Source organism: Massilia sp. TSP1-1-2 (assembly GCF_049896185.1).
GTDB lineage: Bacteria > Pseudomonadota > Gammaproteobacteria > Burkholderiales > Burkholderiaceae_D > Telluria_A.
On record NZ_JAFCTU010000007.1, the window covers coordinates 171,796 to 216,393 of the forward strand.

The window sequence follows — 44,598 nt, forward strand, 5'->3', positions numbered from 1 at the left end:
GCCATGTGCTGCGCCTGCCGATGGCGTTTTTCGACCGCGCCGTGACGGGCCAGCTGATCAGCCGCGTGACCAACGACACCGAAGCGGTCAAGACGTTGTACATCCAGGTGCTGTTTGCCATTCTCGACAGTCTGATCGTGCTGATCGGGACCATGATCGCCATGGCGTGGCTGGACTGGCGATTGATGCTGATCGTGCTGGCGCTGGTGCCGGCGGTGGTGGCCATCGTGTTCCTGTACCAGCGCCTGTCGGCGCCGGCCGTCACGCGCGCGCGCGCGCTGCGCAGCGAGATCAATGGCCAGATCGCGGAATCGATCAGCGGCATGAGCGTCCTGCAGGCCAATAATGCGCAATCGCGTTTTGCCGAGCGCTTCGCCGCCACCAACCACGGCCACTACAAGGCGCGCCTGGCCGAACTGCGGGCCAACGCGTTTTTGCTGCGGCCCGCGCTCGACTTTTTGAACGTGGTGCTGCTGGCGGTGGTGATCTACAGCTTTGGCCAGCGCGAGATGAATGCGATCGAGGTGGGCGTGCTGTACGCCTTTATCAGCTACATTGCGCGCGTAATCGAGCCGCTGATCCAGATCACCATGCAGTTCAGCGGCTTGCAGCAGGCAGTGGTGGCAACGGCGCGCGTGTCGGCCTTGCTGGACGAAGCGGGCGCGCCTGAACACGATGCCGGCAAGGGCGCTGCAGCACAGGGGGCGGGGCCGGTGGCCGGCGCGCCGGCGGTGGCAATTCGCAACCTGACGTTTGCGTATGCACCCGGACAGGATGTGCTGCACCAGCTTAGCCTGGCTGTGCCGCAGGGCGCGTTTTTCGGAATCGTCGGGCATACCGGCAGCGGCAAGTCGACGCTGCTCTCGCTGCTGCTGCGCTATTACCCGTCGCCGCCAGGCTGTATCGAGATCAACGGGCGGCCGCTGGACGCCATCGACAATGAACATTTTCGCGCTGCCGTGGGGCTGGTGCCCCAGGATCCGTTCCTGCTGGCGGCGTCCGCGCGCGAAAACATCGACATGGGGCGCGGCTTGCCGCACGCGGCGATCGAAGAGGCGGCGCGCGCGGCGCATGCGCACGGTTTCATCATGGCGCTCGAACATGGCTACGAGACCTCGCTCGGCGAAAGCGGCTCGCGCCTGTCGAGCGGACAAAAGCAGCTGATCGCCATTGCGCGCGCGCTGGCCGGCAAGCCGCGCATCCTGCTGCTGGACGAAGCAACGTCGCGCATCGACAGCCAGACCGAGCAGGTCGTGCAGGAGGCAATGAATGAATTGCGCGGCAAGGTAACCATCATCGCCATTGCGCACCGCTTGTCGACCATCCGCGACGCGGACCAGATCGTGGTGCTCAATCACGGCCGGATCGAGGAATCGGGACCGCATGATGCGCTGATGCAGATCGACGGTGGCCTGTATCAGCGCTTGTATTTGCTGCAGCAGCTGGCCGTGTAAGAGCGCGCCGAGGGTTTAGTTCGAGAACCCCTGCAGCGCCGGCTTCGCATCATGGCGCAAGCCCCACCATGGTTTGAAGGCGAGATTGCCAACGCGCGCCCGGTGCCAGGGCGCGTTGGCGTCAATCGGCCGCACCACGGCCGGCGGCGACACCAGCATCGCGGTGGTGTCGTCCGGCGCCGTGGTTCCGGCTACCAGCACCTGCTTGCCGAAGTGATTGGCGTACGCGATCCCCAGCGCCACATTGGTCAGCGCGGTGCCCGCCCCCATCTCGCCCAGCAGCGCCGGCGTATCGAAGGCCTGCTTCGTAAAGTCGACCGTGCCCAGCGCCGCCGCCAGGCTGGCACGGCGCGGCGCCGACGTTGCGCTCTGGTTGCCCGCATCGTGAATCACGTACCCGATGTCCGCTGGCCGCCGGCCCGCATTGCGCGTCGCTTCGGCCAGCGTGGCGGGCCACGTCGCGCCGGCCTTGCGGGTGGCCGGATAAGCCAGCCAGGCCAGCGGCGCGCGCTCGGTCTTGTAGGCGGGGCCGGCCAGCATCAGCAGCACCATGTTCTCGTTGATTTGCTTTTCCTTGGGCGGAAAACTCGGTGCGTCCCAGTTCATGACCCACACTGTCTGGTCCGGGTGCGCCTCGAGGTAGGCCAGCGCCGCCGACAGCGACGCGAAGCCGGCATTGGCCCCGCCGAGCGTGACCTGCACGTCCGGCGGCGTGGCGCGCGTCCACAGCGTGGGCGCGAACTTGTTGCCAATTTCAAAGCGGGCCGTGATGCTGTCGCGCGTGAACGCTGCCGCCGTGGCCGCATCCAGGCCGCTCTTGGGCAGCGCGTACTCGACATGGATGCCGGCCAGTTCGCGCCAGGTGCTCTTGTCTTGCAACGAGTAAGCGTTATAGAAATACTGGGAGCTTGAAAAATAATTCTCGTGGAATTGGCCGGTCAACTCCCGCACGTATTTTTGATGGTAGGAGGCCAACTTGGTTTTGCCTGCCTTGCCCTTGGCAATGGCGTTCAGCGCTTGCACCGAGGCATATTTCTTGGGTAAGGGCTTGGTGTCGGTCTTGTTCGGCTGGACCAGTCCCAGCGTCCACAGCAGTTGCCATTCGACCGGATAGTCGCGCCGCTGCAGGGGGTTGAGCCACTGCAGGCCGACCACTTGCGCCATGAAAGGTGCAACCACGACCGGCGCGCTGGCCTCCACCGCCGGCGCCGGGGGCGCGGCGCAGCCCGCCAACATGGCGCCAATGCTCACTGCCAGCACAACCCGGACCCGCCGTACACCGCGCGTGGAATTTTGTGTGAACATGAATAAGATTCTACATTGCTCTTAAATTAACGTTCCAGTGTGCGGCAAACGCGACTGTTGGTCAAGTCCTGTTCGTTCAGGCGGCGCGCCGGTTCCACCAATACCCGCCAACCAGCGCCAGCGCGCCGACGGCCAGGTAAGCGAGCGCCGAATGCGCGTTGGCCACGCCGTTAAAGCCAAAGGCATCGATCATCGGCACCGTGACGACATTGACGGCGACGTACAGGCCAAACAAGAACAGCGCCAGGAACAGGCGCGAGGTGCCGGCGCAGCGCCCGAACAAGCTGGCCAGCGCCGACAGGCACAGCACCCCGGCCACCAGCGCCAGGGCGCGCACCGGCTGCGTGAGCGAAAAGCGCAGCGCCACCATGCCCATGAACATGAAGCCGAGCAGCGCCGTGGCCGCGTACTGGCGCACGAAGCGCCGGATGACGCCCCCTTTCACGGCGCCCGTCATCTCTTGCGTATCAGCTTCCATATCACGCGTACTCAGGTTGCACACCAGGATGCCCCAACGCGCCGCCGAGAACATCAGGAGCGGACCGAGTGCCTTGGCTGGCACCACCATGGCGGCCAGCGTGATGCCCAGCACGGCGACGAGCGCGGACGGCGAAGTGACGAACGTGAGCGCGATGTCGGCCAGTACCTGGCCCGCCATGCCGGGCAGCCTGGCGGCCAGGCGAAACAGCGGCTGCACGGTTTTGGCGAGCGGGCGCAGCATCCCATCGAGCACGTCCAGCGGCGCGCGGCGTTTGGCCGCGCTCGAGATCTTGACCAGGTCGGGCGAAAAGCGGTGGAACAGCAGCACCGCCGGCAGCAGCGGCAGCAAGGCCAGCGCGCCTGACGCACAGCGCATGGCGACCAGCCTGGCCGACCATAGCGAGTGCGGCAGCGTCAAGGGCGCCAGTGCCGCGTCGAACGAGCCGCCGCCGAGCGAAATATTGGTCGTGTCGAAGCCTTGGCGAATCAGCAGCATGGCTGCGCCAATGCCGGAAAAATCGAACATCGTCACCAGCGGCACGTGGCGCGACACGCCCGCCGTGACGGCGATGGCCGCACTTAGCTGAAAACACCAGACAAAAAAGTACAGCACGTCGCCCGCCTTGCCCATCAGAGAAGCGACGCTGTCGAACAGGATCGCGCAGCTGACGGTAAAGAACAGCATCGGCAACAGCAGCAGCGCGTAGATCTGCAGGTAAACCAGCAGCGCGATCGGCCCGTCGCCGCGCACCAGGTGCAAGGCAAGCATGGTGCACATGAAGGCGACCATCAGCGCGCCCAGGTAGGCCACGCCGCCCGCCCAGCGGCTTACCAGAAACAGCGCATTGCCAACCGGCGTGGCGCCGATCACGCTGCCGATCCCGCTGCGCACGTCTTCAGCGACCCGGCCGCGCACCAGGTAAAACCCGCCCAGGCCAAACAGGATACAGGCCAGCGACGCGCTGCCGATGGCGATCACGTTGCTGGTATAGAGCACGCGCGTATTGTTGATGACGATGACGGCGTCGCCGCTTGCCGGGTCGCCCATCATGGCCCAGCTGATGATGGACACGGCCAGCAGCGCGACCAGGGTCGAGGTGCGGCGCAGGCGCAGCCTCACTTCATTCATCGCCAGCGCCTTGAAGGCGGCGAAGTTCACGCGGCCTCCTGGAGTGCCTGGCGCTGCGCCATCAACGCTTCTTCCAGGCTCGGCTCAACCAGCTGCGCCCCGGCGCACGGCGATTGACCGTGGGTGATGCGCAGCGCCACCGTCTGGCCCTGGCGCTGCGCGTGCAGCACGTGAACCCTGGCGCGCAGCGCGTCGTAGTCGGCCGCCTCGACGCTGGCCGCCCACACCCGCCCGCGCGCGTGGTTCAGGATCGCTTCGGGCGTGTCGCACACTACCAGGCTGCCCTTGTTCATGATGGCCAGCTGGCCGGCGATGGTCTCGACGTCGGACACGATGTGGGTCGAGATGATGACCAGCTTATTGAAGCCCAGGTCGGCCAGCAGGTTGCGAAAGCGCAGCCGCTCTTCCGGGTCGAGGCCCGCGGTCGGCTCGTCGACCACGAGGATCTCCGGGTCGTTCAGCAGCGCCTGCGCGATGCCGAGGCGGCGCCGCATGCCGCCCGAGAACGCGGCTGCGGGACGGTCGGCCTTGTCGTGCAGGTTCACCAGCTCGAGCAGGTAGCGGATGCGGGCCGGGTCGCGCACGCCCTTGAGCGCGGCGAAGTACTGCATGAATTCGAGCGCCGACAGATTCGGGTAGACGCCAAAGTCCTGCGGCAAAAAGCCAAGCCGGCGGCGCATGTGGTCGGGCTTCTTGACGATGTCGACGCCGTCGAAGACGATCTGGCCGCTGGACGGGCGCATCAAAGTGGCGATCATCTGCATCAAGGTGGTCTTGCCGGCGCCGTTGTGGCCGATCAGACCGACTACGCCGCGCTCGAGCGTGAGCGACACGTCGCTCACCGCAGTGACGTTCTTGCCGAATTGTTTGACGACGTTGCGGATCTCAAGCATGGCGATTCCTGGTCTGGAGGGTTGGTATGTAGGCAATGTAAGGCAGAGCGAGCGCGCCGTTGGGGGCAATCGGACAAAGCGCAGGAATCACGGCATAGAAGGCGAATCGGGCCGATGCGTCACCTGAGCTGCCAATCAATATTAAACAGACATGCATTTTATCCAACACATTCTGTATTTGTGCACATCACGAGAAAATTTCGATACTGGTTGAGATTTCCATGCTGCAACAAGAATATAATTACCGCCGTAGTCTCTCCACAAGACTATTAATCATTTGCAATGGGAACCGGATGTTGGCTAGGTCATCGGACAATTCGTGGGCTCGCAAGAGCCGCAGCATGCTGGCACCGCTATGCCTGCTGTCGTCGCTCGCCCTGGCCCAGCCGCCCACCATTCATGACCGTCTCGAGCAAGTGGCCGAAGAGCGCTTCGTGCCGCCCAGGGCGCGCGCCTTGCTGCTCAAGCTCGACGCCGAGTCGCGCAGCGCGCCGCTGCGCGACAAGGCAGACTACCTTGAATTACTCAGCTGGTCGCACCGAGCCAATGGCGACAACAAGACCGGCACTGCGGTTGCCGACGAATTGATGGCGCTGGCGCGCTCGAGCAAGGACAACCGCACGCTGGCCATGGCCCTGATGACGAAGGGTTATTCGGCCTTTGCAAACAATGAAAAAACTTTGTCGCACCAGCTGGTGTGGGAAGGCGAGCGGGTCGCCAACCTGACCGACGACCTGCAGCTGCGCACGCGCGCCACGCTCTCGTCGGGCGATGCGTATGTCGAAGACGGCAATTTTCCGGCTGCGCTGGGCAAGATCCAGGTCGGCCTGAAATTGGCGCGCGAGCTGGGCAAGCCGCGCCTGGTGGTCACCGCGCTCGATGCGCTGGCCACGCTGTACGGCCAGATGCACGAGTTTGACAAAGGTTTCGAAACGCTGGCCGAAGCGACGGCGATCGCCGAAAAGACCAACTCGCCTGGCCGCATGTCAGCGCTGAAATCGACCGAATACGGCCTGGCGATCCAGACCAACCAGCCGCAGCGCGGCCTGCGCGCGCTGCTGGCCGGGCTCGAATACGAAAAGCAGATCGGCGCGGATGGCATGATGGCGTCCTCGCTGGTCAACCTGTCGGACAGCTACCTGAAGGAGCGCGACTACCAGCGCACCATCGATTACGCGCTGCAGGCGATCGCCGCAGCGCAGAAAATCAACGACGACAATACCATCGCCACCGGCCGCCTGAACCTGGGCCAGGCCTTTCTGGGCCAGGGCCGCATGGCCGAAGGAAAAAAGAACTTCGAGGAAGGCCTGGCCTGGTATGAAAAATCGGGCAACAAGCCGGAGCTGCAAGATGTCTTGATCGAGTACGGCGCCGCGCTGGAACGCGCGGGCGACTACGCGGGCGCGGTCAAGGCTTATCACCGCGAGCGCGCAATCTCCAACGAGCTGTTCGAAAAGCGGCGCCAAAAGGCCACCTGGGAACTGCAGGAAAAGTACGAAGCGGAGAAAAAGCAGCGCCAGATCGAGCTGCTCAGCCGCGAGAACCAGCTCAAGACCACCGAGATCGACAACCGCCGCCTGCAGCAGCGCGTCTGGTGGCTGCTAGCCGTGGTCTTTGCGCTGGCCGCCGGCATCGTCGGCATCCTGTACCGCAAGGTGCGCCACGCGAACGCCCAGCTCAAGGTCAAGAACCTGGAACTAAAGCAGCAAAGTTCGCGCGATCCGCTCACGGGCCTGTACAACCGGCGCCACTTCCAGGAATTCATGCGCACCCACCTGCAGGTGGAAAAGCGCGGCGCCGGCACCTCCGGCGAAGAGATCGTGGGCGCCCTGTTCCTGCTCGACGTCGACCATTTCAAGCACGTCAACGACACCTTTGGCCACGCCGCCGGCGACGCCGTGCTGAAAATGATCTCCGACAGCATGCGCGACATCTTGCGCGAGACCGACATGATCGTGCGCTGGGGCGGCGAAGAGTTCCTCGCCTTCTTGCCGGCCATTCCGCGCAGCGGCGTCGAGGAAATCGCGCGCCGCCTGCTGGTGGGCATTTCATCGACCGTGATCGAGTACCAGGACACCAAGATTGCGGTGGATGTGTCGATCGGCTTTGCGCCGTTTCCGCTGGTGCCCGGCACCCACGCGCTGCCATGGGAGCGCGCTGTCAACCTGGTTGACATGGCGCTGTATCTGGCCAAGGCGCACGGGCGCAACCGCGCCTACGGTGTGCGCGGCTTTTCGAACTTCGAGCAAACTTCGATGGAATCGATCGAACAGGATCTGGAGCGCGCCTGGCGCGCAGGCTTCGTCGACCTGTCGATCGTGCTGGGCGGGAGCAGTGCGCCGCCGCTGCCGCGCACTGCCGGCGCGCCGGAGCAGCGCGCGCGCGTGTAAGGGCGGCGAGCCAGCTTGCCGAAAGGCGCCCGCCAAAGGCGCCCTGCCGTCGCCTTGTCGTCCTATTTGCCCGCTTCCTGGATCTTCTCCCCCGCCTGCTCGACCTTCTTGCCCACTTCGACGGTCGCCTTGTCGATGCCGCGGCTGGCGTCGGCAGTGGCTTCCTCAATATTTGAACGCGTCTGCTGCGCGGCGTCCTTCATCGCCTTTTGCGCTTCATTGGCCTTGTCGATCGGCTTGTGCAGTTCGGCCGCAATCTGGTCGCCCGTCTTGTCGAGGGCGGCGCCCGCCTTTTGCGCCGGCCCTACCGGCTCGCCCGGCTTGGTACAGGCGCCCAGCGCTGCGAGCATGGCAAGCGCGACGGCGCTGCGGGTAAAAATAGTCGTGTTCATGGTGCCCTCATACGGTTGTGGTTGCCCTGTAGCATACACCCGCGCACGAGATTACGGTTGACAGTTGCTGCTGCAATCCTGACAATAGAACGACCGTTCGATTTTCAGAGAAAGAGACCGCCATGACCTTGCACACTGCCAGCGCGCACCGGATTTGTCCATTTTGCGAAGCCGCCTGCGGCCTCGCACTCGATCTGGAAGAGCGCAAGGTGGTGCGCATCCGGGGCGACGCCAAGGACGTGTTCTCGCACGGCTTTTTGTGCCCCAAGGCGATCGGTCTGAAAGACTTGCACGACGACCCGGACCGCCTGCGTACGCCCCTCATCAAGCGCGCCGGCGTCTTTATGGAAGCGAGCTGGGAAGAAGCCTACGCCGAAATTGAACGGCGCCTGCCTTCCATCATCGCCGCCGGCGGGCCGAACGCGGTGGCCACCGTGCTCGGCAACCCGGTCTCGCACAAGATGGGCCTGTCGCTCTACTTTCCGCCTCTAGCCCGCGCACTTGGCACGCGCAATATGTTCTCGGCCTCGAGCGTGGACCAGATCCCCAAGATGCTCGCGTGCGGCCTGATGTTCGGCAGCTGGATGTCGGTGCCGGTACCCGACATCGAGCGTTCCGATTTTCTACTCATGCTGGGCGCCAATCCCATGGTCTCGAACGGCAGCCTGTGGACGGTGCCCGACTTTCGCGGCAAGGCCAAGGCGCTGCGCGCGCGGGGCGGCCAGATTGTCGTCATCGACCCGCGCCGCACCGAAACGGTGGCCGTGGCTGACGTCCACCACTTTATCCGGCCCGGGGCCGACGTCTTTTTCCTGCTCGGGATCGCACACACGCTGTTCGACGAGCAGCTGGTGCGCCTGGGCCGGCTGGACGGGCACGTTGCCGGCGTGGCCGAACTGGGCGCGGCGCTGCGCGCCTTCGCACCCGAGGCCATGGCCGGGCGCTGCGGCATTGGCGCGGCCACCATGCGCGAGCTGGCGCGCACGCTTGCGGCCACGCCGCGCGCCGCCGTGTACGGGCGCATCGGTACCTGCACCCAGCAATTTGGCACGCTGTGTTCGTGGCTGATCGACGTCATCAACGTGCTCTCGGGCCATCTGGACGAGGAAGGCGGTGCGATGTTCCCCAAGGCGGCTGCCTTTGCCGCCAACACGCGCGGCGCGCCGGGCGCCGGGCGCGGCATTGTCAGCGGCCGCTATCGTTCGCGCGTCTCGGGCGTGCCCGAAATGCTCGGCGAACTGCCGCTGACCTGCCTGGCCGAAGAAATCGACACGCCCGGCCCCGGCCAGATCAAGGCGCTGATCGCCATTGGCAGCAATCCGGTGCTGTCGGCGCCGAACGGCGCGCGCCTGGCTGCCGCGCTCGACGGGCTCGACTTCATGGTCAGCATGGACATCTACCTCAATGAAACCTCGCGCCACGCCGACGTGATCTTGCCGGGACTGTCGCCGCTGGAAGAAGCCCATTACGACGTCACCTTCACCCAATTCTCGCATCACAACCATGCGCGCTACAGTGCGCCCGTGCTGGCGCGCGCGCCCGGCCAGCCCGAAGAATGGGAGAGCATGCTGCGCATCGCGGCCATCGCCATGGGACTGGGCGCGCAGGCCGACATCGGCGCGCTGGACGACGCCGCGCTCGAGCAGGAGGTGCACAAGACGATGGGGGCGGCTGCTCCCGCCGTGCTGGCCGCGCTGGCGCCGCTCAAGGGCGCCGAGCGCAAGCTGGAACTGGCGCTGCGCAGCGGTCCGTATGGCGACCAGTTCGGCGCGCAGCCGGGCGGACTGACGCTGGCGCGCCTCAAGGCCGCGCCTTCGGGGATCGACCTGGGTCCCATGGGCGCGCGCATTCCCGAAGCGCTGCGCACCGCATCGGGCAACATCGAACTGGCGCCGCAGATGCTGCTGGACGACCTGGCGCGGGTGCAGGCCGACCTGGCCTCGCCGGTGCCGGACCTGGTCATCATCGGGCGGCGCCAGCTGCGTTCAAACAACAGCTGGATGCACAATCTGCCGGTGCTGGCCAAGGGCGCCTACCGCTGCACGGCGCTGGTGCACCCGCACGACGCCGCGCGGCTCGGGCTGGCCGACGGCGCCCGGGCCCAAATTAGCAATGGCGCGCGCCAGATCGTCGCGCAGGTAGAAGTGTCGGACGACATGATGCCGGGCGTGGTGAGCCTGCCGCACGGCTGGGGCCATGATTTGCCGGGCACGCAGCTGGGCGTGGCGGCCGAGCGGCCGGGCGTGAACTTGAACGCGCTGCTCGATGAGAATTTGCGCGATCCCTTGTCGGGCAATGCGGTGCTGTCGGGGATCGCGATCAAGATGCAGGCGCTGGGGTAATTCAAAAGCCCAAACCGGCATCGTCCTCGCGCGGCTTATTCTGCCGTGCTGCGCAATCAGAATGTCGGCGCCGACGGCGGATCCGACCTTGCGGCCGGTCGCAGGCGCCGCATTGGACGCGGCTCTGCGCGCGGCGCCTGCCCACGTTCGATCCGGTCGATATCGACAAAACTTAAGGGGCGCTGGAGCGCGCGCTGGCCTTGCGAATAATCGAGCGTGGCGGCCAGCCAGGTTTCCAGTCCGGCTTCCACCTGCGCCGTTTGGCGATTAATCTGCGCCACGTCGGCCGTGAGCGCCGCCGCATCCTGGCATGCGCGAAAATGCTTGACCTCGCGCGCGACGCGGCGAATCTCGTGGTTCGAGGTGGAATAGTTCGGAAATACGGGCGCGGCGCAAGCCTGCGTGTCAGCCTTAAACGCGGCCTGAGCAGCGGCCTGAGCAGCGGCCTGAGCAGCGGCCTGAACAGCGGCAGACATCAGCAGCAACGCGAACAATGCCAGCGGTTTCGCTTGGTTCATGGCATCTTCCTGTCAGGATAGGATTGAGAGGCCACCTTACGCCGGTTTCGGTGCGTGCGGCGCAAAAGTTACAAGACGATACTTTCCGCTTAAATGCAGCGATCCTCCACCCACACCCGCCCCGCCGCCACGCAGCGCTCGCGCTCGCGCAGCATGCGGTCAGCATGCACCTTGAACGCGGCGCATTCGCGGTTGCCTTCATCGACCATGGTGATGCACGTTTCGAGCTTGTCGACGGCGGCGCGGTAATTACCGGCGCGCAGCGCCCGTTCCGCTTCGTCGATCAGGTTGCGCGCGGACTGTCCCGGCGCCGGCGCGGGCAGCACCGGGCGCGAACGCTCGATCACTTCGGGCGGCGGCAACGGCGCCAGCGGCGGCGCGGCCGCGCGCCGTTCATTGATGCGCGCCTTGAGCTTGCGCGATTCCTCATCCTCGTTCCAGCGCTTGGTGAACTGCGACAGGCGCGCCTGCGCCCGACCGAAATCGCCTTCGGCAAGCGCGCTTTCGACCGCGTTGGTGGTGTCGCCCCAGGCCTTGTCGCGCTGCTTTTTCTTGCCGCAGGTGGCGCTCGCCGTGCTGATGGCCGACTGCAGGCGCTCGAGTTGCGCGGGCGTGGCGCGCGTCATGCGCAGTGCGATGAGCTCGGACTGTGCGTCGTTCAGGCGGCATTCGGCGCTGGCGGTCATCGCGCTTTCAATGCGCGATTCGATTTTCTTGGCGGCGTTCGGCTTTGCGTAAATCCAGATCAGCCATAGCGCCGCCAACGCGACCAGCCACCAGCGCAGGCGCACCGGTTCGCGCCTTGGCGGGGCTGCAGCTCCCATGGGGGCGGGCTTGGCCAGTGGCGGCGTGGGAGGTGGCGGGGACGGAGGGGGCGCGGGAGGCGGTGGGGGCGCGGCAGGCGGCAGCGCCTCCGGCACGACAATGACCGGCGCGGCAGCCATCTCCGGCACCACTGCCGCTTCGTCCGCTTCGACGGCACGCTCCGATTCGTAGGCGGCCTGGTACTCAACCTGGTGCCCGCCCTGGCCCTCAGTTTGACGCTCGACCAGATACTCGGCCTGCACCGGGCGCGCCACATGAGACGGATTGACGACGCCGTCGTGCTGGCCGGTGCCGCACCAGGGACAAAAATTCACCCTGCGCGGCAGCTGCCGCGCGCAGGCCGCGTGGATGCAGCGATAAATCACTTGGTCTTGCAGGTTCATTGCCGTCATTCCGGATCGGGGATGTCATTGTCAGGGTCGGGGATGGCGCTGTCGAACAGCTCAGATAGTTCTGGCATGTCGCCCGCTGCCTTCCACTTGTCGGCCTTGGGATTCCACTGCATATGCCATACTTTAGTCGCAGGGCCGATTTCGGCGCGCGCGATGCGCAAGGCGATTTCATCGAGCAAATACGGACCATGCTGAGCGCCATTCAAAAATACCTTGAAGCGCGCCGGCGCCGGGGCCATACCCGCACCCGTACTTGCACCCGCATTTGCACCCGTACTTGCACCCGCATTTGCACCCGCATTTGCACCCGCACTTGCACCCGTACTTGTACCCGCATTTGCACCCAACGCCGCACCTGCCGCCAACGTCGCTGGCGCAACCTCCTTGCGTTCCTGCAGCGCGACGGCCGCCTCGGCCTCGCTGGCCAGCACATCGGGCTTGATCACCCGCTTGTCCACCGGCCGCTCCACTTCCCACGCATAGGCGTCGCTGGCCGAATTGGGCACCAGGTCGGTCCAGGCAAGCATGCTGGCGGCGGCGGCGTCGATGTCGCGCGTGGTGAGGCTCGGTGTCATGCTGCGCGCGCGCCGGAACCAGTCCTCGTACAGACGGCGCGCGGTAATGTTGGGCAGCGACGGCGACGGCAGCTGGGCGCCGGTTTCGTCCACTTCCAGCTTCGGCTCGTACACGCGCTGCTGATAGTGGCGCATCAGCGCCGTGAGCAGCGTGAGCTGGCTGGGCCCGAGGTTGGCGAGGCGCTGCTGGACGGCGGTGACGACCTGCTCGCGGTAATACGCGGGCAAGCCGTTCGAGCGGATCGCAAACTCGTTCCCGATCTGCAGCCACTCGCCCGAACCGGGTTCCACTTCAAACAGATACTGGCCGCGCGGCTGGAAAGACGCTTCGCGGTCGGCCAGGTCCGGTTTGCGCCGGATGACGCCGAGCGCATTGGCCTGCAAGAACCACTCGTAGTCGTCGGCCAGGCGATTGAGTTCTTCCATCGACGGTGAAATCGGATGGCGAAAGCGCGTCGCATCAAAATGCAGGTGAGTCGGGATTTTCGGGTTTTCGATCTGGTACGAGGTGCGCCAGGTCGGCAGCCCGCGCAGCACCGTCATCGGGTAGCCTGACAATTCAATGTAGCACACGGCCTTGCCGCTGATGCCCGTGTTGACGATCGAGACCAGGTCGCCGTGGAAGGAGCCGGTCGGCACCGCCGCCTTGATTTCATCTTCCAGCTTGCGCCAGGCGTTGACGTCGCCCACGCCAATGAAGCACTTGAACTGGTCGGCCTTGGGCGTGAACTCGGCCGAAAAGCGTGCGTTCACCCACGGCATGGCGCTCTTGATCCATTCATTGAAAATGCGCTGGCGCTCCTGCGGCGACATGGCGCCCAGGCGTTCGAGCAGCGGGTCGACCGGTTCCTCGCCGGCCAATTGCTCGACGCTTAACTGGGTCTGCGCGCGCCTGAACAGTTTGAGCAGCAAGCTGGCGCGCAGGCGGTCGTCGCCCAGCTGCGGGAACAGGCGCGACGAGCCGCCGAATTCAAGCAGCACTTCTTCGCTCCAGCCTTGAATGTCGCCGGTCAGTTTCACCGGCTCGGGCAGCACGTCGCTGGCCAATTTGATATAGGTGGCGTGTTCGTGGCGCGCGTCGGCGCGCAGCTGGTCGATGCGCTGGTCGACGGCGCCGAGCATGGCCTGCACGCAGCGCCGCCCTTCCTGGAATTCGCCGGCAATGCCGCTCCATTCGGCCTGGCCGGTGTCGTCGGTCGAGAGCGGGTCGCCCAGCCAGGCCGACATGCCGCGCATGACTTCGACGGCCTGACCGGAGGCAACGGCGAGCATGTGAAAGCGCAGATAGTCGGCGATGTCGCGCTTGAGGTGGGCCATGATTTCGCGCGCCTGCGCATCCTTGCCGAACAGTTTTCCGGCCGCCTGTCCCAAGTTGCCGAGCGACTCCTCGACCTGGCGCGTGCGCAGCGCGTCGCGAATGTCGCGGTAGCGCTTGCCGTTGCGTTCGGCGTTGCCCAGGTCGCGCTGCAGCAGGCGCGCCTTGATCTGTTCAAGCAGCGAGAGCACGAATTCAAGGCCGCCCTGCTTGCGGTCGTCCAGCAGCGCATACAGCTGGTCGCGCGCGCGGCCCTTCAGGCGCGTCATCAGTTCCACGGTGTGGCGCTTGATGCGGTCTTCGCTGGTTTCGGCGGTGGCGCCGGCTTCGCGGATCGCATCGCGCTCCAGGTGCGGCAGCAGTTCGGCCACCTTTTCGCGCCACAGGCCCAGGTCGAACGAGGCCATGATGCGGTCCATCTCGTGCTGCACCTTGCTTTCGACGCGCTCGAGCAGCGAGCGCTGGTCCTTGTCCATCAGAAGCTGGCCGGTGAGCGCATATTCCTGGAACGGCGTGACGTCGACCGTCCCCTTGCGAAAGTCCGGAAATTCATCGAACGGGCTTTCGCTCATCGACATCTGCTCGCGCATGAAGATGTCGCGTTCCTGGTCGCCGGCGCGGCGCGCGGCCGTGCCGTCGCTGCCGATCAGGCCAAAGAAGGCCTTGACCATCAGCGCGGCCAGTTCGTAGGCGCGGATATCGTCGCGCAGGCTTTGCTGGGTGTCGAGCACCGCCTGGCCGAAGGCCGAATACACCTTGGAGTACGACAGGCGCATGTCGCCGAAGCGCTGCTCGGGCACGCGCGGATTGAACGGCCCCAGTTTGTGCTGCTGCTGGTTGACCGCGATCGAGCGCTTTTTATTCGCAAAATCGGCCGAGGCGAAGTCTTCGAACAAGGTGTCGGCCACCATCTGGTAGACGTCCTTGATGTCCTGCGTGGCCTTGTTGGCCAGGTTGGCGGTGTCGACAAAATACACGTCGTCGAACGGCGCGCCCTTGCCCACCAAGCTGTCCGGCTCGGCCCAACGCACCTGCGCGTTCATGTCGCGCATGGTCGTTTCCAGCTCCATCAGCGTGGCGTAGGCGTTGGCCTCGGTGCGTTCCTTGTTGGCCTTGGCGTAACCGGCGGGCATGAACATCACCAGGTCAACCTGGTTGTCCGACACTTCCTGGCGCGCGATGGCCTTGCTGATCCAGCCCAGGTCGATCGCCGTGCCGGCGCCGGTGCCGCCCGCGCACGAAGCGATGACGACGATGCGGAACTTGGACGTATCGACCTGTAAACCCAGGCGCTGGTAGGTTTCCTTGCGCTCGTTGCCGGCATTGCTGCTCAAGAAATTGAGCGCGCCCTTGATGCGCCCGCGCAGCTTGGGGTATTTGTCGAACAGGTACAGGCGCGCCACGGCGCGAATCTGGCCGGCGCCCTTGGAAGGATCGATGCCCAGCGAACGCAGTTTTTTGGGGCGCAGCGGCATCCACGATTCGATCAGCGGAAAGCGCGACAGGCTGTCGTCGGACTCGTGATACTGCTGCAGGTCGATCGGCTCGATCAGGCGCTCTTCGTCGGTCAGCTTGACCAGCTCGAACCACGGGTCGCTGCGCTGGGATTTTCCCTCGTCGATGATGGCGTTGTTGTCCAGGTCGAAGTGCAGGAAGCGCGCGACCGGAAACTGGCCGATCGCTTCGACCCGGGTCGGATTGTGGCGGTTCCACACTTCCGACAGGATGCGGCGCCGGATGCGCAGCATCACTTCCATGCCGGTGCCGCCGGCGCCGATGAACAGCGTGGGGCGCAGGTCGATCTTCAGTTCTTCCTTTTTGCCGCTACCAGTGTTGGGAAACTCTGCCATATTCTCTTCTCGATCTTTTCAATAAGGTTCAGCGACGGCCGACGAACAGCGCCGCAACCAATGCAACCAGGCCGACGATGACCAGCGGCGCGGTGACCGCGAAGGTCAGGAACTTGCTGGCGTTGATAATGGCCAGCACCGCCGCGGCGCTAACGAACGACAGGCCGACGAACAGCAGCCAGCCGGCGCTGCCGGCAGAAGACGGCGCCACGCGCTTGACCACGAGGTGGTGCACGTAGGCGTTACGCACAAAGAAGTAGATGATCAACAAGACCATGAACACGGCACCGCCGATAGCCAGGTCGCGCGACGAGGTGTCGGTGACGGGCGCGCCCGCGACCGGAGTCACTTCGACCGGCATGTTGGCATTGCTGTCGGGCGTTTTTGGCAACGGGTCTTTGGATGCCTTGTCGTCCTCGGGCAGCTTGAAGCCTGGGTCGGGTTGTGGTGGCTGGTTGATTTGCATGCGTGATCCTGGTTTTATTTTAAGAGATGAAAAATTCTAGCGGCCCAGCCGCACCTGCGCGCCTTCGCGCAGGTCAAGAAGCTGGTGGCCGAACAGCGTGGTTTTCAGTTGCGCTACCTTGTTGCCCGCCTTGTCGAAGATCGGCTGCGTGGTGCCGGCGCGCGCGTGCATGGTGCGCAGTTCGTCTTCCACCGTGACGAGCGCCTTGCGCGGCCGCGCAAAGGCCAGCGCCGCCGCGCCCAGCGCGCCGAGCAGCGCCAGCGCACCGGCAATCAGTGCCACCAGCGGAGCGACCCCGTAGTGCACGCGCACGACGAGCGGCAGCTTGGCCACCGAGCTTTTGATGTGCGATGGCGGCGTGAAAATCTCGGGCAGCGGGTCGCCCGGGAACAGCCTGGCCATGCGCTGGCGGAACGCCTGCGACAGTTCGAGCCGCTGGTTCGTCAGCTGCAGCTCGATCTGGCCCGGCATCACATAGGCCGAACCTGCGCTGCCGACCGCCGCCATCGACCATTTGCCCGGCAGCTCGCGCACCGGCAGCGCCATCGTCGAGGACAGCGGCGCGCTCTTGCCGGGAGCGAGCGCCGTCACGCTGCTGCTGGCCAGCCTGATGGGCCGCTCTTCGCTGCCAACCTTGGAGCGCGCGCTGATCTGCGCGCTGGCGATGGTGTACGGATAGATCGTGTTCTCGAGATGCCATTCGATGCTGGCCGCGGGCGAGCGCGCCTGCGCATTGACGTCGGCGCGCAGCATGCCGGTCGGCGTCATGGAAAACGCCACGCCGGGCGCGTCGCTCACCTTGCGCGGCACCAGGCGCACCAGGTCCTGGTCGAGCGGTTTCAAGCGCGCCGCCGGTTCGGTGATGACCTTGGCGATGGCGCCCGAGGCCACCAGCGTTTTCAGTTGGCGCGCACCTTCGTCGCCCACCGCAAACACGTAAATCATCAGGCCGTTGGCGTGGTAGTGCGCGCCTTGCACCGGCATTTGCAGCGGAAACGCCAGCGCGCGCGTGATGGCGCTGCCGCTGTGGATCAGCTCATAGAATTCGCGGTTGCGCCGCGCCGTCTGCAAGTCGTTGTTCGGGCTGTTGCGGTTGTTCGTGACCAGCCATACCAGGCCGCTCTTGCCGCCCAGCGCGCTGCGAATCGCCGTGCCGACGGCTTCATTGAGGTCGGTATCGGCGTAGGCCAAGCTGCCCGGTTTGCGCGCCACCTCGAGCGCGGCCAGCGCGCCGCCGACTTGCTTGCGCGAAGACTTGGCGTCGAACTTGAACGAGAGCAGCGCCTTGGGCGACGGCGCGCCGGGCAGCGCCTGGTTGAACGCAGCGAGCACCATCGGGTCGCCCGGCTGCGCCACCGCCATCACCAGTTCGGTGATCAAAGGCTTGTAGCGCGACTGCGGATCGGTATAGAACGGCTCCATCCAGCCCGAGTTCTGGACCAGGAACACGTGCGATACACCCAGCGCCAGCGCCGGCGCCGGCGCCGACATAGACTGGGCCAGCAGCGCCAGGCATGCCAGGGTGCGCTTCACGTCAATTCTTCCAGGCGCCAGCCGCGTACCTGATTCCAGTCGGGATGGTGCAGCCACAGGCAATTGTCGTACACGAAGGGCACGCATTCGAGCGGGCGGGACAGGCGCGCGATCTCGTCGAGAATCACATTGCGCTTGCCGATCCATTCGACCGTGGTGCGCGCGATGATGCGCTCGGCCAGCGCGTCTTCGGCCTTGCCGGTGTAGGCATGAAAGCGCAGCACCAGGCCGCTCGGCTGGCTGCGGTTATTGTTAAAGCCGCGCAGCAGCGGCAGCACCAGCGAGTCTTCTTCGTGCGGGTCTTCGACCTGCTCGCTGTCCCACGGCTCGCCCACCACCGCGTGGCCGCGCCGGAACAGCAGGCTGGCAAAGCCCAGGCGCGCGCCGCTGATCGGCTCCACCTGCGGGTGTTGCCTGCCCAGTTCCAGAAAGCTGTACGACTGCTCGGCGTGACCGATCAGCCACAGGCGGCCGTCGCGGCTTTGCGTGGGGCCGCCAAATTCAAGCCGCGGCGACCAGCCGGCCGGCCACGGCATCCATTGCGGCGGCGCGCCCGGCTGCCAGATCAACTGGCCTTGCGCGTGCAGCCAGAACAGGCGCGAGTCGTAGCCGATCGGACGCGACCAGCCACTGGCCGGCGCACCGCAGTCGTACAGCACCACGCCGGACAGGTCGGACAGCGCGCTCCACAGGCGCGTGCCGGCGGACGTATTGAACAGGCAGGCCACGTGGCGCCGCATCGCGCCCGGCGCGCCGACAATGGCTGCGTCAAACACCGCCTCGGTGCGGTAGGTTTCGCTGACCGGATTGATCCACAGGCGTTGCAGGCCGCGGTCGGTGGGCACCAGCGCCACTTCGCCGAGGCGCCCGGGGGCAACCGGCAGCCACGCGTAATCGGAAGAAGTAAACGACAGGTCGGCGCTATGCTCTTCGGCCGCCATCACGTGCCACAGCGCGGCCAGCGGATCCCAGTACTGCAGCACGCCGCGGGCGGGCGCGAGCGCAATCAGGCGCTGTACCGGAAAGCCGAACGCCCCCGCGGCAAAGGCGCACTGCGCATTGGGCGGCACCGGCATGGCCAGCTCGGCGCGGCCCACGCTGGGGGCGGCGGGCCGCTCCTCGAGGCTCTCGCCCAGCGCCAGCGAACTGACCGGCAAGCCATGCGGCACATGGCGCGGCAGCGACTGGTCGGACCACGGCCCCCACCAGTCCGCGCGCGCCTTGGCGCGCCCCGCCAGTTTAGTCAAGGCACGCCCGCAGGTGGGGCAAAAGGCAAACCCCTCCGGATAAATTGGCGCGCAGGCGCAGCTCGACGGCAGCGACGCGCCCAGCAGGTGCGCCACGTCCGGCAGGCGGCCGCGCACCTGCTCCTGCCAGTCGATCCGGCTCAAGCCCTCGCTTGAGCTCAGTTCGAACTGGGCGCTGTGTTCGTCTTCCAGCCAGACACTGGCCGGCGTTTCCCATCTGTATGCCATCTTGCTAGCCACCATATATGTATAAAAAGCAGTTCCGCGTTACTGGGCCGCTGTTGCCTTTCAAATCATAGCGCAACTGGCTTGGGCGGGCAGTTTTATTGCCCGGTACCGTTTCGTGGAACGCCCGGGGGCGCGAAGAGATGCCGAGGGGAATTTCGGTCACATTCTCATGTGATGTTTTGATTAACATTTTAGTGGCATAATGGGTTCCATGATCGATACCCTTGAAGCTTTGCGCGAGCGCTACCCTCCCGCACACGGACGCAGCGTGGCCAAGCAGTTAAGCCGGCTTGACCACCATTGCATCGCCTTTATTGCGCTGGCGCCCTTTGTGGTGCTGGCCACCGGCGCCAGCGGCGAGATGGATGCCTCGCCGCGCGGCGGGCCGCCCGGCTTTGTCAAGGTGACGGCGGCCGGCACGCTGCTGCTGCCCGATTTTCCCGGCAATAACCGGCTCGATTCGCTGTCCAACCTGGTCGAGAACGACAAGATCGGGCTGCTGTTCCTGATCCCCGGGGTCGATGAAACGCTGCGCGTGAACGGGCGCGCAAGCCTGTCGCAAGAGGCGCCGCTGTTGGCGCACTTTGCGCAGGAAAAGCGCATGCCGCGCCTGGTGATCGAGGTCGCCGTCACCGAAGCTTACCTGCACTGCGCCAAGGCGCTGATGCGCGCCAAGCTGTGGGACCCGGCCAGCAGCCAGATGCGCAGCGTGCTGCCGACCATGGGCCAGATGCTCAATGACCATACCGGCATGCAGACGCTGGAAACGCAGCAGGAGATGGAAGCGCGCTATGCGAGCGACCTGTAGCAGCTAGCACATATAACGCACGTGTAACGCACGTGTAACGCACGTGTAACGCACGTGTAACGCACGTGTAACGCACGTGTAACGCACGTGTAACGCACGTATAATGGACGGCTCATTCATCCACGCCGTCCTCCCCATGACTTTGCCCGCCCAGGCACCCCACGACCACTGGGGCGACATCGACGCGCAAGCGGTCGACTCTGCCGCCAGCCACTTGCGCGACGTGCTCCACACCGTGGTCGAACATGGGCCGGCGCACAACGCGCTGGTCGTCTACGACACCCGCTCGGACCTGGCGCGCGCGCTCACCGAAGGCTATCGGCGCAACCTGCCGCACGGCCAGTTCATCGACTTCGATACCGTCGCGCCCACCGAGGTGCTGGCCGCCTTCCGGCGCATGCAGGCGCACGACCTGGTGGTGCTGATCCAGTCGACCAATTTTCGCCTTGAAGCGTTTCGCATCCGGGTCGAGCTGTTCAAGCTCGGTCTGAAAGTGATCGAGCATGTCCACCTGTCGCGCATGCCCGGCGCGCAGGGCGCCCATTACATCGAGGCGCTCGCCTATGACAGCGCCTACTATCGCGGCGTGGGCCAGGCGCTCAAGGTGCGCATTGACGCGGCCGCGAGCGCACGCGTGCATGGCGGCGGCGAAGTGCTGGTGTTTGCTTCGGCGCTGGAACCGGCCAAGCTCAATATCGGCCACTACAGCGGCATGAACAATGTCGGCGGCCAGTTCCCGATCGGCGAAGTGTTCACCGAGGCGCAAGACCTGGAAGCGGTCAACGGGCGCGTGCAAGTGCATGTGTTTGGCGACACCGCGTACCTGGTCAACCGGCCGGATACACCCATCACGCTGGTCATCGAACGCGGGCGCGTGGTGCGCGCCATCGATGCCACGCCCGAATTCGACAAACTCCTTGACATCATCACCGCCGACGAAGGCGAAGTCTGGGTGCGCGAACTGGGCTTTGGCATGAACCGCGCTTTTACGCGCGAGCGCAGGGTCAACGATATCGGCACCTACGAACGCATGTGCGGCATTCACTTGTCGCTGGGCGCCAAGCACGGCGTTTATCAAAAGAGCGGCTTCAAGCGCAAAGATGCGCGCTATCACGTCGATGTGTTTGCGGTGACCGATGCGGTGTATCTGGACGACGAGCTGGTGTACAAGGACGGCGGCTGGTGCGTCGCGTAAGTCCGCGCCCATAGACATGCATACCACTATTTTTCGATTGTAGTTGCAAAAAAGTTAATCTTGATATTAAGATTCGGGTGTTGTTTGATTATTCCCTTCAAACAGATCCTATAACGCAACATCGAAAAGACTTTCCCATGCCTACATTTACGACAGCCTTGCGTGCTTTGACGCTCACCAGCGCCGTCCTGTTTGCCGTCAGCGGCTGCAGCGGCGGCAGCAACCATAACGATACGCCGTCCGGGCAAGCCAACGCCGGCATTGTCAGCGGCCACGTGGCCGATGCGCAAACCGGTGCGGCAATTGCCGGCGTCGACGTCAAGATCGGCAGCCTCAAAGTTACCAGCGACGCCAACGGCGCCTACAGCCTGGCCGGCGTGCCGCTGGGCACGCAAGTGGTCGTGCAATTTTCCAAGGCAAACTACGCGGCCAACTTCGCGACCGTCGACGTGGCAAACGGCAAGACCAGCAGCGCCGACCGGCGCCTGGCAAAAGTGGCCGCCAAACAAGACATCAACGCGGCAACGGGCGGCACAGTGGTGCTGGCCGGCTCGGCCGCGCAAGTGCAGCTGCCCGCTGCCGGTTTTGTGACCGCCGCCACCGGCGCGCCCGTCAGCGGCACGGTCTCGGTCGAAATGACGCCGATTGACCCGGGCATCAGTGCGCTCAATATGCCCGGCAACTACCGCGCGCAAGGCGAAGCGGCGCCGATTGAAAGTTTTGGCGCCTTGCAGGTGGCGTTGCGCGACGCCGCCGGCGCCATGCTGAACCTGGCGCCCGGCAAGAGCGCGACGATCCGCATTCCCGTGCCACAAGGTGCGAAGAGCCCGCCGCTGTCCATTCCCCTGTACTACTTCAAGGAATCGAGCGGCCTGTGGGTGCGCGAAGGGACCGCTGCGCTGGCCGGCAACTTGCCGCAGCAGTATTACGAGGGACAGGTGTCGCACTTTTCGACGTGGAATGCCGACATGCCTTACGACACCGTCATGATCCACGGTTGCGTGGTCAATTCGGCCGGCCAGCCGATCGACGCCAGCGTGCTCTCCGAAGGCATCGACTACTTCGGCACCGCTTACGCGCATACGACTGCCGACGGCAAATTTTCGGTGGCGGCGCGGCGCAGCAGCCAGGTACAGGTGGGCGCCTCAAGCGGCGCGGACGGCGACAGCGTCACTGTCGCCACCGGCGTGACCGACCTGACATTGCCAGCTTGCCTGGTCATCGCGCAAAAGCCGCCGGTGATCGTGGTGCAGCCAACCAGCCTGACGCTGGCGCCCGGCAGCATGACGACGCTGAGCGTGATTGCCAACAACGCCGCCCAGTACAAGTGGTACCACAATGGCACGCTGGTCGAGACCGACTCGCGCTACCTGACCCTGTATGGCAACGCGAGCGCCGGTGGCAGCTACTACGTGATTGTCAGCAATGCCCACGGCAGCGTGACCAGCGCCACCGTCACCGTCACGGTGGCGCCGGCAGTCATTGCGCCCTTCATCACGGCGCAGCCGCAAGAAGTCAGCGTGCTGACCGGGGCCACGCCAAGCTTTGCCGTGCAGGCACAGGGCGATTCGCTCACCTACCAATGGCTGCGCAACGGCGTTGAAATCGCCAGCGCCCAGGGGCCCAAGCTGATGCTCGGCCCGGTCAGCGCCCTCGACGACGGCGCGCTGTTCAGCGTGCGCATCAAAAATGGCGCCGGCACCCTGGTCAGCAGCAACGCCGTGCTGCACGTAACGGCCGAAGCGGTCGCACCGGCAATTTCGGTGCAGCCAGCCAGCACCTCGGTGGCGGTCGGCCAGAGCGGCACCTTTGCCGTGGTTGCCACCGGCACCGCGCCATTCACCTACCAGTGGCTGCGCAATGCAAGCGCGATTGCCGACGCCACCGCCGCCACCTACCAGACGCCGGCCACCACGCTGGCCGACAATGGCGCCAGCTATACGGTCCGGATCACCAATGCCAAAGGCACGGTATTGAGCGCGGCGGCCACCTTGACGGTGAGCCAGGCTTCCTCGGTGGCCGGCCTGCACCTCGCGTTCCCGACGGGCATCACCGTGAACGGCCAGGTTGGCTACGGCGCGATCCCTGTTGGCGGCGGGGCAGCGGTTCCGTTCTGGCCGGCAGGCGCCGGCGAGGTTGCCGACTACTTGATGCAGGGGCAACTGAACAACAACTTGGTGAGCAACATCCACGTCCGCGGCATGCTGTTCTGGAAGAATCAGCAGTTGGTCCGGCGCGACCTGATCGGTGTCACCGGCTTGCCGGCGGAAGTGCGCGTCTCGTCAATCACGTCTGTCGACCTGTGCGATGGAAGGTCCGGCTACGCCTCCACCGGCGGCGATGTCACCGACGTCAACCTGACCTGGCATATTTACCAAAAGCGCGGCCCCGATGCTGCGTGCGGCACCGAAGACGACAAGTACTATGCCGTGCGCACCAACATGGGCGCGCTGGAAGCGCCGCTGGAAGTGTTGCTGCCGGTTGCCACCGTCCACTCGCCGACCGGCGCCCTGACCGGCTGGATCGTACGAAATGGCGTGCAGATGCAGCGTTTGAATGCCAACTTCACCAACCCGGTCCCGCTGTTCGCACTGCCTGGCAATGACCTTGAGTTTGATGACGACGCCACGCTGGCCAACCACTGGATTTTTGCCTCGGGCAATAAGGTCTACGCGGTCGACCTCGGCGCTGCCGCGCCGGTGGCGCTGACCACGGTCGCCACGCTGGCCGATGGGGAAACACTGGGCAGCACCACCTACGCCAATGAGCAAGATGTCGTCATCGCCATCTCAGGCGCCACGTCAACCCGCCTGCTGCGCTACCAGACCGGCACCAAAGCCGTGAACGCGGTTGCCACGGTCAACGGCATGACCAGTGCCAAAACGGTCACGCCAACGCGCGTGGTGCTGAACGGCGCGCTGGGAGCGCTGCTGTCGGTGCCGCTCACCGGCGGCACGCCGCAGCTGATCTACACGACGCCGCAGGGCGGTTTCGCGTACGCAGCGCAGCGCAGTGGCGAGCGCTTGTGGCTTGACGTGAATGGTTCTGTCGTCTCGCTCAACAGCGATGGCAGCAGCGTGCAAACCTTGACCGGGGGCAGGCTGATTGCTTGCGTCCACAAGCCAATTGCAGCCGTCGACAGCGCGTTCCTGGCCTGCGATGCCATCATGGTTCTCGAGGGCAGCACGGTGCGCAGCTATGATGCTGCCACTGGCGCGGCGCGCATCACGTATGGCGCCATTACGCTGCCGAACGTGCCATTGACCAACATACTGTCGTTCGGCTTTTTGACGGCGTGGGGACAGACCGGCGTGCTGAGCCAGTACATCATGGATCCCACCAAGCAGGACAACTACAGCGTGGTCAGCTACCTGATCAAGACCGACCAGCCGGGCATGACCAAGATCGCCTTGCCATAAAGGATGGCCATCGGTCGCCCGGCGCGGCGTACCAGGGCGGCCCGCCCTGGTATTGCTCGACCTGGCAATCGCGCCGATCATCAGCCAAATGGCGACAATATGTCAACCGTTTGGCTAATTGCAATGCACTGATCGCCGGCCTACAATATAAGTATGATCGTCTCCAGGAGTACACCACATGCTCAGTCCCGACCAACGCGCCCAATTCGAGGCCGACGGTTATGTCGTCATTCCCGGCTTTAAGAGCATGGATGCCATCGCCGCGCTGCGCCGGCGCGCGGCCGAGATCGTCGACGATTTCGACCCCACCGAACACCGTTCGATTTTCACCACGCGCGACCAGCTCAAGAGTACGGACGATTATTTTCTGCGCTCCGACAATACCATCCGCTGCTTTTTCGAAGAGGAAGCCTTCGACGCCCAAGGCGCGCTACGCCAGGACAAGTCGCTCTCGATTAATAAAATCGGCCACGCGCTGCACGACCTGGACCCGGTCTTCGAGACCTTTTCGCGCGACCCCAGGCTCGCTGCCGTGGCGCGCGACCTGGGCTTGAAAAATGCGCAGGTGTGGCAGTCGATGTACATCTTCAAGCAGCCAGGCATTGGCGGCGAAGTGGGCTGGCACCAGGACGCGACGTTTTTCGACACCGATCCGGTGACCGTCACCACCTTCTGGTTCGCGCTTGAAGACGCCACCGTCGACAATGGCTGCCTGTGGGTGGAGCCGGGCGGGCACCGCAGCCCGATGCGCGAGCGCTTCGTGCGCAACGGCGACGACATCCGGATGGAAAAGCTGGACAGCACGCCCTGGCCCGACACGGCGCGCGCACGCGCGCTGGAAGCGGCGGCCGGCACGCTGGTGTGTTTTCACGGCCTGCTGCCGCACTACAGCGCGCCGAACCGCTCGGCGGTGTCGCGCCACGCCTACACGCTGCATGCGACCGACGCCGGCGCGGCCTACTCGCCGCAAAACTGGATCCAGCGCGACATTGCCTTTCCGGTGCGCGGTTTCATGTGAGGTCGCGGCGATGCTGGCGCAAAAGAGTTAACTGCCGTAGGTCGGAAAAGGGGGCCGCCCAGGCCTTCGCTTTTCCGACCTACGTCCCTGCCAGTGCGCAGCATATCAACAGTACCCGTTGCAAGGCGCCGGCGTGAATCTCGTCTACATCAACAGCAAATTCAACTCCGCCCCGTCCGTCTCCCGATCCGGCGCCATCCTCGGCATCCTGATCGTGACGCTGGTCCCGCGCTCGGTCGATGACTCGATTTCGATGCTCCCGCCCAGCATGCCGGTGACAATGTTATAAACGATATTCATCCCCAGCCCGGACCCGCCCTGCCCCATCTTGGTGGTAAAAAATGGGTCGAACACCTGGTGCAAAATCTTGGGCGGCATGCCCACGCCATCGTCGCTGAAAACAAGTACGATCTCGTCGTCGGGCGTGGCGCGCACGGTGATCACCATCAGCGCTTTGGCGCGACCTTCAAACGCGTGCAGCAGCGCGTTGTTGATCAGGTTCGACAGCACCTGGCCCACGCCGCCCGGATACGAGTCGATCACCAGCGTGCCGGCGCACTCGACCCGGGTCTCGCAGTTGGCGCGCCGCAGCTGCGCGTGGAACGTGGCCAGCGTATCGCGAATGACTTCGGACAAATCGAAGCGGCGCCGCTGGTCGCTGGTCTGGTCCACCGCCACCTGCTTGAACGAGGTAATCAGGTCGGCCGCGCGGCGCAGGGAACTGGTCATGATGCCGCAGGCAAGCTTGCTGTCGGCCAGCAGCGCCTCGAGCGCCGAGCGCTTCACGCCCCCGCCCGCATACTTGCGCTCGAAGTCGGCGACCATGTCGTCCAGCGCCGTTGCCGTGAGCAGGCTGTTGCCGATCGGGGTGTTCAATTCGTGCGCGATGCCGGCCACCAGGGAACCCAGCGACGCCATCTTTTCGGAGGTGATCAGGTTGGTTTGCGCCTGCTTGAGCGTGGCCAGCACGGTCGACAAATCGCCATGGGCCGACTCCACATTGGCCTTCTGGCGCGCCAGTTCGGTCAGGCTGTGCTGCAGGCCGTCGCGCGCGTCCACCAGCGCCGCTTCCGTGCTCTTGCGGTCGCTGATATCCTGGATCACCCACACGCCGCCTTCGGCCAGGTTGGCGGCGTCGACCGCCTTGCCGTTGATCAGGCACCAGATTGCACTGCCGTCCTTGCGCACCAGTTCCGCTTCGCTTTGCCAGCGCCGGCTGGCGGCGCTGGCCGCAAAGGCGTCGGCGGCGGGCGGCGCGGTCCCGCTCAGCACCGCCGTTGGCCGGCCCGCCAGTTCGCCCTGCGCGTATCCCAACATCTCTTCCATGCCCCGATTGCAGCGCACGATCACGCCACCGGCAAACAAAGCGATGCCCACGCTGGCGCTGTCCTGGAAGGCGCGCTGCTCGTCGAGCGTGACGCGCACCTGCGCGGCCAGATCGCGGCTGCGGCGCGAAGCGATCAGCAAGGCGCCGATCAGGGCGCTGACCAGCAGGCCGCAGGCGGCAATCATCAACACTGGCGTCAGGTCGCGTCCGTAGCGCCCGCCTGCGAGGGCGGTAAAGCGCACCACCCACTGGCGCTGCGCCACATTGAGCCGCTTTTCAGCCACCAGGCCGGCAATGGCCGGCGCACTGGCGCCGGTGCTGTCGAACATCAGATTGGCCTCGCGCGCCGGCATATTGGCGCCGTCGGCCAGGTCGCCCGCATCGTGGATCCGAAACGCGAGCTGGTCCAGCAGCGCCGGATCGATCACTTCCTGCATCAAGTTGTTGACCTTGAAGACGATCGCGACCCAGCCCACCAGCGCGGCGCGCCGGGCTGCCACGCTGTCGAGCGGCATGTTCTTGCGGTACACGGGCGCGCGCGCGACAAAGCCGGGCTGGCGGGCGGCGTCTTGGACCAGCGTGATCCTTTCGGTGGCGACGATCAAACCGCTGTCGCGGCCTGATTCGAGCGCGGCGCGGTGCGGCGGCAAAGCCGCCAAATCGAGGCCGAAGGCAATTTCATTGCCCTTCAAGGGCTCGGTGTATTCAATGATGTAGTGTTCGCCGCCGGGATACGGCGGGTGGATCGTGAACTCGGGATAGCCGCCCGGGTCGAGCGACTTGTCGCGCCGCACGGCGGCGGTGAAACGCGCCAGGTCGGCGTCCGGCACGTGGCGCACGAACTGGATCGCCTGGAAACCGGGATAGCGCTGGGCAAGGTTAAGTTCACGCACGAAACTGGTGAACTGCGCGCGGTCCATCGTTTCGTTGATGACAAAGGTGCCCTTGATGCTGAGCAGCATGTCGAAGTAAATCTGCAGGCGCACATTGGTGTCGCTGGCCACCTTTTCGGTGTCGCGCTGGAACGTGGCGCGAACGGCCGCCTGCTGCGCATCCATGACCATCACGCACGTCCATGCGGTCAGGCAAATCCCGACTATAAACGCGAGAAACCCTTGTGTCCGCATCTGTCGCGCTCCACCTTTCCTGGCAGCCAGGCAGCGCCCGACCATGCAGAATGACTATAGCATATTGACCTTCAGAAATCTCATCCGCCCGGTGGCGGCGCACCAGTTCAGCCCCGCTACGCCTGGAACTGCAGCGCGATGCTTTTAAAGCTTTCCGCAATTGCCAGCAGGGCGTCGACGACATCGGGATCGAAGTGTTCGCCGCGCTCCTGGCGGATCAGTTCGACCGCCGTTTCATGCGTAAAGGCGGGCCGGTAAGGACGCTCGGAAATCAAGGCGTCGTACACGTCGGCCACCGCCATCAGGCGCGCCGACAGGGGAATGGCCGCTCCCGCCAGCGCCTGCGGATAACCCGAACCATCCCAGTGCTCCTGGTGCGAATAGGTGATCTCGCCGGCGTAGCGCAGGAAAGCGTTGCTCGCGCCGAGCGTGCGCGCAACGCCGGCGATGGCGTCGCGCCCGAACACAGTGTGCAGTTTCATTTGTTCAAATTCAGCGCCGGTCAGCTTGCCGCTCTTGCGCACGATAGCGTCGGGCACGCCCACCATGCCAATGTCGTGCAGCGGCGCCGCCTTGAACAGCAGCGCGATATTGTCGTCCGACAGCTCGGCCCAGTGGCACGTATGAAAGCGCAGTTCGCGCGCCAGCGCCGCCACGAAATGCTGGGTGCGCCGGATGTGGTTGCCGGCGTCAAGGTCGCGCGACTCGGCCAGCGAAGCGAGCGCGATGATGATCGCGTCCTGCATCTGGTCCGCTTCGCGCATGCGCTCGGCGACCAGGTGCGCCAGGTGGCGCTGCCGGTCGCCCAGCATGCGGCGCGCGGCGCGCAGCTCGGCGTGCGTGTCCACGCGCGCGAGCAGCGTGCCGGGCGCCGACGCACGGGCCATGATGTCGGCCGCGCCCTCGCGCAGCGCGCGCGCCTCGTCGTCGCGCACTGGCTCGCCGGCGGTGAGGAACATCACCGCAATATCGGCGCTCGCGACATTGCTCTTCAGGCCGCGCAAGACGGCAAAGCCATCCATGTCGGGCAGGTCCATGGCGAGCAGTACCAGGTCCGGATGGGGCGCCTGCCGGGCCAGGTGGAGGGCGTCGGCGCCGCTGTGCGCGAGCCTCACGTGGTAGCGTTGCTGCAGCAATTGCTCCATTTGCAACAGCTTGTCGGATGCATCATCGACGACCAGCACCGTTGCCTTGAAATCACTATCCATCCATTCCCCTTGCCCATATATGCATATTCCACAGCGATCATAACGCGCCCGGCCGTGCGATGTTTCAGCTTTTTTACAATTCCGCGAGTCAATTGCTTAATAGGTACGTTTAGAATGCTTGATCGAAATTTTCCATAGAGTCAGGTAACTTATGATGCGTTTGCCGATCGGCCTCGCGGCCCTGTGCCTTACCTTTTCAGCCTTTGGCGCCGAGCCTTTCGACGACAAGTTCCGCCAGCTCGACGAACTGATCCCGACCGGCAATGCCGTGCGCAACGCGGCCGGCGCGCCGGGACACGCCTACTGGCAGCAGCGCGCCGACTACGCCATCCGCGCCACGCTCGACGAAGCCAAGCGCGCCATCAGCGCCACCGAAACCGTTACCTACCATAACAACTCGCCCGACACGCTCAGCTACCTGTGGGTGCAGCTGGACCAGAATGTGTTCGCGCCCGACGCCGATGCGCGCACCTCGTCCACCATCACCGCGCGCGATGCCTGGGACAAAGGGCGCAGCGCGGATGATGGCGTGCACTTCGAGACCATGCGCTCGCTGCTGGAAAACCGCAGCTTCGACGGCGGCTTTAACATCGCCGCGGTCAAGGGCGCCGACGGCCAGATCTTGAAGTTCACGATTAACAAGACCATGATGCGCATCGATTTGCCCCAGCCTTTGAAGCCGGGCGCGCAGGTGGTGTTCGCGGTCGACTTCAGCTACAAGATCAACAACGCCAAGATCCAGGGCGGACGCACGGGCTTTGAAAGCTTCGACGGCGACAAGAACGACCTGTTCGAGATCGCCCACTGGTTTCCGCGCATGGCGGCCTATTACGACGTGTATGGCTGGCAGCACAAGCAGTTCCTGGGCGCCGGCGAATTCACGCTTGAGTTTGGCGACTACGATGTGCAGATCACCGTCCCGGCCGACCACATCGTGGCCAGCACCGGCGTGCTGCAAAATCCGGAAGCGGTGTTGAGCGCGGCGCAACGCGACCGTTTGCAGCAGGCCAAGACCAGTTCCAAACCGGTGATCATCGTCAGCCAGGCGGAGGCCGCCAACGCCGAGAAGAGCCGCGCCAGCGCCACCAAGACGTGGCACTACAAGGCGGCCAACGTGCGCGACTTCGCCTTTGCGTCAAGCCGCAAGTTCATCTGGGATGCGCAGGGCTACAAAAAGGGCGGCACCGACATGATGGCCATGTCCTACTACCCCAAGGAAGGCAATCCGCTGTGGGAAAAGTATTCGACCCAGGCCATCATCCACACCGTTGAACAGTACAACAAGTACGCGTTCGACTATCCCTACCCGGTCGCCATTTCAGTGAACGGCCCGATCGGCGGCATGGAATACCCGATGATTTCGTTTAACGGTCCGCGCCCGACCAAGGACAAAAAGACGGGCGCGCTGACCTGGTCCAAGCGCGACAAGTATGGCCTGATCAGCGTCATCATCCACGAAGTGGGCCACAATTATTTTCCCATGATCGTCAATTCCGACGAGCGCCAATGGACCTGGATGGACGAAGGCTTGAACTCCTTTCTCGAAAAGCTGGCCGCCGACGCATGGGAAGAGAATTATCCAAAAGGCCGGGGCGAGCCGCGCGCGATTGCCGACTACATGCGCAGCAGGAACCAGGTCCCGATCATGACCAATTCGGAGTCGCTGCTGCAGTTCGGGAACAACGCCTACGCCAAGCCGGCGGCCGCCCTGACGGTGCTGCGCGAAACGGTGCTGGGGCGCGAGCTGTTCGACTTCGCCTTTCGCGAGTATGCGCAGCGCTGGAAGTTCAAGCGCCCTACGCCGGCGGACTTTTTCAGAACCATGGAAGACGCCTCGGGCACCGACCTTGACTGGTTCTGGCGCGGCTGGTTCTACACCACCGACGCGGTCGACGTCAGCGTGGACGGCATCACCGAATACGGCGTGAGCAGCAAGAACCCGGAAATTGAAAAAGCCTGGAAAAAGGCGCAGAAGGATGCCGAGCCGGTGTCGCTGTCCGAGCAGCGCGACAAGGGCACGGCGCGGCGCGTGGATGCCCATCCGGAACTGAAGGACTTCTACAACGAGCATGACGACTACACCGTCACCAACAAGGACCGCAACAAGTACAACGAAGGCATGGCCGAACTGGAGCCTTGGGAAAAGGCGCTGCTCAAGCAGGGCAAGAACCTGTACCTGGTCGATTTTTCCAACCTGGGCGGGCTGGTCACGCCGCTGGTGCTGGAGATCACGCTCAAGTCGGGCAAAAAATACATCGAGCGCATTCCGGCCGAAGTGTGGCGCTATTCGAGCAAGAAGATCACCAAGCTGATCGTCACCGACGAGCCGATGGTGAGCCTGACGCAAGACCCGTACTGGGAGACGGCCGACACCGACACCAGCAACAACGCCTGGCCGCGGAAAATCACGCCGTCGCGCCTGGAGCTGTTCAAGAGCGAAAAAGGCAAGGATGACCTGATGAAGGACTTCCGCACCCCGCTCAAAGCCACGAAGTAATCGTCACCCAGTCGTCACCCAGCAGTCACCCAGTAGTCACCTGGTAAACAGAGTAATCGGAGTCGTCATGTTCAAGAAGCACCTGCTGGCCAGCCTGGCCGCCTGCATCACGCTCTCGGCCCACGCGGCCGAGCCGTTTGAAGACAAGTTCCGCCAGCTCGACGAACTGCTGCCCACGCCGTCGGACACCCGCACCGCGTCCGGCGCGCCCGGCCACGCCTACTGGCAGCAGCGCGCCGACTACCAGTTGCGCGCCACGCTCGACGAGGCGCAGCGCCGCATCACGGGCGAAGGCACCGTCACCTACCATAACAACTCGCCCGACACGCTCTCTTACCTGTGGGTGCAGCTGGACCAGAACATGGTGCGCGGCAGCGACTCCGACCGGCTAAGCAGCGCCACCCTGCCCTCGCGCGAGGCGTGGGGCCGCGGCAGCGCCGCTGACGGCGTCAAGTTCGAAGGCTTGCGCTTTTTGCTGGAAAGCCGCACGTTTGCCGGCGGCTTTAACATCACCGCCTTGAAGGACGCGGCCGGCAATGCGCTCAAGTACACGGTCAACAAGACCATGATGCGCATCGACCTGCCGCAGCCGATGAAACCGGGCGCGCACTTCGCGTTCCAGGTGGCGTGGAACTACAACATCCCCGAAATGAACGTGCTGGGGCGGCGCAACGGTTACGAAAAATTCGACGACGCCGACAAGAACGACCTGTTCGAGATCGCCCAGTGGTTCCCGCGCATGGCCGCCTACTACGACGTGGCCGGCTGGCAGAACAAGCAGTACATCGGCGACGGCGAATTCACGCTCGAATTTGGCGACTACGACGTGCAGCTGACGGTTCCCGCCGACCATGTCGTCGCCAGCACCGGCGTGCTGCAAAATCCGGAGGCGGTATTGACGGCGGCGCAGCGCGAGCGTCTGACGCGGGCCAGAACGAGCGACAAGCCGGTCGTCATCGTCACCGAGCAGGAAGCGCAAGCGGCCGAAAAAACGCGCGCCGCCGGCACCAAGACGTGGCACTTCAAGGCCGCCAATGTGCGCGACTTCGCCTTTGCCAGCAGCCGCAAGTTCCTGTGGGACGCGCAAGGGTTCAAGAAGGACGCGACCGACGTGATGGCCATGTCGTACTACCCGAAGGAAGGCAACCCGCTGTGGGAAAAGTACTCGACCCAGGCGATCGTGCATACTATCGAGCAGTACAACAAGTACGCCTTCGACTACCCGTACCCGGTGGCGATCTCGGTCAACGGACCGGTGGGCGGCATGGAGTACCCGATGATTTCGTTTAACGGTCCGCGCCCCACGCGCGACAAAAAGACCGGCGAAGTCACCTGGCCCAAGCGCACCAAGTATGGCCTGATCTCGGTGATCATCCATGAAGTGGGCCACAATTATTTTCCGATGGTCGTCAACACCGACGAGCGCCAGTGGACCTGGATGGATGAAGGCTTGAATACCTTCCTCGAAATGCTCGCCACGCGCGCCTGGGAAGAGAACTATCCGGACACCACCGGCGAGCCGCGCGCGATCACCGACTACATGCGCAGCAAGAACCAGGTGCCGATCATGACCAATTCGGACTCGGTCACCCAGCGCGGCAACAACGCCTACGCCAAGCCGGCCACGGCGCTCAACATCCTGCGCGAGACCGTGCTCGGGCGCGCCGCCTTCGATCACGCCTTTCGCGAATATGCGCAGCGCTGGAAGTTCAAGCGCCCCACCCCGGCCGACTTTTTCAGGACCATGGAAGACGCCTCGGGCACCGACCTTGACTGGTTCTGGCGCGGCTGGTTCTACACCACCGACGCGGTCGACGTGGGCATCGACGGCATCACCGAATATGGCGTGAGCAGCAAGGACCCGGTCGTTGAAAAGGCCTGGAAAAAAGCGCAACGCGACGCCGAGCCGCAGTCGCTCTCGGCCCAGCGCAACAAGGGCATGGCGCGCCGCGTCGACGCCCATCCGGAACTGAAGGACTTCTATAACGAGCATGACGAATTCACCGTCACCAACAAGGACCGCAACAAGTACCAGGAAGCGATGGCCGAGCTCGACCCATGGGAAAAGGCGCTGCTCAAGCAGGGCAAGCACTTGTACCTGGTCGACTTTTCCAATTCGGGCGGCCTGGTGACGCCGCTGGTGCTGGAAATTGAACTTAAATCCGGCAAAAAATATATCGAGCGCATTCCGGCCGAAGTGTGGCGTTATTCGAGCAAGAAGATCACCAAGCTGATCGTCACGGACGAACCGATGGTGAGCCTGACGCAAGACCCGTACTGGGAGACGGCCGACATCGACACCAGCAACAACGCCTGGCCGCGCAGAATCACGCCGTCGCGCCTGGAGCTGTTCAAGACTGAAAAAGGCAAGGACGACCTGATGAAAGACTTCAATACGCCGCTGGCCAAACCCAAGGATGGCAAGTGAAGCGCTTCGCCAGCGCGCTGCTGCTGGCCGGCGCCCTGTGCGGCGCCGGCGCACCGGCGTGGGCGCACCGCTTCCATGCGGGCCTGGCCGACATCGCGTTCAACCCCCAGAGCGGCAGCGTGGAAGTGGTCCACACCTATATGGCGCACGATCTCGACGCCCTGCTCGCCGCGCAGGCCGGGCGAGCGGTCGACATGACCCGGTCCGAGGACGAAGCGCTGCTGCGCAAGTACATCGAGGAGCGCTTCTACCTGCTGGACAAGGACAAGGCGCGCCTGCCCTTGCAGTGGGTGGGCATCACGGTGGGCGTTGACAGCGTCATCATCTACCGCGAACTGCCCGCCACGCCGCTCTCGCGCATCGCCCAGGTGCATGACGCGGTGCTGATGGACGTGATGCCGCGCCAGGCCAACACGGTCAACATCACGCGTGGCGGCGTGACCGAATCGCTCTCCTTCGACAGCACCACGCAGGAACGGCGCCTGAAGTAAAAACCGGCCACGCCCGGACGGCCTGGCGTAAAAATGCTACGCTAGCAAAATGACAATCTACGCACCTCCCACCTACGCACCTCCCTTTACCGATCTCGCCCACCTGACTGGCGCGCTGCGCACGGCCGGCTACGCCTTGCTGTCCCCGCCTGACGTGTGCGCGCTGGCCGGGTGCGCGCTGGCCGAACTCGACGCGCTGGCCGCCAGCTGGAATGCGCTGGCGCCCGACGCCTACCTCAAGGACGGCGGCCACTACCGGCGCCGCCGCCATTCCTGTTTTATCGACGACGGCGCACAGCTGACGCAAACGGCGCATCGGGCGCACTGGCAGCCGATCGAGTACAACGCCCTGCACGGCGGCATGCACCGGCTGTTCGAACCGATCGAGCCGGCCACGCTGGCCCATCCGGTTTTTGCGCGCCTGGTGCGCGCGTTATCGAGCGCGTGCCGGCGCGTGAAAGGGCCGCAGAGCCGGGACATCGAGAACGTGGAACCCTGGTTCGTCGAGGCGCACCAGTTCAGGATCGACACGCTGGGCGGCATCGGCCGGCCTACGCCGGAAGGCGCGCACCGCGACGGCGTCGACTTCGTGGCCGTGCTGCTGGTTGGCCGCAGCAACGTCAAGGGCGGCGAGACGCGCGTATTCGACGCCGACGGTCCCGATGGGAAGCGTTTCACCCTGCTTGAACCGTGGACCTTACTGCTGCTCGACGACGCAAGAGTGATCCACGAGTCGACTCCGATCCAGCCGCTGGGCGAAAACGGCCACCGCGACACGCTGGTGCTGACCTGGCGTGCGAAGGCTTTCCAGGGCGAAGATGCATGATATAGTCGTAGCCACCTCAGCATCGGTGCAAGGAGCAAAGCCGTGGACTCGACGTACGTCATCCTCCCAGAAGAATGTGAAATCCTGATCGTCGAGGACAGTCCCACGCAGGCCGAGCGCCTGCGCCGGCTGATTGAATCGCAGTCGTATCGCGTGCGGGTGGCCGCCAATGGGCGCCTGGCGCTGGCCATGCTGCGCGAACGGCGCCCGCGGCTGGTCCTGTCGGACATCATCATGCCCGAAATGAACGGCTATGAACTGTGCAGCGCCATCAAATCCGACCCTGAGCTGCGCAGCATTCCCGTGATCCTCGTGACCACCCTGAACGACGCCAAGGACATCATCCGCGGCATCGAATGCGGGGCCGACAACTTCGTGCGCAAGCCGTATGCCGAAGACTACCTGCTTAGCCGGATCAGCCACATGCTGGTCAACCAGAAGCTGCGCGAAACGCCCGAAACCGAGGGCATCGCGCTGTACCTGGGCAACCAGAAGCACTTCATCCACGCCGGGCGCCAGCAAATCCTCGACCTGCTCATTTCCACCTACGAGCAGGCGGTGCAAGTCAATGGCGAACTGCAGGCGCGCGAACGGCAGGTCATTGAACTGAACATGCGCCTGGCGCGTCACGCAGGGGAACTGGAAATCATCAACCGCGAGATCGCCGGCAAAAACCTGGAACTGGCCGAGGCCAGCCGCATGAAGTCCGCCTTTATCGCCAACATGTCGCACGAACTGCGCACGCCATTAAATGCCATTATCGGCTTCACCGGCGCTTTGCTGATGAAGCTGCCCGGGCCGCTCACGCCCGACCAGGACAAGCAGCTCAACACGATTCGCACCAGCGCGCGCCACCTGCTCTCGCTGATCAACGATATCCTGGACGTGGCCAAGATCGAGGCTGGCAAGGTGACGCTGCAGGTCGAGAGCATCGATTGCCAGGCGCTGGTGGCGCAGACGGTCGACACGCTGCGCCCGCTCGCGACGCAAAAAGGGCTGGCGCTGTCGTTTCAGCTGCCGGCCGAGCCGATGCTGGTCGACACCGACCGGCGCGCGCTCACGCAGGTGATCATCAACCTAGTGAACAACGCCATCAAATTTACCGAGACCGGCGAGATCAAGGTCTCGCTCGCCCACGCGCTGGTGGACGGCGTTCTGTTGACGCGCATTAGCGTGGCCGACACGGGCGTGGGCATCAAGACCGAGGACCAGCACAAGCTGTTCCAGGCGTTTTCGCAACTCGACTCCACCTCGACCCGGCATGCCGAAGGGGCGGGCCTGGGGCTGTATCTGTGCCAGAACCTGGCCAACCTGCTGGGCGGCGCGCTGTCGTTCACCAGCCAATACGGCCAGGGCAGCACCTTCACACTGACGCTGCCCGAAAAACCCTAGCCCCATTTCCACAACCTCAGGCGGGGTCAGGGCGCTGAGGGCGCGAAAACGCAAAAAAACGCCCGCGGACCTTGCGGTGGGCGGGCGGCAATCCAAGCTTCGAAGAAGGTTTGGAGGAGACAATTCCAATATAACGCGATTTATGTTGCACTGCAATACCGTAGAAATACGGTACTGTCTTCCCCAGCGCGATTTCTATCCGGGGAACAATTGGAAGCCTGGCTCGCGCGCGGTCCAGCCAGGGAACAGCGTTTCCATGCGCTGGTCCGGCAGGCGCAAATGCCGCTGTGCAAGCTGCGCCAGTACAGCGCGAAAGTCTGTGGTCACGGGCAAGTCGCGCCCTTCGTTGAGCGCGGCGTCCCCCACGCCATGCCAGTCGCCGAGCACCTTGCCGCCCGCCACCGCGCCGCCCATCACCCACATCACGTTGCCGTGACCGTGATCGGTGCCGCCGCTGCCGTTTTCGCGCGCGGTGCGCCCAAATTCGGACATCACGACGATAGCCGTATCCTGCAGCATAGGGCCGAGCCGTTCGGCCAGCGTCGCCAGGCCGGTTGCCAGCGGCGCCAGGCGGCCGGCCAACTGTCCGCTCGCGCCGCCCTGGCGCGCATGCGTGTCCCAGCCGCCGAGCGCGACGAAGGCCAGCTCAATGGCGTCGTTCCCGCGCATGAGATTTGCCAGGCGCGCCGCGTCGGCCGGAAAGCCGTTCGGCAGCGGCGCGCCATTGTCGGCTGTCTGCATCTCGGCGCTGGCCGACTGCATCACGTCGCGGTGCGATTCGCGCCCCTGCGCGTAAGCCTTGCCAAAGCGGGCGTGCCCCGCATACAGCTGGTCGAACGCGGCGCCCACCTGCGGGCGGTCCAGCAGGTCGGCGCGGGTGGCCGCCGCGCCATTAGGCAGGTTCATCGCCGCCGCCGGGCCGGAGAGGATGCGCGGCATCAGCGGGCCGATACTGAGCGCGCGGCTCGGGTTCGCCGGGCCAGGCAGCAGCGGCAGCAGCGTCGCCAAGCGGTTCATCCAGCCGTCCTGCGTGCTTTTGCGTCCCGGCGTGGCCGACTCCATGTAATCCTGGGCGTCGAAGTGCGAGCGCGTGGCGTCGGGCGAACCGCTGGCGTGCACGAAGGCGAGCCGTTTTTGCTCCCACAGCGGCAGCAGTGGCGCGAGCGCCGGATGCAGGCCGAAATAGTTATCAAGCCTGAGGGCGCCACCGTCCTGCCCCGGCGCGCCCAGCGCAATGGTGGGGCGCAGGCGCGCATAGTTCGGGTCTGCCACCGGTGCCACCACGTTCAAGCCGTCGACTGCTCCGCGCAGCATCACCACGATCAATTTACGGCGCGTCGGCTTGACCGCCGTCGCCGCCCACGCATGGCGCCCGAGCGGCAGCACCAGGCCCGCGCCCAGCGTCATCTGTTCCAAAAAATGTCTGCGGTTCATAGCGGTTTCCTGGTCAGTGCTGCATGAATTCCGGGCTGCCAAGCAGCATGGCGGCGCGCAGGCGCACCGGACTGCCCGCGACGATGGCGCGCGTGTGCGCACCAATCCCCACGCCGATGCTGTCCTCGAGCGCCGCGGCGTCGAGCGTGGCGCCGGTGGCGCCGGCAAAGGCGATGCGGCGCGTGAGCGCGGCCGGGTTGAGCCAGGCCGCCTCGGTATTCTTGTAGCCGTCCGGCGTGGCGCAGCCGTACAGCGGCATGCCCTGCTCGTTCAGGGAGCGCAGCAGCGGCATCATGTCGGCCATCTGGCCGCCACCGGCGCGCGCGGCCGACACTACATACCGGTACGGCGTCTTGAACTTGGCGCCGACGCTCCCCGGGGCCATGAATTCGTCGCTGGCGAACAGGGTGCGCAGCACGCTGCGAATGTCGCCGTCGCTGTCGTGAAAGCTGCGCGCCAGGCGCTCGACCAGCAGCGCCGGCGGCTCGTCCTGCACGAAGTACTGCGCCAGCTTGTAGGCGATATGGCGTGCCGTGGCCGGATGGCGCGCCAGCACGTCGAGCGCGTACTCGCCTTCGGCCTCGCCCTTTTGCGCCACCACGCTGCCTAGCCAGGTCTTGCCCTGCTGGTCATGGCGCTTCGCGTCAAAGCGAAATGCCTGGTTCTCGCGCGCCAGCGCCGCCGGCGCAAAAGTCCAGCCGGTGAGCATGCGCGCCAGCTCCGTCACGTCCTTTTGCGTGTAGCCGCCGTCCACGCCCAGCGTGTGCAGCTCCATCAGTTCGCGCGCATAGTTTTCGTTGACGGCGCCCGCCTTTGACAGGTGGTTATCCAGGTAAAACAGCATGGCCGGATGGCGCGCGGTGGCCCCCAGCATGGCCCGGAACGAGCCGAATACGTTAGGCCGGATGGCGTCGCGCTCGTAGCCGGCCACCAGCGCGCGGGTAATGCCTTTGCCCGAAAAGACGTTGAAATGGTTGAACCAAAAGTCGACCATGACTTCCTCCAGCTGGCGAGGACTGTAGAGCGCGCGCAGCAGGCGTGCCTCGGCCGTTTCACGCGCCATGTCTTTGTAGGCGAGCGCGCGCCGTTGTTTCGCGCCTTCGTCGCCGTCGCGCACGTCGCGCCGCAGTTCGGTCAATTGCGCCAGCGCGGCGCCGCTGCTGCGGTTGGGGATGTCAAGCGCGGCCAGCCGTTCGGCCAGCGCCGCCGGATAGGCTATCTGCTGGGGTGCCAGCTGGGATGCGATGTAACGCTGCACGCCCATCTGGGCTACGCGCGCCACGTCGCCCGGCGCGGGACCGTAGGCGACCCGGTTCAGTACGTGCAGCGCGTCGCGCTCGGCGGCGCTGGGAGCCGCGTTAGCTGAGCTGGACAATATCAGCAGCACGGCGGCGACGGTGGCAAATGGCAATCTCATGAGCTCAGCCTCTTGAACAAGGGCCGCAAGGCGGGCCCATCGATAGTATTGCGCAGCAAAGGATAAAAAGTTCCAATTGAATTAAAGCAATTTAATATAAGCAAGTGATTAAGTTATATCAATCGTTTGATTTTTATGGTCTAATCGCCACCATGGAAAAACCACACTTACCTAACGACGAGGCGCGCAAGTCGCGCTCGGACGGAGTCCAGTCGCGCGAACGGCTGGTCCTGGCCGCCATGCGCCTGTTCGCCGAGCAGGGCTTCGCCAAGACCTCGACCCGCGAAATCGCGCTCGCCGCAGGCACCAACATCGCCTCGATCAGCTATTATTTTGGCGACAAGGCGGGCCTGTACCGCGCCGCCTTCACCGAGCCGGCGCCGCATGCGCGCGAAGACATCGCCGCCTTCACCAGGCCGGAGGCCACGCTGCGCGAGTCGCTGCGCGAGTTCTATTCGCAGCTGCTCGGCCCCCTCAAGGAGGGCGACCTGGCGCGCCTGTGCATGCGCCTGTGGTTTCGCGAGATGCTCGAGCCGACCGGTCTGTGGAGCGAGGAAATCGACAATGGCATCAAGCCGGCGCATGCGGGCTTGATGCTGGTGATCGGGCGCCACATGCACGTAGCAGAAGCTGACGACGACCTGGCCCGGGTGGCCTTTTGCGTGGCCGGCATGGCGCTGCAGATGCTGCTGGTGCGCGACGTGGTCGACCAGATCCGTCCCCAATTGCTGGACACCAGCGCGGCGATCGACACCTGGATGGACCGCCTGGTCGACTACGCCGAAGCCATCGTCAATGCAGAACAGGCACGCCGGGCCGCACTCGCGTCACCGCTCACACCAGCGCTCACACCACCGCCACGAAAGAAAAAAGCATGAAGAGCTTGCACATCCTGGGCAGCACCCTGCTGCCATTGGCGCTGTCGGCGTGCGCACTGGCGCCGCCGGCCAGCGTAGCCCTGCCCGCGCCCGCCCAGTGGCAGGCGCCGCTGCCGCACAATGGCAGCCTGACCGACCTGGCCAGCTGGTGGCGCCAACAGGGCGACCCGCTGCTGGCGCAACTGATCGCCTCGGCCCAGGTGTCCAGCCCGAGCATTGCCGCCGCCGCCAGCCGCATTGCCGCCGCGCGCGCCCAGCGCACGGCCGCCACCGCCGCGCTGCTGCCCACGCTCGACGCCGGCGCGAGCATCTCACGCGCCAACCAGCAAAGCTTGCAGCCGGGCGGCACCACCAGCTACGCAGGCCTGCAGTCGGCCTGGGAAATTGACCTGTTCGGTGGCGGCGTCGCCGCGCGCAATGCGGCCCAGGCGCGCCTGGCCGGCGCCAGCGCCCAATGGCATGCAGCGCGCGTGGCGGTGGCCGCCGAAGTGGCGGGAACCTATTACAGCCTGCGCGCCTGCGAGCAGTTGCTGGCCGTGGCGCAGCAGGACGCCGCTTCGCGCGCCGACACCGCGCGCTTGACCAGGCTTACTGCGGACGCGGGCTTTCAGGCCCCCGCCAGCGCCGCCCTGGCGCGCGCCAGCGCCGCTGAAGGCAACAGCCGCGCCACGCTGCAGCGCGCCCTGTGCGACATCGACATCAAAACGCTGGTGTCGCTCGCCGCAATCGAGGAGCCGGCCTTGCGCGCGCAACTTGCCGCCGGCGGCCCCGTCGCGGCCCCGCCGATTGCCATCACGACGCTCCCGGCCCAGCTGCTGGCGCAGCGTCCCGACGTGTTTGCGGCCGAGCGCGAAGTGGCCGCCGCCAGCGCCGACATCGGCAGCGCGCAGGCCCAGCGCTTTCCGCGCCTGTCGCTCTCGGGCGCGATTGGCGCGGCCAATTTCCGTTCCGGCGGCGAGAACCTGCAAACCAACACCTGGACTATCGGCCCGCTGGCCGTGAGCCTGCCGATTTTTGACGCCGGCGTGCGCCGCGCCAACGTTGACGCTGCCAAGGCGCGCTACGAGGCCGCCGTTATCACCTACCGCGCAACGGTGCGCGACGCGGTGCGCGAAGTGGAACAGGCGCTCGTCAACCTGAACAGCAGCACGGCGCGCAGCAGTGACGCCCAGGTTTCGCTGGAAGGCTATCGGATCGCCTTTGTGGCAGCCGAAGACCGCTACAAGAACGGCCTTGGCAGCCTGCTCGAACTGGAAGACGCCCGCCGCACGCGGCTCGCGTCCGAAAACGCCATCGTCACGCTGCAGCGCGAACGCAGCGCCGCCTGGATTGCGCTGTACCGCGCCGCCGGCGGCGGCTGGAGCCGTGCTGGCAGCTAAGTATCCCCCGATAAGTGCCATCTGACCACATCGAACCGCATCTGGAAAACAACATGAAAAAAAGTATCCTCAAACCTGTTTTGATCGTCGGCGTGCTGGCCGCCCTGGTGGGCGCCGGCGTGTTTTTCCTTAATAAACCGAAAGCCGCCGACAAGGTCGCCGCGCCGGTCAAGGCGGCGCTGACCGTCACCACCACGCAGGCCACGCCGGCGCAGCTGCCAATCAAACTGGCCGCCAACGGCAACGTGGCGGCGTGGCAGGAAGCGATCATCGGCAGCGAGTCGGGCGGCCTGCGCCTGACCGAGGTGCGCGTGAATGTGGGCGACGTCGTGAAAAAGGGCGCCGTGCTGGCCGTTTTTTCGGCTGACAGCGTGAACGCCGACGTGGCGCAGGCGCGCGCGGCGCTGATGGAAGCGGAGGCGAATGCCGCCGAAGCGGTGGCCAATGCGGCCCGCGCGCAAACCTTGAAAAGCTCGGGCGCCTTGTCGGCCCAGCAGATCAGCCAGTACATGACGGGCGAAATGACGGCGCGCGCGCGCATCGCGTCGGCCAAGGCGGCGCTGTCGTCGCAGCAGCTGCGCCTGCGCTACACCCAGGTGCTCGCGCCCGACGACGGCGTGATCTCGGCGCGCCAGGCCACGGTCGGCTCGGTGGTGGGCGTGGGCACCGAATTGTTCCGCATGATCCGCAAGGGGCGCCTTGAATGGCGCGCCGAGGTGACCGCATCCGAACTGGCGCAGATCCGGCCCGGGGCCAGCGCACAGGTCAAGGCGGCCAATGGCAGCGAACTGACGGGCAAGGTGCGCATGATCGCCCCGACCATCGACGCCCAGACCCGCTCGGCGCTAGTGTATGTGGACTTGCCCGGCACGGTGGGCGCGAACGCGCCGTTCAAGGCCGGCATGTTCGCCAGCGGCCAGTTCGAACTGGGCACGTCGAGCGCGATGACGGTGCCGCAGCAGGCGGTGGTGGTGCGCGACGGCTTTAGCTATGTATTCCAGCTCAAACCCGACAACCGCGTGAGCCAGGTCAAGGTGCAGGCGGGCCGGCGCCTGGGCGAGCGCATCGAAGTGCTGTCGGGCCTGGCCCCGGGCGCGACGGTGGCCGTCAGCGGCGCGGGCTTTCTCAATGAAGGCGATGTGGTGCGCGTAGCCGCCGCCGCGCCGCCGCCGGCAAAATAAGGAGCGCGCGATGAATTTCTCCGCCCTGTCAATCAAGAACCCGATCCCGGCCATCATGCTGTTCGTGCTGCTCACGCTGGCCGGGCTGATGGCCTACCGCGCCAACGCGGTGCAGGATTTTCCCGACATCGAACTGCCGATCGTGACCGTGACCGCGGTCCTCGACGGCGCCGCCCCGGCCCAGCTGGAAACGGAAGTCGCGCGCAAGATCGAAGACTCCGTCGCCACGCTGCAAGGCGTGAAAAATATCTATTCGCGCGTGCTCGACGGCGTGGCCACCGTCACCGTTGAATTCGTCCTCGAGAAAAATATCGCCGAAGGCGTCAATGATGTGCGCGACGCGGTAGCCCGCATCAAGTCGGACTTGCCTTCTGAAATGCGCGACCCGACCGTGACGAAAGCGTCGACCGCCGGGCGCGTGATCATGACCTTTACGGCCGCCGCCGCTGGCAGCAGCACTGGCGCCAACGGCGTGCCGCTCGACGACCAGGAACTGAGCTGGTTTGTCGACAATTCGGTCGCCAAGCGCTTGCTCAGCGTGCCGGGCGTGGGCGCGGTCAAGCGCGTGGGCGGCGTGTTTCGCGAAATCCGCGTCGAGCTCGACGACCAGCGCATGGCCGCCTTGCAGGTGGCCGCGGTGGACGTTTCGCGCCAGCTGCGCAGCGTGCAGCGCGAAGTGCCGGGTGGACGTGGCGACGTCAGCGGCGCCGAGCAGTCGGTGCGCACCATCGCCACCGTCAAAACGGCGGCCGAACTGGCGGCGATGGATATTCCCATCCCCGGCGGACGGCGCGTGCGCCTCGACCAGGTCGCGAAAATTACCGACACCGTGGCCGAGCCGCGCTCGATCGCCGAGCATGACGGCAAGCGCGTGGTGGGCTTTGAAGTGTTCCGCACCAAGGGTGCCAGCGAAATCGCGGTCGCCAAGGGCGCGCGCGCCGCGATCGCCGAGCTGCAGGCAGCCCACCCCAACGTGGCGCTCAAGGAAGTGATCGACAACGCCCGCCCGGTCGAGGAAAATTTCACCGGCTCGATGGAGCTGCTCTATCCTGAATTTTGCATAAAAAAGGGCAAGAATGCCGTAAGTGATTGATAAAATGTGAGTTATCTGGAAACACAGTTATCGACACGAACGCCACCTTGCCCGACATGAATTCTACCTCAGAGCAGCTCCGTTTTGCATCCATTCCCGCTCACAGCGTTCGCGCCGATTTCGCCGGAGGAGGCTTGTCGTCCGAT

At 64.9% G+C, this 44,598-nt stretch carries 29 protein-coding genes and 1 pseudogene (1 of these 30 only partly in view); 16 read left to right on the top strand and 14 right to left on the bottom strand.

Annotation, left to right across the window (positions count from 1 at the left end; all coding sequences use genetic code 11):
- Positions 1 to 1,454, top strand: the 3' portion of a protein-coding gene (locus ACP7BV_RS08565; RefSeq protein WP_426103384.1) for an ABC transporter ATP-binding protein. 337 nt of this gene lie to the left of the window's left edge; the window shows 1,454 of its 1,791 coding nt (coding positions 338–1,791); its start codon lies beyond the left edge, outside the window; its stop codon occupies positions 1,452 to 1,454.
- A gap of 15 nt (positions 1,455 to 1,469) precedes the next feature.
- Here the strand turns inward: ACP7BV_RS08565 and ACP7BV_RS08570 are convergent, their stop codons facing one another.
- From ACP7BV_RS08570 to ACP7BV_RS08580, 3 genes are all read right to left on the bottom strand, one after another.
- Entirely contained in the window at positions 1,470 to 2,759 is a 1,290-nt protein-coding gene (locus tag ACP7BV_RS08570; RefSeq protein WP_426103385.1) for a hypothetical protein, read from the bottom strand.
- A 76-nt stretch (positions 2,760 to 2,835) separates the two neighbouring features.
- Entirely contained in the window at positions 2,836 to 4,398 is a 1,563-nt protein-coding gene (locus ACP7BV_RS08575) for a hypothetical protein (protein ID WP_426103386.1), read from the bottom strand.
- Positions 4,395 to 5,261, bottom strand: coding sequence for an ABC transporter ATP-binding protein (locus tag ACP7BV_RS08580; RefSeq protein ID WP_426103387.1), 867 nt, complete (start codon positions 5,259 to 5,261; stop codon positions 4,395 to 4,397). Before ACP7BV_RS08580 ends, ACP7BV_RS08575 begins: the two co-directional genes overlap by 4 nt.
- 341 nt (positions 5,262 to 5,602) lie before the next feature.
- On the opposite strand from ACP7BV_RS08580, the gene ACP7BV_RS08585 reads away from it, so the two are divergent.
- The gene (locus ACP7BV_RS08585; protein ID WP_426103388.1) at positions 5,603 to 7,651 is read left to right on the top strand and encodes a diguanylate cyclase; all 2,049 of its coding nucleotides are present in this window, start codon (positions 5,603 to 5,605) and stop codon (positions 7,649 to 7,651) included.
- Positions 7,652 to 7,713: 62 nt separating this feature from the next.
- Here the strand turns inward: ACP7BV_RS08585 and ACP7BV_RS08590 are convergent, their stop codons facing one another.
- On the bottom strand, positions 7,714 to 8,043 hold the full coding sequence (locus tag ACP7BV_RS08590; RefSeq protein ID WP_426103389.1) for a hypothetical protein: 330 nt from the start codon (positions 8,041 to 8,043) through the stop codon (positions 7,714 to 7,716).
- Positions 8,044 to 8,165: 122 nt separating this feature from the next.
- Here ACP7BV_RS08590 and ACP7BV_RS08595 point away from each other — a divergent pair, with 122 nt between their 5' ends.
- Positions 8,166 to 10,385 (top strand): molybdopterin-dependent oxidoreductase, encoded by a 2,220-nt coding sequence (locus ACP7BV_RS08595; protein ID WP_426103390.1) that lies wholly within the window; start codon positions 8,166 to 8,168, stop codon positions 10,383 to 10,385.
- A gap of 56 nt (positions 10,386 to 10,441) precedes the next feature.
- Here ACP7BV_RS08595 and ACP7BV_RS08600 read toward each other — a convergent pair whose 3' ends face one another.
- The 6 genes from ACP7BV_RS08600 to ACP7BV_RS08625 all read right to left on the bottom strand — a co-directional run bounded on the left by ACP7BV_RS08600 (position 10,442) and on the right by ACP7BV_RS08625 (position 19,334).
- Positions 10,442 to 10,903, bottom strand: coding sequence for a hypothetical protein (locus tag ACP7BV_RS08600; RefSeq protein ID WP_426103391.1), 462 nt, complete (start codon positions 10,901 to 10,903; stop codon positions 10,442 to 10,444).
- Between the two features lie 89 nt (positions 10,904 to 10,992).
- Positions 10,993 to 12,111 carry a hypothetical protein gene (locus ACP7BV_RS08605; RefSeq protein ID WP_426103392.1) on the bottom strand — a complete coding sequence of 373 codons (1,119 nt, stop codon included), beginning with the start codon at positions 12,109 to 12,111 and terminating at the stop codon, positions 10,993 to 10,995.
- A 5-nt stretch (positions 12,112 to 12,116) separates the two neighbouring features.
- Entirely contained in the window at positions 12,117 to 15,860 is a 3,744-nt protein-coding gene (locus ACP7BV_RS08610) for a tubulin-like doman-containing protein (RefSeq protein ID WP_426103393.1), read from the bottom strand.
- A 28-nt stretch (positions 15,861 to 15,888) separates the two neighbouring features.
- The gene (locus ACP7BV_RS08615) at positions 15,889 to 16,326 is read right to left on the bottom strand and encodes a hypothetical protein (RefSeq protein WP_426103394.1); all 438 of its coding nucleotides are present in this window, start codon (positions 16,324 to 16,326) and stop codon (positions 15,889 to 15,891) included.
- A gap of 36 nt (positions 16,327 to 16,362) precedes the next feature.
- Positions 16,363 to 17,859, bottom strand: coding sequence for a hypothetical protein (locus ACP7BV_RS08620; protein WP_426103395.1), 1,497 nt, complete (start codon positions 17,857 to 17,859; stop codon positions 16,363 to 16,365).
- Entirely contained in the window at positions 17,856 to 19,334 is a 1,479-nt protein-coding gene (locus ACP7BV_RS08625; RefSeq protein WP_426103396.1) for a hypothetical protein, read from the bottom strand. Before ACP7BV_RS08625 ends, ACP7BV_RS08620 begins: the two co-directional genes overlap by 4 nt.
- Before the next feature lie 211 nt (positions 19,335 to 19,545).
- Here ACP7BV_RS08625 and ACP7BV_RS08630 point away from each other — a divergent pair, with 211 nt between their 5' ends.
- From ACP7BV_RS08630 to ACP7BV_RS08645, 4 genes are all read left to right on the top strand, one after another.
- A complete protein-coding gene (locus ACP7BV_RS08630; protein ID WP_426103397.1) occupies positions 19,546 to 20,142 on the top strand; it encodes a pyridoxamine 5'-phosphate oxidase family protein in 597 nt (198 codons plus the stop codon).
- A 136-nt stretch (positions 20,143 to 20,278) separates the two neighbouring features.
- The gene (locus tag ACP7BV_RS08635) at positions 20,279 to 21,337 is read left to right on the top strand and encodes a hypothetical protein (protein WP_426103415.1); all 1,059 of its coding nucleotides are present in this window, start codon (positions 20,279 to 20,281) and stop codon (positions 21,335 to 21,337) included.
- A 137-nt stretch (positions 21,338 to 21,474) separates the two neighbouring features.
- A complete protein-coding gene (locus ACP7BV_RS08640; RefSeq protein WP_426103398.1) occupies positions 21,475 to 24,756 on the top strand; it encodes a carboxypeptidase regulatory-like domain-containing protein in 3,282 nt (1,093 codons plus the stop codon).
- 178 nt (positions 24,757 to 24,934) lie between these two features.
- On the top strand, positions 24,935 to 25,774 hold the full coding sequence (locus ACP7BV_RS08645; RefSeq protein WP_426103399.1) for a phytanoyl-CoA dioxygenase family protein: 840 nt from the start codon (positions 24,935 to 24,937) through the stop codon (positions 25,772 to 25,774).
- A 144-nt stretch (positions 25,775 to 25,918) separates the two neighbouring features.
- On the opposite strand, the gene ACP7BV_RS08650 is transcribed toward ACP7BV_RS08645, so the two are convergent.
- Complete coding sequence (locus tag ACP7BV_RS08650) at positions 25,919 to 28,165, bottom strand: CHASE domain-containing protein (RefSeq protein ID WP_426103416.1); 2,247 nt, start codon at positions 28,163 to 28,165, stop codon at positions 25,919 to 25,921.
- A 179-nt stretch (positions 28,166 to 28,344) separates the two neighbouring features.
- Positions 28,345 to 29,436, bottom strand: a complete 1,092-nt coding sequence (locus ACP7BV_RS08655; protein WP_426103400.1) for an HD-GYP domain-containing protein — start codon at positions 29,434 to 29,436, stop codon at positions 28,345 to 28,347.
- 154 nt (positions 29,437 to 29,590) lie between these two features.
- Between ACP7BV_RS08655 and ACP7BV_RS08660 the strand changes: the two genes are divergently transcribed.
- The 5 genes from ACP7BV_RS08660 (at position 29,591) to ACP7BV_RS08680 (ending at position 37,070) form a co-directional block, all read left to right on the top strand.
- Complete coding sequence (locus tag ACP7BV_RS08660; protein WP_426103417.1) at positions 29,591 to 31,933, top strand: M1 family metallopeptidase; 2,343 nt, start codon at positions 29,591 to 29,593, stop codon at positions 31,931 to 31,933.
- A 67-nt stretch (positions 31,934 to 32,000) separates the two neighbouring features.
- A complete protein-coding gene (locus tag ACP7BV_RS08665) occupies positions 32,001 to 34,361 on the top strand; it encodes a M1 family metallopeptidase (protein ID WP_426103401.1) in 2,361 nt (786 codons plus the stop codon).
- Positions 34,358 to 34,852 carry a DUF6702 family protein gene (locus ACP7BV_RS08670; protein ID WP_426103402.1) on the top strand — a complete coding sequence of 165 codons (495 nt, stop codon included), beginning with the start codon at positions 34,358 to 34,360 and terminating at the stop codon, positions 34,850 to 34,852. The genes ACP7BV_RS08665 and ACP7BV_RS08670 overlap by 4 nt, the downstream gene beginning before the upstream one ends.
- A gap of 49 nt (positions 34,853 to 34,901) precedes the next feature.
- Positions 34,902 to 35,678: a 2OG-Fe dioxygenase family protein gene (locus tag ACP7BV_RS08675; RefSeq protein WP_426103403.1), complete on the top strand. Its 777-nt coding sequence runs from the start codon at positions 34,902 to 34,904 to the stop codon at positions 35,676 to 35,678.
- Positions 35,679 to 35,720: 42 nt separating this feature from the next.
- Positions 35,721 to 37,070, top strand: coding sequence for a hybrid sensor histidine kinase/response regulator (locus tag ACP7BV_RS08680; RefSeq protein WP_426103404.1), 1,350 nt, complete (start codon positions 35,721 to 35,723; stop codon positions 37,068 to 37,070).
- A 195-nt stretch (positions 37,071 to 37,265) separates the two neighbouring features.
- Here the strand turns inward: ACP7BV_RS08680 and ACP7BV_RS08685 are convergent, their stop codons facing one another.
- Together ACP7BV_RS08685 and ACP7BV_RS08690 are read right to left on the bottom strand one after the other, a co-directional pair.
- Positions 37,266 to 38,504, bottom strand: a complete 1,239-nt coding sequence (locus tag ACP7BV_RS08685; protein WP_426103405.1) for a DUF1501 domain-containing protein — start codon at positions 38,502 to 38,504, stop codon at positions 37,266 to 37,268.
- A gap of 13 nt (positions 38,505 to 38,517) precedes the next feature.
- Positions 38,518 to 39,921, bottom strand: coding sequence for a DUF1800 domain-containing protein (locus ACP7BV_RS08690; RefSeq protein ID WP_426103406.1), 1,404 nt, complete (start codon positions 39,919 to 39,921; stop codon positions 38,518 to 38,520).
- Positions 39,922 to 40,073: 152 nt separating this feature from the next.
- On the opposite strand from ACP7BV_RS08690, the gene ACP7BV_RS08695 reads away from it, so the two are divergent.
- The 4 genes and pseudogenes from ACP7BV_RS08695 to ACP7BV_RS08710 form a co-directional block, all read left to right on the top strand.
- Complete coding sequence (locus ACP7BV_RS08695) at positions 40,074 to 40,799, top strand: CerR family C-terminal domain-containing protein (protein ID WP_426103407.1); 726 nt, start codon at positions 40,074 to 40,076, stop codon at positions 40,797 to 40,799.
- A complete protein-coding gene (locus tag ACP7BV_RS08700) occupies positions 40,796 to 42,178 on the top strand; it encodes an efflux transporter outer membrane subunit (RefSeq protein WP_426103408.1) in 1,383 nt (460 codons plus the stop codon). The genes ACP7BV_RS08695 and ACP7BV_RS08700 overlap by 4 nt, the downstream gene beginning before the upstream one ends.
- 53 nt (positions 42,179 to 42,231) lie before the next feature.
- The gene (locus ACP7BV_RS08705; RefSeq protein ID WP_426103409.1) at positions 42,232 to 43,359 is read left to right on the top strand and encodes an efflux RND transporter periplasmic adaptor subunit; all 1,128 of its coding nucleotides are present in this window, start codon (positions 42,232 to 42,234) and stop codon (positions 43,357 to 43,359) included.
- A 10-nt stretch (positions 43,360 to 43,369) separates the two neighbouring features.
- A pseudogene (locus ACP7BV_RS08710) lies at positions 43,370 to 44,407 on the top strand (efflux RND transporter permease subunit); the annotation flags it as partial.
- Positions 44,408 to 44,598 lie beyond the last annotated feature (191 nt).

Excerpts from the sequence above, each read along its gene's own strand:
- ACP7BV_RS08605 (WP_426103392.1), bottom strand. The coding sequence starts at position 12,111 with ATGAACCTGCAAGACCAAGTGATTTATCGCTGCATCCACGCGGCCTGC.
- ACP7BV_RS08660 (WP_426103417.1), top strand. The coding sequence starts at position 29,591 with ATGCGTTTGCCGATCGGCCTCGCGGCCCTGTGCCTTACCTTTTCAGCC.
- ACP7BV_RS08615 (WP_426103394.1), bottom strand. The coding sequence starts at position 16,326 with ATGCAAATCAACCAGCCACCACAACCCGACCCAGGCTTCAAGCTGCCC.
- ACP7BV_RS08690 (WP_426103406.1), bottom strand. The coding sequence starts at position 39,921 with ATGAGATTGCCATTTGCCACCGTCGCCGCCGTGCTGCTGATATTGTCC.
- ACP7BV_RS08635 (WP_426103415.1), top strand. The coding sequence starts at position 20,279 with ATGACTTTGCCCGCCCAGGCACCCCACGACCACTGGGGCGACATCGAC.
- ACP7BV_RS08695 (WP_426103407.1), top strand. The coding sequence starts at position 40,074 with ATGGAAAAACCACACTTACCTAACGACGAGGCGCGCAAGTCGCGCTCG.
- ACP7BV_RS08585 (WP_426103388.1), top strand. The coding sequence starts at position 5,603 with ATGCTGGCACCGCTATGCCTGCTGTCGTCGCTCGCCCTGGCCCAGCCG.
- ACP7BV_RS08640 (WP_426103398.1), top strand. The coding sequence starts at position 21,475 with ATGCCTACATTTACGACAGCCTTGCGTGCTTTGACGCTCACCAGCGCC.
- ACP7BV_RS08600 (WP_426103391.1), bottom strand. The coding sequence starts at position 10,903 with ATGAACCAAGCGAAACCGCTGGCATTGTTCGCGTTGCTGCTGATGTCT.
- ACP7BV_RS08625 (WP_426103396.1), bottom strand. The coding sequence starts at position 19,334 with ATGGCATACAGATGGGAAACGCCGGCCAGTGTCTGGCTGGAAGACGAA.
- ACP7BV_RS08610 (WP_426103393.1), bottom strand. The coding sequence starts at position 15,860 with ATGGCAGAGTTTCCCAACACTGGTAGCGGCAAAAAGGAAGAACTGAAG.
- ACP7BV_RS08580 (WP_426103387.1), bottom strand. The coding sequence starts at position 5,261 with ATGCTTGAGATCCGCAACGTCGTCAAACAATTCGGCAAGAACGTCACT.
- ACP7BV_RS08655 (WP_426103400.1), bottom strand. The coding sequence starts at position 29,436 with ATGGATAGTGATTTCAAGGCAACGGTGCTGGTCGTCGATGATGCATCC.
- ACP7BV_RS08650 (WP_426103416.1), bottom strand. The coding sequence starts at position 28,165 with ATGGTCATGGATGCGCAGCAGGCGGCCGTTCGCGCCACGTTCCAGCGC.
- ACP7BV_RS08595 (WP_426103390.1), top strand. The coding sequence starts at position 8,166 with ATGACCTTGCACACTGCCAGCGCGCACCGGATTTGTCCATTTTGCGAA.
- ACP7BV_RS08630 (WP_426103397.1), top strand. The coding sequence starts at position 19,546 with ATGATCGATACCCTTGAAGCTTTGCGCGAGCGCTACCCTCCCGCACAC.
- ACP7BV_RS08705 (WP_426103409.1), top strand. The coding sequence starts at position 42,232 with ATGAAAAAAAGTATCCTCAAACCTGTTTTGATCGTCGGCGTGCTGGCC.
- ACP7BV_RS08665 (WP_426103401.1), top strand. The coding sequence starts at position 32,001 with ATGTTCAAGAAGCACCTGCTGGCCAGCCTGGCCGCCTGCATCACGCTC.
- ACP7BV_RS08590 (WP_426103389.1), bottom strand. The coding sequence starts at position 8,043 with ATGAACACGACTATTTTTACCCGCAGCGCCGTCGCGCTTGCCATGCTC.
- ACP7BV_RS08685 (WP_426103405.1), bottom strand. The coding sequence starts at position 38,504 with ATGAACCGCAGACATTTTTTGGAACAGATGACGCTGGGCGCGGGCCTG.
- ACP7BV_RS08645 (WP_426103399.1), top strand. The coding sequence starts at position 24,935 with ATGCTCAGTCCCGACCAACGCGCCCAATTCGAGGCCGACGGTTATGTC.
- ACP7BV_RS08700 (WP_426103408.1), top strand. The coding sequence starts at position 40,796 with ATGAAGAGCTTGCACATCCTGGGCAGCACCCTGCTGCCATTGGCGCTG.
- ACP7BV_RS08675 (WP_426103403.1), top strand. The coding sequence starts at position 34,902 with ATGACAATCTACGCACCTCCCACCTACGCACCTCCCTTTACCGATCTC.
- ACP7BV_RS08570 (WP_426103385.1), bottom strand. The coding sequence starts at position 2,759 with ATGTTCACACAAAATTCCACGCGCGGTGTACGGCGGGTCCGGGTTGTG.